Source organism: Streptomyces sp. NPDC006743 (assembly GCF_040703815.1).
In the GTDB taxonomy this organism is placed as follows: domain Bacteria; phylum Actinomycetota; class Actinomycetes; order Streptomycetales; family Streptomycetaceae; genus Streptomyces.
The window spans coordinates 1-57671 of record NZ_JBEYJA010000034.1; the positions used below are offsets into that span (position 1 = coordinate 1).

General features: G+C 73.8%; 45 protein-coding genes and 1 pseudogene (1 of these 46 running past the window's edge). 25 read left to right on the forward strand and 21 right to left on the reverse strand.

Translation table 11 applies throughout. The annotated features are described in order from the left end of the window. Positions 1–246: 246 nt before the first annotated feature. From ABZ719_RS24750 to ABZ719_RS24760, 3 genes are all read right to left on the reverse strand, one after another. Complete coding sequence (locus ABZ719_RS24750; protein WP_366727372.1) at positions 247–1692, reverse strand: aldehyde dehydrogenase family protein; 1446 nt, start codon at positions 1690–1692, stop codon at positions 247–249. A 403-nt stretch (positions 1693–2095) separates the two neighbouring features. Then, positions 2096–3763, reverse strand: a complete 1668-nt coding sequence (locus ABZ719_RS24755) for a PucR family transcriptional regulator (protein WP_366727373.1) — start codon at positions 3761–3763, stop codon at positions 2096–2098. Between the two features lie 262 nt (positions 3764–4025). Beyond that, the gene (locus ABZ719_RS24760) at positions 4026–6524 is read right to left on the reverse strand and encodes an ATP/GTP-binding protein (protein WP_366727374.1); all 2499 of its coding nucleotides are present in this window, start codon (positions 6522–6524) and stop codon (positions 4026–4028) included. A gap of 313 nt (positions 6525–6837) precedes the next feature. Between ABZ719_RS24760 and gabT the strand changes: the two genes are divergently transcribed. Both gabT and ABZ719_RS24770 read left to right on the forward strand, forming a co-directional pair. After that, positions 6838–8172 (forward strand): 4-aminobutyrate--2-oxoglutarate transaminase, encoded by a 1335-nt coding sequence (gene gabT / locus ABZ719_RS24765; protein WP_366727375.1) that lies wholly within the window; start codon positions 6838–6840, stop codon positions 8170–8172. Positions 8173–8619: 447 nt separating this feature from the next. Then, positions 8620–9264 carry a phosphatase PAP2 family protein gene (locus ABZ719_RS24770; RefSeq protein WP_366727376.1) on the forward strand — a complete coding sequence of 215 codons (645 nt, stop codon included), beginning with the start codon at positions 8620–8622 and terminating at the stop codon, positions 9262–9264. On the opposite strand, the gene ABZ719_RS24775 is transcribed toward ABZ719_RS24770, so the two are convergent. The 8 genes from ABZ719_RS24775 to ABZ719_RS24810 all read right to left on the reverse strand — a co-directional run bounded on the left by ABZ719_RS24775 (position 9203) and on the right by ABZ719_RS24810 (position 18933). Continuing rightward, positions 9203–11038 carry a glycoside hydrolase family 18 protein gene (locus ABZ719_RS24775; RefSeq protein ID WP_366727377.1) on the reverse strand — a complete coding sequence of 612 codons (1836 nt, stop codon included), beginning with the start codon at positions 11036–11038 and terminating at the stop codon, positions 9203–9205. The two genes, ABZ719_RS24770 and ABZ719_RS24775, sit on opposite strands and share 62 nt — an antisense overlap. A gap of 102 nt (positions 11039–11140) precedes the next feature. After that, the gene (locus ABZ719_RS24780; RefSeq protein WP_366727378.1) at positions 11141–11593 is read right to left on the reverse strand and encodes a hypothetical protein; all 453 of its coding nucleotides are present in this window, start codon (positions 11591–11593) and stop codon (positions 11141–11143) included. 158 nt (positions 11594–11751) lie between these two features. Next, positions 11752–13170, reverse strand: coding sequence for an FAD-dependent oxidoreductase (locus ABZ719_RS24785; RefSeq protein WP_366727379.1), 1419 nt, complete (start codon positions 13168–13170; stop codon positions 11752–11754). A gap of 29 nt (positions 13171–13199) precedes the next feature. After that, complete coding sequence (locus ABZ719_RS24790; RefSeq protein WP_366727380.1) at positions 13200–14000, reverse strand: ABC transporter permease; 801 nt, start codon at positions 13998–14000, stop codon at positions 13200–13202. Continuing rightward, entirely contained in the window at positions 14001–14930 is a 930-nt protein-coding gene (locus ABZ719_RS24795; protein WP_366727381.1) for an ABC transporter permease, read from the reverse strand. It abuts the gene before it with no gap. Continuing rightward, the gene (locus ABZ719_RS24800; protein WP_366727382.1) at positions 14930–16096 is read right to left on the reverse strand and encodes an ABC transporter ATP-binding protein; all 1167 of its coding nucleotides are present in this window, start codon (positions 16094–16096) and stop codon (positions 14930–14932) included. The genes ABZ719_RS24795 and ABZ719_RS24800 overlap by 1 nt, the downstream gene beginning before the upstream one ends. A 2-nt stretch (positions 16097–16098) precedes the next feature. Beyond that, positions 16099–17346 (reverse strand): spermidine/putrescine ABC transporter substrate-binding protein, encoded by a 1248-nt coding sequence (locus ABZ719_RS24805; protein ID WP_366727383.1) that lies wholly within the window; start codon positions 17344–17346, stop codon positions 16099–16101. Between the two features lie 51 nt (positions 17347–17397). Next, the gene (locus ABZ719_RS24810) at positions 17398–18933 is read right to left on the reverse strand and encodes a gamma-aminobutyraldehyde dehydrogenase (RefSeq protein ID WP_366727385.1); all 1536 of its coding nucleotides are present in this window, start codon (positions 18931–18933) and stop codon (positions 17398–17400) included. A gap of 207 nt (positions 18934–19140) precedes the next feature. Here ABZ719_RS24810 and ABZ719_RS24815 point away from each other — a divergent pair, with 207 nt between their 5' ends. Next, a complete protein-coding gene (locus tag ABZ719_RS24815) occupies positions 19141–19701 on the forward strand; it encodes an NADAR family protein (RefSeq protein ID WP_366727386.1) in 561 nt (186 codons plus the stop codon). 340 nt (positions 19702–20041) lie between these two features. Here the strand turns inward: ABZ719_RS24815 and ABZ719_RS24820 are convergent, their stop codons facing one another. Both ABZ719_RS24820 and ABZ719_RS24825 read right to left on the reverse strand, forming a co-directional pair. Further along, positions 20042–20500, reverse strand: a complete 459-nt coding sequence (locus ABZ719_RS24820) for a DUF4190 domain-containing protein (protein WP_366727387.1) — start codon at positions 20498–20500, stop codon at positions 20042–20044. 335 nt (positions 20501–20835) lie between these two features. After that, positions 20836–21576 carry a DUF4190 domain-containing protein gene (locus ABZ719_RS24825; RefSeq protein ID WP_366727388.1) on the reverse strand — a complete coding sequence of 247 codons (741 nt, stop codon included), beginning with the start codon at positions 21574–21576 and terminating at the stop codon, positions 20836–20838. Positions 21577–21868: 292 nt separating this feature from the next. Here ABZ719_RS24825 and ABZ719_RS24830 point away from each other — a divergent pair. Both ABZ719_RS24830 and ABZ719_RS24835 read left to right on the forward strand, forming a co-directional pair. Next, positions 21869–22998 (forward strand): annotated as a pseudogene (locus ABZ719_RS24830) (adenosine deaminase). A gap of 61 nt (positions 22999–23059) precedes the next feature. Further along, positions 23060–23743, forward strand: coding sequence for a glycerophosphodiester phosphodiesterase (locus tag ABZ719_RS24835; protein WP_366727389.1), 684 nt, complete (start codon positions 23060–23062; stop codon positions 23741–23743). An 18-nt stretch (positions 23744–23761) separates the two neighbouring features. On the opposite strand, the gene ABZ719_RS24840 is transcribed toward ABZ719_RS24835, so the two are convergent. The 4 genes from ABZ719_RS24840 to ABZ719_RS24855 form a co-directional block, all read right to left on the reverse strand. Continuing rightward, positions 23762–24811 carry a cytochrome P450 gene (locus tag ABZ719_RS24840; RefSeq protein WP_366727390.1) on the reverse strand — a complete coding sequence of 350 codons (1050 nt, stop codon included), beginning with the start codon at positions 24809–24811 and terminating at the stop codon, positions 23762–23764. Positions 24812–24961: 150 nt separating this feature from the next. Beyond that, complete coding sequence (locus ABZ719_RS24845; RefSeq protein ID WP_366727432.1) at positions 24962–25042, reverse strand: tryptorubin family RiPP precursor; 81 nt, start codon at positions 25040–25042, stop codon at positions 24962–24964. A 178-nt stretch (positions 25043–25220) separates the two neighbouring features. Continuing rightward, the gene (locus ABZ719_RS24850) at positions 25221–25751 is read right to left on the reverse strand and encodes a hypothetical protein (protein ID WP_366727391.1); all 531 of its coding nucleotides are present in this window, start codon (positions 25749–25751) and stop codon (positions 25221–25223) included. Positions 25752–26089: 338 nt separating this feature from the next. Further along, complete coding sequence (locus ABZ719_RS24855) at positions 26090–29278, reverse strand: AAA family ATPase (protein ID WP_366727392.1); 3189 nt, start codon at positions 29276–29278, stop codon at positions 26090–26092. Between the two features lie 269 nt (positions 29279–29547). On the opposite strand from ABZ719_RS24855, the gene ABZ719_RS24860 reads away from it, so the two are divergent. The 3 genes from ABZ719_RS24860 (at position 29548) to ABZ719_RS24870 (ending at position 33374) form a co-directional block, all read left to right on the forward strand. Further along, on the forward strand, positions 29548–30216 hold the full coding sequence (locus ABZ719_RS24860; RefSeq protein ID WP_037862833.1) for a response regulator transcription factor: 669 nt from the start codon (positions 29548–29550) through the stop codon (positions 30214–30216). Between the two features lie 297 nt (positions 30217–30513). Next, positions 30514–31203, forward strand: a complete 690-nt coding sequence (locus tag ABZ719_RS24865; protein WP_366727393.1) for a DUF4255 domain-containing protein — start codon at positions 30514–30516, stop codon at positions 31201–31203. After that, positions 31200–33374, forward strand: a complete 2175-nt coding sequence (locus ABZ719_RS24870) for an ATP-binding protein (RefSeq protein ID WP_366727394.1) — start codon at positions 31200–31202, stop codon at positions 33372–33374. The genes ABZ719_RS24865 and ABZ719_RS24870 overlap by 4 nt, the downstream gene beginning before the upstream one ends. Before the next feature lie 89 nt (positions 33375–33463). Here ABZ719_RS24870 and ABZ719_RS24875 read toward each other — a convergent pair whose 3' ends face one another. Further along, positions 33464–34906, reverse strand: a complete 1443-nt coding sequence (locus ABZ719_RS24875) for an RICIN domain-containing protein (protein WP_366727395.1) — start codon at positions 34904–34906, stop codon at positions 33464–33466. Positions 34907–35358: 452 nt separating this feature from the next. On the opposite strand from ABZ719_RS24875, the gene ABZ719_RS24880 reads away from it, so the two are divergent. The 4 genes from ABZ719_RS24880 to ABZ719_RS24895 all read left to right on the forward strand — a co-directional run bounded on the left by ABZ719_RS24880 (position 35359) and on the right by ABZ719_RS24895 (position 38151). After that, positions 35359–36969, forward strand: coding sequence for a phage tail sheath subtilisin-like domain-containing protein (locus ABZ719_RS24880; RefSeq protein ID WP_366727396.1), 1611 nt, complete (start codon positions 35359–35361; stop codon positions 36967–36969). Positions 36970–37031: 62 nt separating this feature from the next. Further along, positions 37032–37475, forward strand: a complete 444-nt coding sequence (locus tag ABZ719_RS24885; protein ID WP_037862822.1) for a phage tail protein — start codon at positions 37032–37034, stop codon at positions 37473–37475. After that, on the forward strand, positions 37475–37996 hold the full coding sequence (locus tag ABZ719_RS24890) for a hypothetical protein (protein WP_037862821.1): 522 nt from the start codon (positions 37475–37477) through the stop codon (positions 37994–37996). Before ABZ719_RS24885 ends, ABZ719_RS24890 begins: the two co-directional genes overlap by 1 nt. Further along, positions 37993–38151 (forward strand): DUF6760 family protein, encoded by a 159-nt coding sequence (locus ABZ719_RS24895; RefSeq protein WP_018568006.1) that lies wholly within the window; start codon positions 37993–37995, stop codon positions 38149–38151. The genes ABZ719_RS24890 and ABZ719_RS24895 overlap by 4 nt, the downstream gene beginning before the upstream one ends. Here the strand turns inward: ABZ719_RS24895 and ABZ719_RS24900 are convergent. Continuing rightward, on the reverse strand, positions 38100–40160 hold the full coding sequence (locus tag ABZ719_RS24900; RefSeq protein WP_366727397.1) for a hypothetical protein: 2061 nt from the start codon (positions 40158–40160) through the stop codon (positions 38100–38102). The two genes, ABZ719_RS24895 and ABZ719_RS24900, sit on opposite strands and share 52 nt — an antisense overlap. A 1189-nt stretch (positions 40161–41349) precedes the next feature. Here ABZ719_RS24900 and ABZ719_RS24905 point away from each other — a divergent pair. From ABZ719_RS24905 to ABZ719_RS24940, 8 genes are all read left to right on the forward strand, one after another. Further along, positions 41350–41952 (forward strand): extensin, encoded by a 603-nt coding sequence (locus ABZ719_RS24905; RefSeq protein ID WP_366727398.1) that lies wholly within the window; start codon positions 41350–41352, stop codon positions 41950–41952. Positions 41953–42047: 95 nt separating this feature from the next. Further along, positions 42048–42470 carry a phage tail protein gene (locus ABZ719_RS24910; protein WP_366727399.1) on the forward strand — a complete coding sequence of 141 codons (423 nt, stop codon included), beginning with the start codon at positions 42048–42050 and terminating at the stop codon, positions 42468–42470. Between the two features lie 32 nt (positions 42471–42502). After that, positions 42503–43228, forward strand: coding sequence for a tail protein X (locus ABZ719_RS24915; protein WP_037863960.1), 726 nt, complete (start codon positions 42503–42505; stop codon positions 43226–43228). Then, positions 43228–45135: a VgrG-related protein gene (locus ABZ719_RS24920; RefSeq protein ID WP_366727400.1), complete on the forward strand. Its 1908-nt coding sequence runs from the start codon at positions 43228–43230 to the stop codon at positions 45133–45135. The genes ABZ719_RS24915 and ABZ719_RS24920 overlap by 1 nt, the downstream gene beginning before the upstream one ends. A 73-nt stretch (positions 45136–45208) precedes the next feature. After that, on the forward strand, positions 45209–45643 hold the full coding sequence (locus ABZ719_RS24925; RefSeq protein WP_366727401.1) for a GPW/gp25 family protein: 435 nt from the start codon (positions 45209–45211) through the stop codon (positions 45641–45643). Then, a complete protein-coding gene (locus tag ABZ719_RS24930) occupies positions 45643–47604 on the forward strand; it encodes a putative baseplate assembly protein (protein WP_366727402.1) in 1962 nt (653 codons plus the stop codon). The genes ABZ719_RS24925 and ABZ719_RS24930 overlap by 1 nt, the downstream gene beginning before the upstream one ends. After that, complete coding sequence (locus tag ABZ719_RS24935; RefSeq protein ID WP_366727403.1) at positions 47604–48188, forward strand: phage tail protein; 585 nt, start codon at positions 47604–47606, stop codon at positions 48186–48188. The genes ABZ719_RS24930 and ABZ719_RS24935 overlap by 1 nt, the downstream gene beginning before the upstream one ends. After that, positions 48185–49837, forward strand: a complete 1653-nt coding sequence (locus tag ABZ719_RS24940) for a zinc ribbon domain-containing protein (protein WP_366727404.1) — start codon at positions 48185–48187, stop codon at positions 49835–49837. Before ABZ719_RS24935 ends, ABZ719_RS24940 begins: the two co-directional genes overlap by 4 nt. An 86-nt stretch (positions 49838–49923) precedes the next feature. Here the strand turns inward: ABZ719_RS24940 and ABZ719_RS24945 are convergent, their stop codons facing one another. Both ABZ719_RS24945 and ABZ719_RS24950 read right to left on the reverse strand, forming a co-directional pair. Further along, positions 49924–51138: an extracellular solute-binding protein gene (locus ABZ719_RS24945; protein WP_366727405.1), complete on the reverse strand. Its 1215-nt coding sequence runs from the start codon at positions 51136–51138 to the stop codon at positions 49924–49926. Positions 51139–51680: 542 nt separating this feature from the next. Further along, entirely contained in the window at positions 51681–53120 is a 1440-nt protein-coding gene (locus tag ABZ719_RS24950) for a gamma-aminobutyraldehyde dehydrogenase (RefSeq protein ID WP_366727406.1), read from the reverse strand. Positions 53121–53291: 171 nt separating this feature from the next. On the opposite strand from ABZ719_RS24950, the gene ABZ719_RS24955 reads away from it, so the two are divergent. From ABZ719_RS24955 to ABZ719_RS24975, 5 genes are all read left to right on the forward strand, one after another. Next, on the forward strand, positions 53292–53816 hold the full coding sequence (locus ABZ719_RS24955) for an Lrp/AsnC family transcriptional regulator (RefSeq protein WP_037863977.1): 525 nt from the start codon (positions 53292–53294) through the stop codon (positions 53814–53816). Then, positions 53801–55180: an aspartate aminotransferase family protein gene (locus ABZ719_RS24960; RefSeq protein WP_366727407.1), complete on the forward strand. Its 1380-nt coding sequence runs from the start codon at positions 53801–53803 to the stop codon at positions 55178–55180. The genes ABZ719_RS24955 and ABZ719_RS24960 overlap by 16 nt, the downstream gene beginning before the upstream one ends. A gap of 264 nt (positions 55181–55444) precedes the next feature. Further along, the gene (locus tag ABZ719_RS24965) at positions 55445–56188 is read left to right on the forward strand and encodes an ATP-binding cassette domain-containing protein (protein ID WP_037863980.1); all 744 of its coding nucleotides are present in this window, start codon (positions 55445–55447) and stop codon (positions 56186–56188) included. Then, complete coding sequence (locus ABZ719_RS24970; protein WP_366727408.1) at positions 56170–57414, forward strand: hypothetical protein; 1245 nt, start codon at positions 56170–56172, stop codon at positions 57412–57414. Before ABZ719_RS24965 ends, ABZ719_RS24970 begins: the two co-directional genes overlap by 19 nt. A gap of 108 nt (positions 57415–57522) precedes the next feature. Then, positions 57523–57671, forward strand: the start of a protein-coding gene (locus tag ABZ719_RS24975) for a VOC family protein (protein ID WP_366727410.1). The gene runs 268 nt beyond the window's last position; 149 of the gene's 417 nt are visible here — the first part of the coding sequence; the start codon lies at positions 57523–57525; the stop codon falls past the right edge of the window.

Consider the following 57671-nt stretch of genomic DNA (forward strand, 5'->3'; position numbering starts at 1 on the left):
ACCCCCCCGCCCCCCACCCCGCCCTCCCCCCCCACAACCTCGACGCCGACCCGGATTTTTTATTGAGACGGGTACCACCCAGCTCTACACCCGCTTCATTACACTCTTTCCCACCACGACGCTCTTCCTTTCTGGGTCGTTTGTGGGGCGCCCACCCCCCTTCGCTGGTGTAAAGCAGCGATAACGGCGTCGGCCGCACCCCCCGCACAGTGGGCTCCGGCCGTCGCCGGTGGGGGACCGTCCCGCCTAGAGGGCCAGGCCGGTCAGCACGAGGACGCGCTCGTAGGTGTAGTCGTCCATCGCGTAGCGCACGCCCTCGCGGCCGACGCCGGACTGCTTGGCGCCGCCGTAGGGCATCTGGTCGGCACGGTAGGACGGCACGTCGCCGACGACCACGCCGCCGACCTCGAGGGCGCGGTGGGCGCGGAAGGCGGTCTGCACGTCGTGGGTGAACACGCCTGCCTGAAGGCCGTACTTGGAGTCGTTGACCGCGGCGAACGCCTCGGCCTCGCCGTTCACCTTCTGCACGGTCAGCACCGGGCCGAAGACCTCCTCGCGGGCGATCGTCACGCCGGCCGGCACCTCGGCGAGGACGGTCGGCGCGTAGGAGGCGCCGTCGCGCTTGCCGCCGGTGAGCACGGCGGCGCCGGCGTCGGCGGCCTCCTGCACCCAGGACTCGACGCGGCGCGCGGCGTCCTCGCTGACCAGCGGGCCGACGTCCGTCTTCGGGTCCGACGGGTCACCGGTGACCTGGGCCTCGACGGCGGCGACGATGCGCGGCAGCAGCCGGTCGTACACGGCGGCGTCGGCGATCACGCGCTGCACGGAGATGCAGGACTGGCCGCCCTGGTAGTTGGAGAAGGTGGCGATGCGGCTCGCCGCCCAGTCCAGGTCCTCGTCGCTCGCCCAGTCGCCGAGGACGACGGCCGCGCCGTTGCCGCCCAGCTCCAGGGTGCAGTGCTTGCGCGGCACCGAGTCCATGATCGCGTAGCCGACCTTCTCGGACCCGGTGAAGGAGATGACCGGCAGCCGCTCGTCCTGGACCAGGGCGGGCATGCGGTCGTTGGAGACCGGCAGGATCGACCAGGAACCGGCGGGCAGCTCCGTCTCGGCGAGCAGCTCACCGAGGATCAGGCCGGACAGCGGGGTGGCCGGGGCCGGCTTGAGGATGATCGGGACACCGGCGGCGATGGCCGGGGCGACCTTGTGGGCGCACAGGTTCAGCGGGAAGTTGAACGGCGCGATACCGAGGACGACGCCCTTGGGGAAGCGGCGGGTCAGCGCGAGGCGGCCCTGGCCGCCGCCGTCGGTGTCCAGGCGCTGGGCCTCGCCGCCGTTGAACCGTCGGGCCTCCTCCGCGGCGAACCGGAACACCGACACCGCGCGCCCGACCTCACCGCGCGCCCACTTGACGGGCTTGCCGTTCTCGGCGGAGATCAGCTGGGCGATCTCCTCGGCGCGCTCGCCGAGCCGCTTGCCGACGTGGTCCAGAGCGGCGGCGCGTACGTGGGCCGGGGTGGCGGCGAACTCGTCCAGCACGGCGTGCGCGGCGGCCACGGCCTCCTCGACCTGGGCGTCGGTCGGCAGGCTGACCTGCCCGACGGTCCGGCCGTCCCACGGGGAGGTGACGTCGAAGGTGTCCTCGCCGGTGGCCTGGCGGCCGGCGAGCCAGAAGGCGGTGGTGGATGTCATTGGACGAGTCCCGGCCCTTCCGCGTTGGAGGTGAGGTGAGTACTTGCGTCGACAACGGTAGGCCGGGGACGACCGGGCGGCGTTTGTCCGGGGTGGAGCAGTGGGGGCGGGGGGTGCGCCGGTTTGGCACAGGTGGGGATCGGGCCCGGGCGGGCCGTCCCAGAACTCCGGACAGAAGGGGAGTCCGATCGGCTCGCGGCGTCCGGTGCGTGCGAGCGCAAGGCGCCGGAAGGTCCTTGTGGCGGAGCTGTCAGGGCCTTCCGGCAACGCCGCGTGCGTGCGTGCCGGACGCCGCGAGCCGGGCGCCCTTTCTGTCCGCAGCTCTCAGTGCGGTGAACGCGAGGGTTCACCGGCTCGCGACGCCCGGCGGCGTCCCGGCAGACCTTGCCGGCCGGAGCACCAGCTAGTCGGTCGCCGTCGCTTTGAGGGCCAGCCACAGTTCCATCCGTACGTCCGGGTCGTCCAGGGAGCGGCCGAGGATCTCCTCCACGCGCCGCATCCGGTAGCGCAGGGTGTGGCGGTGCACGCCGAGGTCGGCCGCCGCCGCGTCCCACTGGCCGTGCCGGGACAGCCAGGCCCGCAGGCTGGCCACCAGGTCCCCGCGGCCGGTCGCGTCGTGCTCGTACAGCGCCCGCAGCAGCCCGTCCGCGAACGCGCGCACCGCGTCGTCGGCCAGCAGCGGCAGCACGGACCCCGACGCCAGCTGCTCGTGCTCGACCAGCACCCGCCCGCGCCGTCGCGCCACGGACAGCGCCTGCTCGGCCTGCTTGAACGCGGCCGCGGCGGCGATCGGACCGGCCGGGGCCGACAGACCGACGACCAGTTCGGCCTCCTCGCCCGCCGTCTGCTCGGACACCGTGGCGGCCCGGGCGGCCTCCAGGGCGCCCGCGTACTCCGTGCAGGCGGAGACGGACGTGCCGCCGTCCCCGGCCAGCACGACCAGGCGTGCCCCGTCGGGCACCACGAGCACCGCCTCCCCGGAGCGTGCCGCGGCGGCCTCCATCACCTCGGCCAGGCCCGCCAGCGGGTCGCCCCCGGTGCCGGCGGCGGCCGGCACGGCGGCCGGGGCGGGCTTGGCGGCCTGCACCCGCGCGTGCGCGTCGGCGTGCGCCCGCGCGGCGGACGCGGAGGCCGACTCGGCGACGATCACCCGGAACGGCGCGTCCAGCAGGCTGCCGTACAGGTCCCCGGCGACGGCCCGCGCGTGGTCGGGCTGGCCGGCGAGCAGCATGCGCAGCACGGCCGCGCCGATCCGCTGCTCGGCGGCGTGCAGGGAGCGGGACCGCTCCGTGGTGAGGGTCAGCAGGGCGATGGCGGAGTGCACGGCGTACCGCTCGGCCGTGCCGAGGGCGGCGGCGGTGCCGACGGCGAGCGCGGCGCGCGGGCGGCGCCCGGTGCCGATGGAGTGCAGTTCGACGCGGTCCTCGGTCTCGGGTCCGCCGACGACGGCGGAGGCGGGCGCGGGGCGGTCGCGCAGCCGTTCGACGTCCGGGGTGAGCCGGGCGGCTCTGCGGACCGCCCATTCGGGTGCGGTGGCGACGACGGCGCCCGAGGCGTCGTAGAGCGCCGCCCAGCCGTCGACCTGGGCGGCCAGGGCGGTGAGCAGTCCCTCGGGGCCGGAGTTGAGTGCCTGCCGGGTCAGTTCGCGCTGGGCGGCGAAGCCCGCCGTCACCGCCCGGTACTGGTCGGCGGCGATGGCGGCCGAGACCGCCTTGCTGATCGCGAGGAAGGGGGTGCGCCGCGGTACCTCCAGCAGGGGCAGGCCCTCCTCGTCGGCCGCCGCGACGAGCGCCTCGGGGATCTCCTCGTAGTTCACCCCGACGGCGAAGCCGAGGCCCACCACTCCGGCCGCGACCAGCCGCTTCACATAGCGGCGCATGGCCTTGGGATCCTCCGCGTCCAGTTTGAGCGCGGTGATCAGCAGCAGCTCGCCGCCCTCCATGTACGGCACGGGGTCGGCCAGCTCGCTGACGTGCGCCCAGCGGACGGGCACGTCCAGGCGGTCCCCGCCCGCGCGCACGGTCAGTTTGAGCGCGGAGTGGTGGACGAGTGAGGCGAGCGTCGGGGGCATGGGACCTTCAGGTCTGCGGAGGTCTGGGTGAGCTTGGTCGGCCGGGTCGTCCGGATGGCGGTGGCCGTGACCGGTGACCGGGGATCCGGAGAGCGCCGATCTGGTGATCTGGTGAACTGGTGATGGTTACGGTGTTTTGGCCGTCGCGTATGAACGGCCTGTGTCGATTCTGCCTCACTGTACGGTCGGCGCGCTCCGGACGGCCGTCCGGGGCCGTCCGCTGCGCGGGGCGGTGGGAGCCGGCGCGGGAGCGGGGCGGGGTTCAGCCGCGCAGGTCCACCAGGAGCGGCGGGGCGTGCTCGCCCGCCACGCTGGTCAGCGACAGCACGGCGTGCCCGGGCGGCACCTCGTGGGCCAGCTGCGAGGCGGACCAGCGTTCGCGCTCGACCTGCTTGGTGGTGACGGCGTCGGTGGTCACCGCCTTGCCGGTGACCAGCTTGCGCAGGGCGTGCAGGGCGCGGGTCATCGGCTGGTCGGCGAAGACGGTGTGCTTGGCCACCTCCTTGGTCTCCACCCACTCGGTGCCCCAGGCGTGCGCGAACCGGCTGCCGTCCCAGGTGGTCACCCCGGACAGCGCCATGCGGCAGCCCACGGCCCCCAGCAGCGGACCGTGCAGGGCCTCCGGCACGTCCGCGACCGAGCGGAGCGCGAGGACGACCCCGGCGTCGTGCGCGCGCAGCCGCTGGATGCGGCGGACCGACTCGGCCGTGACGGTGCCGGTGGCGTCGTCCAGGACCAGGCAGGCGAAGTGCGGGCGGCGGGCCTCCCGCACGACGCCGTGGAACTGGGCCAGGAGGAGCCGGGTGATGATGCGGGAGGCCTCCTCGTGTCCGCGCTCGGGCAGCTCGACGCGGACGCGCAGCGGGTGGTGGGCGACGGCGCGCAGCGAGAAGGGCCGCTCGCCGGCGGCGGCGCTGCCGAAGAAACCGGCGAAGACGGGCCGGTCCAGCAGGGCGAGCCGGTCGGCGAGGGCCGGGCCGGTGTCCGCCGCGCCGCCGGCCTGCCGCATCCGGGCGTCCAGCTCGCGGCGCATCACGGCGTGCGCGTCGGGGCGCCCGCCGGTGCCCTCGGGAGCGCGCTCCCCCGCGGCCAGGCCCGCGCGCAGGGCGGCCAGTGCCCCGGGGTCGCCCTCCAGCAGTTCGCGCAGTACAGGCAGGGCGGGGAAGCGGCCGTGCACGGCGCGGTACGGGCCGAGCAGCTGGGAGAGCGCGGTGGCGGCGCTCTGGGTGCTCACGGTGTCGAGGTCGCCGACCAGCGCCTCGGCGAGGAAGGCGGCGGCCTCGTCGGGGTCCTCGGACTCGGCGTACGGGTCGAGGTCGTGCGCGGAGGAGGGGTCGCCGATCCGCACGACGACGTCGTAGGCGCTGTCGGGGCCGAGCGGCGTACCGGCGGCGCAGACGGTGACGACCGCGCACCGGCCGGTCAGGGCCTGGAGGGTGAGTGCCTCGGTGACCGGCCCGACGACGTGCCGGGTCTTGCCGGAGCCGGGCGGTCCGACCACGAGCAGGGAGGTGCCCAGCAGGTCCGGGCCGAGGGCCGCGCCGGCGTCGTGGTAGGCGCGCGGCGCCCGCTCCCCCGCCACCCAGCGTCCGAGCCGCACCTGGCCCGCCAGCAGGTCGTGCCGGGCGGCTCGGGCGGGCAGGTCGCGCTGTCCGGAGGGGTGGGTCCAGGCGGCGCCGCCGTGGCGCAGCACCGTGTCCGCGAAGACGGCGGGCCGCGCCTCGCGCCGGACGCCCTCCCAGGCGCGCTCGACGCGGGCGCAGTCGACGTCGTTCATCCGCCCCGCGGCCACCTCGGCGGTGAGCACGTCGGCGGCCTGGTGCTGGCCCGCGTGCCGCAGCCCGGGCCACTGGGAGCGGGGCAGGGCGGCGGGCGGCGGCGCGGCCGGACCGGCGGCGGCCCGCCGCCGCGCGACCAGCTCCCGCCCGTACCCCCACCATCCGCCGAGACGGGCGAAGGGCCAGAGGACCAGGAGGGTGATCAGCGTGTTCAATCCTTCGTTGACGAAGTCGTGGGTGAACAGTTCGTAGCCACCGGAGACCAGGGCGACGAGCGAGATCACCGGGTCGACGACGGGCACCCGGTCCCAGCTGACCAGGGGGAAGGCCGCCGGGAAGACCAGACTCAGCGCGCCGAGTGCGCCCACCGCGGCGTACAGGGCACGGGCCGGCTGCGGGCGGCGGCCCACGTAGTGCCGTACGACCTCGGTCCAGCTGCCGAGCCGGGCCACGGCGTAGACGAGGATGCCGAAGAAGAGACCGTCGTAGAGGATTCTGGCCTCACGTCCCTGCCAGCCCCGGGGGGAGACCGTGCCTCCCCACCACCAGTCGTCGGGCGTGAACAGCTTCAGCGGCGCCGACTCGTACGGCACCGCGCCCTGCCGCCACAGAGACCATACGAGCAGGGCCGCCACCAGGGGGACCAGCAGGCCGACGGCAGTGATCGCGGGCAGCCGGCCCGCGGCGGACTCACCGCCCTTGGGCGGCCGGTGCCCGAACCGCCAGATGCCGGGCGCGGCGGCGGGCCGAGGGGTGTCGAGCCAGGCGGCGACCGCGGAACGCGGACCGGCACCGAAGGCCGTCGCCGCAGCCGGCGCAGGCGCGACCGGCGGGACCGGCGGCATCACCGGAGCCTCTCGCGGCATGGCCGGGCGCAGCCCCGAGCCGGGGTACTGCTGCGGTACCGGGCCGCCCTGCCCGGGCACCGGGTCCGCATGCTTCGGATGCGTGCCCCGCGCGTCCTGCGTCCCGCCGTCGTCCATCGCCGTCGCTCCCCGGCCAGCCGTTCGTCCACCGTCACCATCAGCGAGTCAATCTAACCCTCGGCGAAGGGGAGTTCACCGATCGCGCGGCGAGGCGGCACGTGAGGGTGCCGGTGTCCGTGTCGCCCGGTGCGTGCCCCTCCCCCGTCCACCTCTATATCCACCGCGGACAACCCCGACCGCCGACAACGCCCACATGGAGCATGCCCACCCCCCTTCCGCCGTCCTAACCTGCGAGCAAAGAAGGAAAAGCGTCCGAAAAACGCCGTCCTCGAACAAGCCCCCCAACGCATGATCTCTTCAGGGAGCCCCCATGACCGCACTTGAGCAGGAGCGCCGCGTCGTCACCGCCATCCCCGGCCCGAAGTCGCAGGAGCTGCAGGCCCGCCGTACGGCCGTGGTCGCGCAGGGCGTGGGCTCCACGCTGCCGGTCTTCGTGACGCGCGCCGGCGGCGGCATCATCGAGGACGTCGACGGCAACCGCATCATCGACTTCGGTTCCGGCATCGCCGTGACGAGCGTGGGCGCCTCCGCCGAGGCCGTCGTACGCCGTGCCTCCGCGCAGCTCGCGGACTTCACCCACACCTGTTTCATGGTCACCCCCTACGAGGGCTACGTGGCCGTCGCCGAGGCGCTGGCCGAGCTGACCCCGGGTGACCACGCGAAGAAGTCGGCCCTGTTCAACAGCGGCGCCGAGGCCGTCGAGAACGCGGTGAAGATCGCGCGCGCGTACACCAAGCGGCAGGCCGTCGTCGTCTTCGACCACGGCTACCACGGCCGTACGAACCTCACCATGGCGCTGACGGCGAAGAACATGCCGTACAAGCACGGTTTCGGCCCGTTCGCCCCCGAGGTGTACCGCGTGCCGGTCGCCTACGGCTACCGCTGGCCCACCGGTGCCGAGAACGCGGGTCCGGAGGCCGCCGCGCAGGCCATCGACCAGATCACCAAGCAGGTCGGCGCCGACAACGTGGCCGCGATCATCATCGAGCCGGTGCTCGGTGAGGGCGGGTTCATCGAGCCGGCCAAGGGCTTCCTGCCGGCGATCCGCCAGTTCGCCGCCGACAACGGGATCGTCTTCGTCGCCGACGAGATCCAGTCCGGCTTCTGCCGCACCGGCCAGTGGTTCGCGTGCGAGGACGAGGGCATCGTGCCGGACCTGATCACCACGGCGAAGGGCATCGCGGGCGGCCTGCCGCTGGCCGCCGTGACCGGCCGCGCCGAGATCATGGACGCCGCGCACGCGGGCGGCCTGGGCGGCACCTACGGCGGCAACCCGGTCGCCTGCGCCGGTGCCCTCGGCGCCATCGAGACGATGAAGGAACTCGACCTCAACGCCAAGGCCAAGCGGATCGAGGAGGTCATGAAGGACCGCCTGTCCGCCATGGCCGAGAAGTTCGACGTCATCGGCGACGTCCGCGGGCGCGGCGCGATGATCGCGATCGAGCTGGTCAAGGACCGTACGACGAAGGAGCCCAACCCGGAGGCGACCGCGGCGCTCGCCAAGGCCTGCCACGCCGAGGGCCTGCTGGTCCTGACCTGTGGCACCTACGGCAACGTCCTGCGTTTCCTGCCCCCGCTGGTGATCGGCGAGGACCTCCTGAACGAGGGCCTCGACATCATCGAGCAGGCGTTCGCGCGCATCTGAGCGGCGTCCGCGCACAGGTGGCACGGGGGCGGCAGACCGTGTGAAGAAGGTGTGCGGGGTGGATGACAGGACGCCGATCGGACTGTCCTCGCCCCCCGCCCTGCCGTAGGTTCTTCCCCAGATGAGAGATACACCCCGCCCGCAGGAGACTGCGGACGGCATCAGGCCGTAGCCTCCCCAGCTTCGACCTGGTCCGTGCCTCGCGCACACCACCGGGGCCCCCGGGCCCCGGGTCTCCTCACCGATCGGACGGTCGCTCGCCCCAAACCCCCCGGGGCGCGCGACGTTCCGGTCAGGACGGCTGCAATCGCATGGACGGCCGTCCGTCGAAGGGCCGACGCAGACCCCCCCCTTGCGCCGGCCCTTCGGCATGTCCGGGGCCCGGGCCCGGACACCGCCCGGCCCTGCGGGGCGGGGCACGACGGCCCCTCTGCGAAGCTGTGTGCCGTGCCGAACCCTCGAACGACCTGGATCCCGGTCGTGCTCTTCGTGCTGATCACCTGGCAGGTCGTGGACCACGGTCCCCTGCTGCGGGCCGACCGGTGGGTCAGTGCCGGCCTGCTGCACCCGGACCGCTTCTCCGAGGTGCTGTCCGATCTCGGGAACGTGCAGGTCGCGGTGCCGGTGCTGCTGGTGGCGGCGGGCTGCGCGGCCTGGCGGGGGCGGCGGGACGGCGCGGTCCGGTGGTGGAGGGTGCCGCTCGCGGCGCCGGCGACGATGGCGGTGCTGCCCGTGCTGCTGGTGCCGCTGAAGGAGTGGACCGCGCGGCCGGGCACCTCCGTCATGCCGCCGGGGACCGGGTACTTCCCCTCCGGGCACACCTCCACGGCGGTGCTCGCCTACGGAGGCGCGGTCATCGTGCTCCTGCCGTGGCTGGGGACGGCGCCGGCCCGGCGACTGGCGGCCGCCGGGGGCGTCGTGCTGGTGCTCGCGGTGTCCTACGGGCTGGTGCGGCGCGGCTACCACTGGCCGCTGGACGTGGTGGCCGCCTGGTGCCTGGGGCTCGTCCTGCTCACGCCGCTCGCGGTGCTCAGCCGAAGTACGCGTCGAAGTTCTTCTGGAACTGCCAGTCCCCGAAGCGGTCCCAGTTGATCGACCAGGTCATCAGGCCGCGCAGCCCCGGCCAGGTGCCGTGGGTGGTGTACGAGCCGCAGCCGGTCTTCCTGGTCAGGCAGTCGAGCGTCCTGGTGACCTCGGCGGGGGCGACGTAGCCGTTGCCCGCCTGGGTGGAGGCCGGCATGCCGATGCCGACCTGGTCGGGGCGCAGCGGCGGGAAGACGCGGGTGGTGTCCCCGGCCACCGGGAAGCCGGTGAGGAGCATGTCGGTCATCGCGATGTGGAAGTCCGCGCCGCCCATGGAGTGGTACTGGTTGTCCAGGCCCATGATCGGGCCGGAGTTGTAGTCCTGGACGTGGAGCAGGGTCAGGTCGTCGCGCAGGGCGTGGATGACCGGGAGGTAGGCGCCGCAGCGCGGGTCCTGGCCGCCCCACTTGCCCGTCCCGTAGTACTGGTAGCCCATCTGCACGAAGAAGGTCTCCGGGGCCATGGTGAGGACGAACTTGTCGCCGTACCTGGCCTTGAGGGTCTTCAGTGCGGAGATCAGGTTGACGATCACGGGCGTGGTCGGGTTCCTGAAGTCGGTGTCGCCGGCGTTCAGGGACAGGGAGTGGCCCTCGAAGTCGATGTCGAGGCCGTCCAGGCCGTACTCGTCGATGATCTTCGAGACGGAGGAGACGAAGGTGTCCCGCGCGGCGGTCGTGGTGAGCTGGACCTGGCCGTTCTGGCCGCCGATGGAGATCAGGACCTTCTTGCCCGCGGCCTGCTTGGCCTTGATGGCGGCCTTGAAGTCGGCGTCGCTCTCCACGCCGGGACATTCGGTGACGGGGCAGCGGTTGAAGCGGATGTCGCCGGAGGTGACCGAGGTGGGTTCGCCGAAGGCCAGGTCGATGACGTCCCAGCCGGCCGGGACGTCGGCCATGCGGGTGTAGCCGGAGCCGTTGGCGAAGCTCGCGTGCAGGTAGCCGACGAGGGCGTGGGCGGGCAGGCCGGGGTTCTGGCCGTTGCCGGGGCCGCCCGGGTCCGCGGCCGTCGTCACGGCCGCCGCCGCCGACTTCGCGGACTCGCCGGCGGCGTTCACGGCCGCGACCTGGAAGCTGTACGCGGTGGCGGGGGTGAGGCCGGTGACGGTCGCGCCGGTGCCGGTGGCCGTCTGGACCTTCGTGCCGTCGCGGTAGACGGCGTAGCCGGTCGCGCCCGTCACGGGTGACCAGGACAGGTCCACGGTGGTGGCGGTGACGGTGCCGGTCTTCAGGCCGGTGGGGGCGGCGGGCGGCTGCTGCCCGGGGGTGCCGGGGGGACCGGTGAGCGAGATGTCGTCGGCGTAGTAGGCGCCGGTGCCGTACCAGCCGTGGGTGTAGACGGTGACCTCGGTGGTGGCGGCGCCGGTGCGGAAGGTCGTGGTGAGCTGCTGCCAGTCGGCGGCGGACTGGGTCCAGGCGGAGGTGTCGGTGGTGCCGGTGCCGCTCGCGCCGAGGTAGACGTAGGAGCCGCGGACGTAACCGGACAGCGTGTACTGGGAGTCGGGCTGGACGGACACCGTCCGGGCGCACTGGGCGTTGTCGCTGCCGGCCGGGGTCGCCTGCAGCGCGGCCGTGCCGCCGTGGACGGGGCTGGTGACCGTCTTGGCGGTCGGCGTGCAGGTCCAGCCGCCCAGGCCGGACTCGAAGCCGCCGTCGAGCGCGGGGCCGGCGTCGGCCGCACGGGCGGCCGACGAGAGCGCGGTGATGCCGGGCACGGCCAGCAGGGTGGCCGTGAGTCCGGCGAGCAGCCGGCGCGCCGCTGGTCCGGATCGTCTGTCGCGTTCCACAAGTGCCTCCGGGCAGGGGGAGTTTGGAGGGTGGAGCGCGCCCAATTTGGTCCAGACCAATTGGGTTGTCAAGACCTCTGGCGCCGTCCGGCGGTGCGCGGGTCAGTCCTCGCCCTCCGTGGCCAGGCCCGCGGCCGCCTCGTGCATCGCCAGTTCCAGCAGCGCCGGGTCGGTGAGGGTGCCCGAACCGTCGGGCGGGACCAGCCAGCGCAGGGTGCCGGCGGTCCTGCCCGGACAGGGGACGACGATCCAGGTGCCGGGCCCGGCGCCGCGGACACCCGTGCCGACCCAGCGGGCCGCGGTGCCCGGCGGTACGAGGAACCCCAGACGGCCGTCGCCGAAGTCGGCGAGGACCGGGCCGAGCTGGTCGAGCACCCGGCTCAGCACGTCGAGCGTGGGGTAGCCGAGTTCGCCCGGCAGGATCAGGACGTCCCAGGCCCTGCCCGCGGGCAGCAGGGCGACCCCGTGGGGGTTGCGCTCCCATTCCCTGCGGCAGGCACGCGGATCCGGTGCGACGGATGCCAGCCACTCGACCGCCGTCTTCGTCCCGGTCATGGAGAGACCTCCCTCTTCGTCGTGGACGCGCACTGTCGCGCCCACGAACCCAGAGGGAGGTCCGCACCGGGCATTACGCGGGTTCGGGGGCCCTTTTGGAGTGAACCGGGTCACGGTGCGCCCGGGACGCACGGCGGGCGGGCCCGCCCGCCGGCGCCTCAGCTGTCGAAGCCCAGCCCGAGCCGGTCCATGGTCCGCAGCCACAGGTTGCGCCGGCCGTCGTGCGCGTCCGCCCGCGCCAGTGACCACTTGGTCAGCGCGATGCCGGTCCAGGCCAGCGGCTCGGGCGGGAAGGGCAGCGGCTTCCTGCGGACCATCTCCAGTTCGGTGCGCTCGGTGCGCTCGCCGGACAGCAGGTCGAGCATCACCTCGGCACCGAAGCGGGTCGCGCCGACACCCAGGCCGGTGTACCCGGCCGCGTAGGCGACCCTGCCCTGGTGGGCGGTGCCGAAGAAGGCCGAGAAGCGCGAGCAGGTGTCGATCGCACCGCCCCAGGCGTGGCTGAAGCGGACGCCTTCGAGCTGCGGGAAACAGGTGAAGAAGTGCCCGGCGAGCTTCGCGTACGTCTCCGGCCGGTCGTCGTACTCGGCGCGCACCCGGCCGCCGTAGGGGTAGACGGCGTCGTAGCCGCCCCACAGGATCCGGTTGTCGGCGGAGAGCCGGAAGTAGTGGAACTGGTTGGCCGAGTCGCCGAGCCCCTGGCGGTTCTTCCAGCCGACGGACTCCAGCTGGGCGGCGGTCAGCGGCTCGGTCATCAGGGCGTAGTCGTAGACCGGGACGGTGTACGGCCGCACCCGCTTGACCAGGCTGGGGAAGACGTTGGTGCCCAGCGCCACCTGGCGGGCGCGGACGCCGCCGTAGGGGGTGCGTACGCTCATGCCCGCGCCGTACGGCCTGAGCGTGAGGGCGGGGGTGTGCTCGTAGACGCGGACGCCGAGCCGCAGGCAGGCCCGCTTGAGGCCCCAGGCGAGCTTGGCCGGGTGGAGCATGGCCACGCCCCGGCGGTCCCAGAGGCCGGCCTCGAAGACCGGTGAGGCGACCTGGGCGCGCACGGCGTCCCGGTCGAGCAGTTCGATGCCCTCGGCGAGCCCCTTCTCCTCCAGCTCCGCGTGCCAGTCGCGCAGCTCCCGGGCCTGGTAGGACTCGGTGGCCACGTCGATCTCGCCGGTGCGCTCGAACTCGCAGTCGATGCCGTGCCGGGCGACCGCCTCCTCGATGGCGTCGAGGTTGCGCGCGCCCAGCTCCTCCAGCTTGTGGATCTCCTCCGGCCAGCGGGTGAGTCCGTTGGACAGGCCGTGGGTGAGGGAGGCGGCGCAGAAACCGCCGTTGCGGCCGGATGCCGCCCAGCCCGCCTCGCGGCCCTCCACGAGCACCACGTCCAGGCCCGGGTCTCGCTCCTTGGCGATCAGTGCGGTCCACAGTCCGCTGTAGCCGCCGCCGACGACGAGCAGGTCGCAGGTCTCCGTGCCGGTCAGGGCGGCCTCGGGACGGGGGCGGCCGGGGTCGTCCAGCCAGTAGGGGGTGGGCTGTGCCTCGGAAAGCGAACCGGTCCAACGGGTCATGGCGCTCGGGGCCATGATTTCAACTCCCTACAGAGTTATGTGAGTCATGCCTTTTGCTTGGTACGGCGATTGCTGATGGCCATGGAGACCAGGACGAACAGTACGGCGATGACGAACATGGCCGTACCGATGACATTGATCTGAACGGGTGTGCCGCGCTGCGCCGAACCCCACACGAACATGGGGAAGGTGACGGTGGAGCCCGCGTTGAAATTGGTGATGATGAAATCGTCGAAGGAGAGCGCGAAGGCGAGCAGCGCGCCCGCGGCGATTCCGGGTGCCGCGATCGGCAGGGTGACCCGCACGAACGTCTGGAACGGGCCGGCGTAGAGGTCCTGCGCGGCCTGTTCCAGCCGCGGGTCCATCGACATCACGCGCGCCTTGACGGCGGTGACGACGAAGCTGAGGCAGAACATGATGTGGGCGATCAGGATGGTCCAGAAGCCCAGCTGGGCGCCCATGTTGAGGAAGAGGGTGAGCAGCGAGGCGGCCATGACGACCTCGGGCATCGCCATCGGCAGGAAGATCAGCGAGTTGACGGCACCGCGGGCGCGGAAGCGGTAGCGGACCAGCGCGAAGGCGATCATCGTGCCCAGCAGCGTGGCGCCGAGGGTCGCCCAGACGGCGATCTGCAGGCTGAGCGAGAGCGATCCGCACATTCCGGCGACACCGCACGGGTCTTTCCACGCGTCGGTGGAGAATTTCTGCCACTCGTAGTTGAAGCGGCCCTTCGGTTTGTTGAAGGAGAAGACCGTGACGACGATGTTCGGCAGGAGCAGGTATCCGAGGGTCAGCAGACCCGCGATCACGACGAGATGGCGCCTGAGCCAGGTGACGAGGGGCATTTAGACGAGATCCTCCGTCCCGGACCGGCGGATGTAGACGGTGACCATGACGAGAATCGCGGCCATCAGGATGAAGGAGAGGGCGGCGGCCGTCGGATAGTCCAGGATCCGCAGGAACTGCGACTGGATGACGTTGCCGACCATGCGGGTGTCGGTCGAGCCGAGCAGGTCGGCGTTGACGTAGTCACCGGCGGCCGGGATGAACGTCAGCAGGGTGCCGGAGACCACGCCGGGCATGGAGAGCGGGAAGGTGACCTTGCGGAAGGTGGTGACGGGCCTGGCGTACAGGTCGCCGGCCGCCTCGTGCAGCCGCCCGTCGATCCGCTCCAGTGAGGTGTACAGCGGAAGGATCATGAAGGGCAGGAAGTTGTACGTCAGTCCGCACACCACCGCGAGCGGGGTGGCCAGCACGCGGTCGCCGGAGGTCCAGCCGAGCCAGTCGGTGACGTCCAGGACGTGCAGCGCGCCGAGGGCGCCGACGACCGGGCCGCCGTCCGCGAGGATCGTCTTCCAGGCCAGGGTGCGGATCAGGAAGCTGGTGAAGAACGGCGCGATCACCAGGATCATGATCAGGTTGCGCCAGCGGCCCGCGCGGAAGGCGATCAGGTACGCGAGCGGATAGCCGAGCAGCAGGCACAGGATCGTCGCGGAGGCCGCGTAGAGCACCGAGCGCAGGAACTGCGGCCAGTACTCCGACAGGGCGTCCCAGTAGGTCACGAAGTGCCAGGTGACCTTGTAGCCCTGTTCCAGGGAGCCGGTCTGCACCGACGTGGAGGCCTGGTAGATCATCGGCAGCGCGAAGAAGACGACCAGCCACAGGATGCCGGGCAGCAGCAGCCAGTACGGGGTGAGGCGGCCGCGCCTGCGCGGCGGCCTCGCCCGGGGTGCGGTGGGCGCGAGCGGGGGCGGCGCCTCGGTGACGGCGGACATCAGGCGGCGTCCTCCTCGGCCGGGCCGGCACCGGCGGCGGCGTCCTGGGCGGCGTCCAGGCCGAAGGTGTGCGCCGGGTTCCAGTGCAGGACGACCTCGGCACCGGGCACCAGGCGCGGGTCGCGGTCGATGTTCTGGGCGTACACCTCGAAGCCGGTGCAGACGGGGCTGTCGATCACGTACTGCGTGGAGACGCCGATGAAGCTGGAGTCGGCGATGCGGCCGGTGATGCGGTTGCGGCCCTCGGGGACGTCGCCCGCGTCGTCGGCGTGGGTGAGGGATATCTTCTCCGGACGGACTCCGGCCAGCACCCTGCCACCGGCGCCGGCCGGTGCGGAACATCGCGCCCTGGGCAGGGCGAGCCTGCCGCCGCCGGCGCTGAGGACGATCTCGTCCCCGCTCACCGTGTCGACCTCGGCCTCGATGAAGTTGGAGCTGCCGAGGAAGTTGGCGACGAACGTGGTGCGCGGGTTCTCGTAGAGGTCGGTGGGCGAGCCGAGCTGTTCGACGCGCCCGGCGTTCATCACGGCGACCGTGTCGGCCATGGTCATGGCCTCCTCCTGGTCGTGGGTGACGTGCACGAAGGTGATGCCGACCTCCGTCTGGATCCGCTTGAGCTCCAGCTGCATCTGGCGGCGCAGCTTGAGGTCCAGGGCGCCGAGCGGCTCGTCGAGCAGCAGCACCTTGGGGTGGTTGATGAGGGCGCGGGCCACGGCGACGCGCTGCTGCTGGCCACCGGAGAGCTGGTGCGGTTTCTTGCGCGCCTGCTCGCCGAGCTGGACGAGGTCCAGCATCTCCTCGACCTGCTTCTTCACGCTCTTGATGCCGCGCCGGCGCAGGCCGAAGGCGACGTTCTCGAAGATGTCGAGGTGCGGGAAGAGGGCGTAGGACTGGAAGACCGTGTTCACCGGGCGCTTGTAGGGCGGCAGGTGGGTCACGTCCTGGTCGCCGAGGTGGACGGTGCCCGCGGTGGGCTCCTCCAGCCCGGCGATCATGCGCAGGGTGGTGGTCTTGCCGCAGCCGGAGGCGCCGAGCAGGGCGAAGAACGAGCCCTGCGGCACGGTGAGGTCGAGCGGGTGCACGGCGGTGAAGGCGCCGTAGCGCTTGCTGATCTGCGAGAGGCGGACGTCACCGCTGTGTTCCGTCGCGTCTGTTGTGGTCTTCATCGTCACGCCCCTGTGAGCTTCGCGTACTTCTCTTCAAAGGCCGCCTCTTCCTTCTCGCTCAGCAAGCGGAAGGCGTGCGACCTGGCGGCGGTGGCCTTGTCGGGCAGGATCAGCGGGTTCTCCGCCGCGGTCTTGTCGATCTTCGCCAGGTAGGGCCGCACACCGTCCACCGGAGACACGTAGTTGGTGTACGCGGCGAGCGCGGCGGCCTGTTCGGGCTCGTAGTAGAAGTCGATCAGCCGCTCGGCGTTCGCCTTGTGCCGGGCCTTGGCGGGGACCAGCATGCAGTCGGTTCCGGTGATGTAACCGGCCTGCGGGATGAGGTAGTCGACGTCCGGGTTGTCGGCCCGGAGCTGGACGACGTCGCCGCCCCAGGCCAGGCAGGCGGCCAGGTCGCCCTTGGTGAGGTCGGAGGTGTAGTCGTTGCCGGTGAAGCGGCGGATCTGCCCCTTGTCGACGGCCTTCTGGATCCGGGCGATCCCCGCGTCGAAGTCGTCGGCGGTGAACTTCCCGGGGTCCTTGCCCATGTCCAGGAGGGTCATGCCCATGCTGTCGCGCATCTCGGAGAGGAAGCCGACCCGTCCCTTGAGCTTCGGGTTGTCCAGCAGGTCCGAGACCGACTTCACCTCGATGCCGTCGAGCGCCTTCTTGTTGAAGGCGATGACGACGGAGACGCCCTGCCAGGGGTAGGAGTAGGCGTGCCCCGGGTCCCATTCGGGGGCGCGAAACTGCTCGGCGAGGTTGGCGAAGGCGTGCGGCAGGTTGGCCGGGTCCAGTTTCTGCGCCCAGCCGAGCCGGATGACCCGGGCGGCCAGCCAGTCGGTGAGGACGACGAGGTCCCGGCCGGTGTCCTGGCCGGCGGCGAGCTGCGGTTTGATCTTCCCGAAGAACTCGTTGTTGTCGTTGATGTCCTCGGTGTACGTGACCTTGATCCCGGTGCGCCGGGCGAACGTCTCCAGCGTCGGACGGTGCTTGCCGCTGTCGTCGACGTCGATGTACTCGGGCCAGTTGGAGAAGTTCACCGTCTTCTCCCGCTCCGAGTGGTCCTCGGACGCGGCGCCGTCCTGCGTCCGGCCGGCCGCCGGGATGCCGCAGGCGCTCAGCGCCCCCAGGGCTCCGAGGAAGAACGCGCCGCCCGCGCCGGCGCGCAGCAGCGAACGGCGGGTGAGGGCGGCCCTGCCGCCCGGCAGATGCCGCCCGGGGACGGCCGGGCGGGCCGGGGAGGGGCGGTCGGGCTCGTACTGCTCCATGCGCGTGGTGCCCTTTCGGGAGGGTCCGGCCGGGCGCGGGCCGGAGTTCGGCTATCGGTCTCCGAAGATCGTGCGGTGCCAGTCCTTGCGGACCACCGCGGTGTTGTCGAACATGACGTGCTTGACCTGGGTGTACTCATCGAACGAGTACGCGGACATGTCCTTGCCGAAGCCGGAGGACTTGTAGCCGCCGTGCGGCATCTCGCTGATGATGGGGATGTGGTCGTTGACCCACACGCAGCCCGCCTTGATCTCGCGGGTGGCCCGGTTCGCCCGGTAGACGTCCCGGCTCCAGGCGGAGGCGGCCAGGCCGTAGGGCGTGTCGTTGGCCAGCGCGATCCCCTCGTCGTCGCTGTCGAAGGGCAGGACCACCAGCACCGGGCCGAAGATCTCCGACTGGACGATCTCGCTGTCCTGCGGGGCGTCCGCGACCAGGGTGGGCCGGTAGTAGGCGCCGCTCTTCAGGTCGCCCTGCGGTGCCTGCCCGCCGGTGACCACGCGCGCGTAACCACGCGCCCGCTCGACGAAACCGGCGACGCGGTCGCGCTGGGCGTGCGAGACCAGCGGGCCGAGGTCGGTGCCGGCGGCGAACGGATCGCCGAGCCGGACGCTCTCCATCAGGGCCGCGGTCCGCGCCACGAACTCCTCGTACAGGGGGCGCTGCACGTACGCGCGGGTGGCGGCCGTGCAGTCCTGGCCGGTGTTGATGAGCGCGCCCGCGACCGCGCCGTTGACCGCCGCGTCCAGGTCGGCGTCGTCGAAGACGACGAACGGCGTCTTGCCGCCCAGTTCCAGGTGGAGGCGTTTGACGGTGGCGGTGGCGATCTCGGCGACCCGCTTGCCGACGCCCGTGGATCCGGTGAAGGACGTCATCGCCACGCCGGGGTGGGCGACCAGGTGCTCGCCGGCCTCCCGGCCGGTGCCGGTGACGATGTTGATCACGCCGTCCGGGATCCCCGCGTCGGTGGCGGCCTGGGCGAACATCAGCGAGGTGAGCGGGGTCAGCTCGGCGGGCTTGAGGACGACGGTGTTGCCCGCGGCGACCGCCGGGAGGATCTTCCAGGCGGCCATCTGGAGGGGGTAGTTCCAGGGCGCGATGGAGCCGATGACGCCGATGGGCTCACGGCGCACGTAGGAGGTGTGGTCGCCGGAGTACTCGGCGGCGGCCTGGCCCTGGAGGTGGCGGGCGGCGCCGGCGAAGAACGCGGTGTTGTCGATCGTGCCCGGCACGTCGAACTCGCGGGTCAGCTTGAGCGGCTTGCCGCACTGCAGGGACTCGGCGCGGGCGAAGTCCTCGGCGCGCCCGGCGAGCACGGCCGCGAAGCGGTGCAGCGCGTCCGACCGCTCGCCCGGGGTGGCGCCCGCCCAGCCGGGGAAGGCGGCGCGCGCGGCGGCGACCGCCGCGTCGACGTCGTCCGCACCGGCCAGTGCGTAATTGAGGACCTCCTCGCCGGTGGCAGGGTCGACCACGGCGTGCGTTTGTCCCGAGGTGCCCTGGACGAGACGTCCGGCGATGAACTGCGCGCCGCGGGCGAAACGGTCCTGCGCGGGGAATCGTTCCGGGATGGCGGTGCCCGGCTTGTGCATGTCGCTCTCCTCCGCCCCCTCCCCCGTTCAGGGGCCGGTGGCGTAGCTCCGGCTCGAATTGAGTGCCGATCCTGACAGAGCACTGGGGCACCAACAAGTGATTCCGTTGTTGCCTTTTGGTTACGCGACGGAATCTGTCGACCAGGTGTCGAGTCGGCACGGAAAAGGCGGGACGGAGTGTCAGTGGTGCGTGCCACACTCGCGTGCATGGGGAAGATCGATTCACAGGAATCCCTGATCAGAGAGGTCCGCGCGGGGGCGGGGATCAAGTACCTGTACTTCTGGGGGCACCGGCCGCGGCCGGACGGCCGGGTGGGCGCGGGCTGCCTGAGCCAGTGGTGGCCGTCGCCGTTCACCGTGGACGGCCTGACGTACGCGACCGCCGAGCACTGGATGATGGCGGGCAAGGCACGGCTGTTCGGCGACGCGGAGGCGGAGCGGCGGGCGCTGGCCGCGGCGCATCCGTCGCAGGCGAAGACGGCCGGGCGGCTGGTGCGCGGTTTCGACGACGCGACATGGGCGCGCGAGCGGTTCGGGATCGTGGTGGAGGGCAGCGTCCACAAGTTCGCCGCCCACGCGGCGCTGAGGGAGTTCCTGCTCGCCACCGGCGACCGGGTGCTGGTGGAGGCTTCCCCGGTGGACCGCGTCTGGGGCATCGGCCTGGCAGCCGATGACGAGGCGGCGTCGGACCCGGAGCGCTGGCGCGGCCCGAACCTGCTGGGCTTCGCGCTGATGGCGGCGCGGGAGCGGCTGCGGGAGGCCGAGTAGCGGTGCGAGAGGCGGCGCGGGAGCGGCTGGGGAAGCTGCTCAGAGGTACGGGGGGCGGCGCACGGGTCGCGAGAGGCGGCGTCGGAGAGCCGCGGGAAGCGCCGTGGGGAGGCGGGGCCGACGCGCCCGCGCGCACTGCTGGTGTTCCGCGGGAGAGCGGGCGTGCGCACGCGCACCGCTGGTGTTCCGCGCGGAGAGCGGGCGTGCTCACGCGCACTGCTGGTGTTCCGGGGAACGGGCATGCTCGCGCGCACGGTCTCGGTGGTGCGGCCGTGGCGAGGGCCGGCCGGTGGGGGCGGGCACTGCCCGCCCCCACCGGCCGGCCCCGCCGTGCGGCTCCTCAGAACGTGCTGGCGCTGCTCATGATGCTGGCGAACACCAGGATGCCCAGCAGCGGCAGGACCACCGTGGCGATGATGCCGCAGACCAGGCCGCCGGTCGCGGCGCCCTTGTTGGTGGCCTCGCCGCGGTTGGCCTTGCCCCGCCCGATGGCGCCGAAGATGATCCCGAGGATGCCCAGGATGATCCCGAAGAACCACAGGAAGAAGGTCAGGCTGCAGACGACGCCGATGATGCCCAGCACCAGTCCGGTGGTGCCCATGCCGTTGCTCGGCTGCATGGGCATGCCGTACCCGGGTGCCTGCGGGTAGCCCACGGGCGGCGCGGCCGGGTAGGAGGGACCCGCCTGCGGGTAGCCGTAGTTGGGGTTGGACTGCGGGTAGCCGTAGCCCGGCGCGGGCTGCTGCGGCGGCTGGGACGGCGGTCCGAAGCCGTCGGGTGCGGGCTGGGTGTTGGACATGGTGTGGTTTCCCCTCCGTTGACGGTCAAGGCATCGTAATGCCCTGCTCGGCACGCCGGTTGGGGTCGGTCGGCGCTGTCTGCCGGGCAGTGGGCGGGGACGGCCGGCCTGCGTCGCGGGCGCGGTGGCCGGACGCGGGCACCGGCGTCTCCGGCACGGTGGCCGGGGCGGGGCGACGCCGTCCGTCGGACGGCCGGGGCCGCGATGCGCGGGCGGGCGGGTGCGCGGGCGGCCGGGTCCGGCCACCGATCTCAGCGGTCGGCGGCCCGCGGACAGCCGTCAGGGGCTTGCGGCCGGCGGTCAGCCGTCAGTGGCCTACGGCCGGCCGTCAGCCGTCAGCGGTCGGCGAGGACCGTCGCGGACGGACGCGCGGCGCCGTCGTAGTAGTACGGGTCGCTGGTGCGGGACTCGTGGACGGCGGTCGCGATCAGCACGATCCACACGACGATCATCGCGATGCCCAGGACGATCCCGATGACGCCGGTGACGAAACCGGCCTGGGCCTGGCCGCGGTTGTCGGCCTCGCCCTGCTCGGCCCGCCGGCGCCCCTTGATGCCGAAGATCACGGCGAGGATGCCGAGCACCACCGAGACCACGCCGTACAGGCAGAACAGGCAGCAGGCCAGGATGCCCAGCACCATGGCCGCCGTGCCCATGCCGTTGCGCGGGGCGGGGATCATGCCGGGCCAGCCGTAGGCCGGGTAGCCGGGGTGACCGGGCTGGGCGGGGTAGCCGGCGCCCGGGTGGCCGGGACCGCCCGGGTAGCCGTGACCGCCGGGGCCGGCGGAGACCCCGGGGCCGGTGGGGGCGACGGGCGGCGGCGGCACGGCGAAGTCACCGGGGTGTCCGGCGGGCGGGGTGTCCGCGGGGGCGCCCTGGCCCGGCGGCGGGAAGCCGGGGGCCGGGGGCTGGGCGGGCATCGAGGCCATGGTGGCCTGGTCGTGCACGGACGGCGACGGCACCGGGGGCCGCTCGGGCGCGGGGGGACGCTTCTCCAGGGAGGGGCCGCTCTCCGGCGGCGCCCACGGATTGTCGCCGGAGGCGGCGTCGCCGCCCGCCCGTGTTCCGTCCGTCATGTTCTCCGGTCCCCCTCGGTCGATCGTCAGGACATGCTAAGGCCTGTCCCGCCGCCCACGGCCCCCGGGCGGATCTTGCTCCGCACCACCGGACACGCCGAGTCGGCCCGCTCCCGCGCCCCTCCCGCGCAGACGTCGAGGCCGACGCGTGGCCCGACCACGTGCCGACCCCGTGTCCCCGCCCCCGTGCCCACCCGTTCCCCCACCCGCACCCCGCCCCGGCCGTCGCCCCCACCCCCGCCGGGCCCTCACCTCCGCCTGCCCCCGCACCCCCGCCGGGCCTGCGCCTACGATGGCCGTGCTCACCGATCAGCCGATCACCCGCGCCGCGCGCCCCCGGGCCCCGCGGTGCCGTTCCCGGGGAGGGACACCTTGACCGACCTGCACGCACCCCGCGATCCGCACGCCTTCATCGCCGGACTGCCCAAGGCCGAACTTCACGTGCACCACGTCGGCTCCGCCTCCCCGCGGATCGTCTCCGAACTGGCCGCCCGCCACCCCGACTCGAAGGTGCCCACCGACCCCGAGGCGCTGGCCGACTACTTCACGTTCACCGATTTCGCCCACTTCATCCAGGTGTACCTGTCGGTCGTCGACCTGATCCGCACCCCCGAGGACGTCCGTCTGCTGACGTACGAGGTGGCCCGGGACATGGCCCGCCAGCAGGTGCGCTACGCCGAGCTGACCATCACGCCGTTCTCGTCCACCCGGCGCGGGATCGACGAGCGGGCGTTCATGGACGCCATCGAGGACGCCCGCAAGGCGGCCGAGGCCGACTTCCGGACCGTGCTGCGCTGGTGCTTCGACATCCCCGGCGAGGCCGGGCTGCAGTCCGCCGAGGAGACCGTCCGGCTCGCCACCGACGACCGGGTGCGCCCCGAGGGACTGGTGTCGTTCGGCCTCGGCGGCCCCGAAATAGGCGTACCGCGGCCCCAGTTCAAGCCGTACTTCGACCGGGCGATCGCCGCCGGGCTGCACTCCGTCCCGCACGCCGGGGAGACCACCGGACCCGAGACGGTGTGGGACGCGCTGACCGAGCTGCGCGCCGAACGGATCGGCCACGGCACCAGCTCGGCCCAGGACCCGAAACTGCTCGCCCACCTCGCCGAGCACCGCATCCCGCTGGAGGTGTGCCCGACGTCCAACATCGCCACCCGGGCCGTGCGCACCCTGGACGAGCACCCGATCAGGGAGTTCGTGCGGGCCGGCGTGCTCGTCACCGTCAACTCCGACGACCCGCCGATGTTCGGCACCGACCTCAACAGCGAGTACGCCGTCGCCGCCCGGCTCCTCGGCCTGGACGAGCGGGGCATCGCCGAGCTGGCCAAGAACGCGGTGCACGCCTCCTTCCTCGACGAGGCCGGCAAGGCGCGGATCGCCGGTGAGATCGACGCCTACACCGAGCAGTGGCTCGCACCCTGACCGGGGCGCGGCACGGGACGCGCCCGGGGCACGGGCAGCGGCCCGGGACACAATGGGGTCCATGCAGACCGTGACGGCCGTGGCGCACCGCGGCGACCCCTACCGCTTCCGCGAGAACACCCTCGCATCGCTCCGCTCCGCGCTCGACCGGGGCGCGGACGCGGTGGAGATCGACGTACGGCTGACCCGCGACGGGGTTCCCGTGCTGCTGCACGACGACTCGCTGAAGCGGCTGTGGGCGCACGAGCGGACGCTGCGGTCGCTGTCCGCCGAGGAGGTGCGCGACCTCACGGACGGCGGGGTGCCCACGCTCGCGGAGGCGCTCGCGGCGACGGAGGGCCACCGGGTGATGATCGACCTGCCGGGGGCGCCCGGCCCGCGGGCCGTGGGGCGCGTCGCCGGGGTGGTGCGGGAGTGCGGGGCCCAGGACCGTGTCTACTACTGCGCGGGCGCCGAGGCGATGCTCGCGGTGCGCGCGGCGGTGCCGTCCGCGGAGATCGCGCTGACGTGGACCTCGCTGGCGCCGCCGCGGGCCGGGCTGCTGGAGGCGGTGCGGCCCCGGTGGCTCAACTACCGTTTCGGCCTGGTGGACCGGGACCTGGCGACCCGGGTCCACCACGGCGGGCACCTGCTGTCGGTGTGGACCCCGGACACCCGGCGCTCGCTGCGGCGTCTCCTCGCCCTGGGCGTCGACTCCGTGACGACGAACCGCGTCGACGTGCTGTGCGCGCTGCGCGGCAGGTGAACGCGCGGCGTACCCGCGTCAGTCCCGTCGGACGAGGCGCACGTCCTGCACGCCCAGCAGCCCGAGCAGCGGCACGTTCGCGGTGCGCTGACCGGGGTCGACCACGAGACGGGCGCCGCGCACGAGGTCCAGCAGGAGTTCGGCGAGCGGCATGACCATGTGCCGTCCCCAGCAGCGTTCGGAGGAGTGGCCGAAGGGCAGGTAGCCGGGGGTGTTGTCGGGGTCGAGCGTGTCCCAGCGCTCCGGGCGGAAGGCCTCGGGGTCCTCCCACAGCGCCGGGTCGCGGTGGGAGAGCAGGGGCAGCAGCAGGACGTCGTCGCCCGCGCCGATCCTGTCGTCGAGGGCCGGGTACTCCGGGGAGGCGTTGCGCAGGATGTTCCAGGACGGCGGCAGCAGACGCAGCGACTCGTGGATGATGTTGCGGTTGGACATGCCCTCGTCGAAGGGGGAACCGAGCCAGAGCGCGTTGGCCACCAGGGTGGAGATGGTGAAGCACACCGGGGCGGCGGCCCTGCGGTACATGCCCATGGCGTACCGGCGTTCCTGGTAGCCGGTGGCGTTCGCCGCCCGCTCCCCCAGTCCGGTGAGCCCGCCGCGGCCGGGGCGGGGCCAGCCGGGGAGCGCGGCGCCGACGGCGATCACGGACCAGGTGAGTTTGGTGGTCAGTTCCAGGTTGCGGCTCATCAGCATGCGCATCCGGTACGGGTCCTGACCGAGGATCAGGTCGCGCAGGAACATGTGCCCGGTCAGCGGCCAGGGGCCGGAGAGGTCCACGTTCTCGGGCAGGGGCCTCTTCAGCGCCTCGCGCACGTCGCTGCCGATGGTCCGGGTGACCGAGGAGGCCTCGGTGCGTGAGATGGACCGGCCGTGCAGCGGTTTGAACGTGGGGCGTTCGGTCTCCGTGGCCCGCCGGGCGGCGAGGATCCGGTCCGCGACCTCGGGTCCGGCGACGCCGACGGTGTCGGGTTCGAGCCGGAAGACGTCCTGGCCGAGGTGGTCGTCGAGGAGGGCGGCCAGCCGGGGGGCGAGGACGGTGGTGCGGGTGCGCGGCACGGATGGCAGGGGCATGGGTTCTCCGGGAGGGGCGGGGGGAGCCGGGGCGGTGCCCCCGCCGTACGGCCGAGACCGGTGTCCGGGTGCGCGCTCGCCCGCGGGGCGCGGGTCACGCGGCGGACAACGATGTCCTCGGGGCCGTACGGCGGGGGCGGGTGCGCCGGATCAGTACCAGATGTACCAGGCGCTGTTCTTCAGGCTCTTGCGGGCGGAGACCTTGTTGCGGACGGCGAAGAGAAGCTTCATCGGTGCACTTCCTCTCTGAGGGGCTGAGGCACGCGGCTCTTCGGCCCGGTGTCCCGGGAGAACCCGTGAAGATCGCGTGCGGTGGCTCGGGAAGCCTTGCCCAGGAAGATGAACGGATAATCACCGCGCGGGCCGGGAGATGACCTTCCGGTGCGGGCCGCGCCCGCACCGGCGGACCTCAAGCGGCGTGGGCCGGGGCGGAGTTCGCGCTGCTCAGCGGCAGTCCCTCCAGCCGCTTGATGCGCCTGCGCAGGTCATGGAGCGGGATGATGCCGAACACCCCGAAGGCCATGTCGATCAGCGACCACCAGAACGGGATCCCCCGCAGCGGCCCGCAGACGAGGGCGAGCGGGACGACGCCCACGCACGCGATCATCCCGAACTCCACGACCCAGATGTTGCGCACCGGGTCGCGGTAGGGGCCCCAGAAGGCGACCGCGATGACCAGGTGGGCGAAGGCCAGCCAGTCCGTGCCGTACAGCAGGAACGGGTAGTCGGCGTCGGCGCTGTCGAGGCCGCGGCGCACCCGCTCGGTCCAGTCGGTCAGGGCGGGCAGGTGCTCGGACACGGACAGGGCGCGCGACGCGCTGTCGAGCCAGTGCAGTTCGTGGACGAGCGGGAAGGCGGTGACTCCGCTGAGCACCAGGCAGACGACGAACACCACAAGCCGGACGCGGATGCCCTTCAGCAGGGCGGCTCTGTCACTCATGGCAGGAGCGTACGCCCGTGTTGAACGTGTTCAAAACCAGGGTGGGCGTATCCCGCCCGAGGGCCCGCGACTCATCACCGGGGGTCATCACAGCGCCGTCGCACAGCCGTTGGGCCGGTGACCGACGCGTCATGGGCTTGTGGGCCGTGGGCGGCCGTCGGACAGCAGCCCGTCAGGCCGCGTCAGGCCGTCGTCCGTCGTAACCCTCCCGCCGCCGCGCCCTCCATGGCGCCTGCCCGCGGCACCCCGCCGCTCCCCGCCGCCGGACGTAGCGCGGGCCTGGCACGGCGCTGCCGGGCGGCGGGTCGGGGTGGTCCGTACGGGGGTGCGGCGCGCCCTCACTCCCCGGCCAGGGCCTGGTTCAGTTCGCCGCGCCGCCGGATGCCCAGCTTCTTGTAGGTGCTGGTCAGGTGGGTCTCGACGGTGCGCCGGGCCAGGTGGAGCAGGTCCGCTATCTCGGTGTTCGTACGCCCGTCGGCGGCCAGCCGGGCGATGCGGCGTTCGCTGCCGGTGAGCGAGCCCGACCCGCTGCGGGCGAGCGTGGGACGGCGGGCGCCGCCCTCGCGCAGGGCCTCCTCCGCGAGTCTGCGCAGCCGCGGCGCGCCCAGGCGCTCGGCGCGTTCGACGGCCTCGCGCAGACAGGCGCGCGCCCGCACCCGCTCCCCCGCGGCGGTCAGCTGCCGTCCCTGGGCCAGCAGCGCGGCCACCAGTTCCGGGGCCGCCCCGTCCGGAGCCTGCCGCAGCAGCTCCACGGCGTCCTCGGCCAGTTCCAGGCCGCGCCGTCCGCCGGTGGCCGCGCCCAGCACCCGCAGGGCCCGGCCGACCGTCCGCGGGGTGTCCCACACGCGGGCCAGCCGCAGTTCCTCCTCGGCCAGTTCGAGCGCGTCCTGCGGGCTGCCCAGCGCCAGCCGGCATTCGGCGGCGGCCGAGCGCCACGGGGTGACGACGGGGCTGACCACGTCGCGTGCCGTCTGACGCCGGCCGCACTCCAGGAAGTCGTGCAGCGCGCCCGCCGGGTCCCCGTCGGCGGCGCGCTGCACGCCCCGCGCGTACAGGAACCGGTTCAGCTCCCAGGAGTCGGGCACACGGGTCAGGTCGAAGCCGTCCGCCAGCCGCCGCGCCTCGGCCGTGCGGTCCTGCGCGACGAGGGCGAGCAGGGTGTGGGCGTGCACGTTGCCCGGCCCGGTGACGTGCACGGCGGGCGGTTCGGCCGGGAACCGGCCGAAAGTCCCGCGCGCCGCCGCGATGTCGGCCCGGGTGTTGAGCAGCGCCTCCTGCATGGGGTGCAGCAGACCGGGCCGCTGCCCGGACAGGCCACGGTCCACCAGCCGCTCCGCCTCGTCGAGTTCGTCGGCCCACTGGGCGACCGCCGCGGCCGTGCCCAGCAGGAACGGCTCGGTCAGCGGGTGGGCGGGCTCGGCGAGCAGCTCGCGCACCTGCCGCATGGCGTCACCGGCCGAGGTGAGTCCGGCGGAGGCCGCGTACCGCACGAGCAGCACCCGGGCGGCCGTCCCGGCGGGGTCGGGCGAGTGGCCGGCGCGCTCGCGCAGCAACTGGTAGACCTCGTCGCGGACCGCCTGGTCGCGGTCGGCCAGCAGCGCGGAGGCGCTGTGCAGGGTGGCCACCAGGTCGGGCCGGTCGGCGAGCTGGCCGACCGCCGCGCACAGCACCTCCACCGCGGCGCGCGGGCTGCCCCGCCCGGCGAGCGCGGTGCCCAGGGCGACGGCGGCGCGGGCCCGGTCCTGCGGGGCGCCCGGCAGCCGCAGCGCCTCGGTGAGCCGGGGTATGCCGGAGGCGGACTCGTCCCCGGCGCACTCCAGGGAGCCCAGCTCGGTCAGCAGCCGTTGCCTGCGGGTGCCGGGCAGGGGCTCGTCCAGGGCCCGCCGCAGGAAGGCCATGGCGTCGCCGGGGCGGCCCTCCCCCAGGGCGAGGGAGGCGGCGTCCTGGAGCACGCCCGCCGCCCAGGACGCACCGACCGGTCCGGACAGCAGCAGTTGCCCGGCCACCGTGCCGGTGGGCGCACCGCGGTGCAGCATCGCCTCCGCGACCGCCTGGTGCGCCGCGCGCCGCCGGGTCTCGGGCACGCCGGCGAGCACCGCGTCGCGCAGCAGCGGGTGCGCGTAGCCGCGCCGGCCGCCGGGAGCGGTGCGCAGCAGTCCGAGTCCGGTCATGGCGGTGAGCCAGCCCGTCACCCGGACCGGATCGGCGCCCGAGAGGTCGGCGAGCAGCGCGACCTGCTCCGCGGCGGCGGCCGTGCCGGTTCCGGTCCGGTGACGCCGGGGGCCGAGGGCGGTGCCGCCGCGGTCCCGGCCGTCGTCCAGGACGGCCAGGGCGCGCGCCACCTCGGCGGTGCCGGGCCCGGCGCTGTCCAGCCACCACGACACGGCGGCCGGGTAGGCGCCCGGGTACAGCGCCGCCGACGTGTCGGGCACGACCGGGTGCCGGTCGGGGCCGCCGAGGTCCTCGAGGAGGGCGCGCAGCAGCAGCGGGCTGCCCGCCCCGGCCCGTACGCAGTCCTCGGCCCAGGCGGCGGGCGCGCCCGGGAGAGCGGCACGCACCAGACGGGCCGCCGCGTCCGGGGTGAGCGGCGCGAGGGTGTGGGTGCGCACGAGCGCGGGCGAGAGGGTGTGGGTGAAGCCCGGCCGGGGCGGATCGACGTCGTACTGGCTGCGTTCGGTGACGGCCAGCAGGACCGGCAGCGCTAAACGGTCCAGGTGCCGCGCGGTCTCCACGAGCCAGCGGTGCGAGGGGCCGTCGGCGAGGTGGACGTCGTCCACCGCCACCAGCAGCGGGGACCGGGCGGCGTACGCGCTCAGGGCGCGCCGCAGCAGCTCCCCGCGTTCGCGCTCGTCACCGCCGTGCCCGTCGCCGCTGCCGGACGCGTCCGGGCCGCCGTCGCGCTCGAATCCGGGTACGGGGCCCAGGAGCTGGAGGGCGGTGGCGTACGGGACGGTGGCGTCGGCGGGGGCGCAGCGGGCGCGCAGCACCCGCATGCCGTGCGCGGCGGCGGACCGGGCGGCGGCCTCCAGGACCGTGGTGCGTCCGGTGCCGGTCGCCCCGCGCAGCAGGACGAGGCCGCCCGCGCCGGCCCTGGCCCGTTCGGCTCCGGCCGCCAGCAGCGCGGCGGCCTCACGGTGTTCGGGCGGCAGGTCGCACCAGTGGCCGTCGGCAGGCGCGGACCGCCTGCCGGGCCGCTGGTCGTCGGGACGGCCGGCCGGCGGGTCGGGCAGCCGGGCCGACCGGTGGTCGGAGGGCCGGTCGGACAGCCGGGCCGCGAAGGGACCGGAAGGCCTGGCCCCCGGAGGGCCGGCGGACCGCGTCGCGGAGGGGCCGGAAGGCCTGGCCGCGGAGGGAGCGGAGGGCCGGGTCTGCGAGGGCTCGGGGGACCGTGCCGGGGTGCGGTCGGGCAACCGGGCGGAGGCCTGTTCGGGCACGTGGCCCGCCGGGTGCCCGGACGGACGGTCGTACGGACGCGCACGCAACTGCTCGCACGGGTGCTCCCGTTGCGGTCCCGGCATCCCTGCCATCCCTGCCTCCTTGCTCGGACGTCACGCGCTCCGCCCACGAGGACGGTCCCCACCGGCCGCCGGTGACGTGACAAGTCCCACTGCACCCGGCGGCCGGGCACCGGGAACCGCCCGGGCGGTCACCCTCGTGGTGTACGTAAGGCTGTTCTCGTGGTCCTGTTCGTGGTGCTCCACGATTGCGCGGGCCCCCGCGACCACAGGAGTGTGGTGGACACACGCCTGCCACCGCCCCCACAGAGGTGACGGGCACGTGGACATAGGGGAAACCGTTGCTCAGCTCATCGCGGACCACGCACCCCGGCACCGCCGGTTCCGCCGACCGCATCCCGGTCGCGGTGCACGCCACGGACCCGATCCTGCGCGAGGGGGTGCTGAGCCAGCTGCGCCGCTTCCCCGAGGTCGAGTTGCGGGAAGAGGCCGGTTCGGGCCCCGGCACGGTCGCGCTGCTCGTGGACGACACCCTCGACGAGGCCGCGCTGACCCGGCTGCGCCGGGTGGTGCGCAGCGAGGGCGCGCGGGCCGTGCTCGTCGTCAGCTCGCTGCGGGAGGCCGAACTCCTCGACGTCATCGAGTGCGGGGTGGGCGCCATCGTGTGGCGCCACGAGGCCGGTGCGCACCGCCTGGTGCAGGCCGTGCTGGCCGCGGCGCGCGGCGAGGGCGACCTGCCCGCCGACCTGCTCGGCCGGCTCATCGACCAGGTGGGCACGCTGCACCGCAACGCGGCCGGCCGGCCCGGCGCGCCGGGCTCCGGCCTGACACCGCGTGAGGTCGACGTGCTGCGCCTGGTCGCCGAGGGGTTCGACACCGGGGAGATCGCCGGCAAGTTGTCCTACTCCGAACGGACCGTCAAGAACGTCATTCACGGGCTGACCACCCGGCTGCACCTGCGCAACCGTGCGCATGCCGTCGCCCATGCCCTGCGGGAAGGCTACATCTGATCGAACGGGCATCCGGAACCGCCCCCCGGGGCAACCCGGTCTGCCTCCTGCCCGTCCCCGGCGCTCCTGCGGGGACGGGCCGGGGCCGGGGCATGATCGCAGGACGGCGCGGCGGAGACCGGGTGACGGACTCGATCCCCTGGGCGCGGCGCGGGCGTGAGGACGGACGCGGCGATCCGGGACCCGCGCCGCACACGGAACGCGGACCTGCGGCGAACGCGGACACGCGAAGCGCGGACCCGGCGGACGTGGACCCACGGAACGCGGAACAGAGCACGGCAGGGCGGGAGCACGACGGTGATCCACGAAGTGGACGAGGTCCTCAAGAGCCTGCTCGGCGGTGGCGCGCTGGCCGGTTCCGGTATCGAGGTGGTCCTCGACGCCCCCACCCGTGACTGGGCCGCCCGGCGCAACGCGCCCACGATCAACGCCTACCTGTACGACATCCGGGAGGACGTCAACCGCCGCCAGCGCGGCCACATCCCCGTGACCGACGAGCGGGACGTGGTCGTCAAGCGTCGTCAGCCACCGCGCTGGTTCCGGCTGTCGTACCTGGTGACGGCGTGGACCCGGCAGCCGCAGGACGAACACCGGCTGCTGTCCGCGGTCCTGGCCACGCTGATCCCGCGCGAGGTGATCCCGGCCGCCGACCTCCCCGGTGCGCTGGGCGCGCTGGGCATGAGCGTCCCGGTGTCGGTGGCCGGCACCCAGACCGAGTCCCGTTCGCTGGCCGAGATCTGGTCCGCGCTCGGCGGTGAACTCAAGCCGTCCCTCGACGTGGTGGTCACCGCGCCGTTCCCCGCCTACCCCGAGTACGACGCCGGACCGCCCGTCACCGAGGGCGTCGCGGTCCGCGTCCGCGCCCTGGACGGGGCCGGCACCGAGACCGGGACGGAGGAGCGCGCGCACCGGCCGCAGCAGGTCGCCGCGGCCCGGACCGCGCGTGAGGCGGCCCGGCGCGAGCGGGAGGCGGGGAAGACGTCGTGACCGTCACCGACCAGGTGGACGCGGAGCCGGCGGCGGCACCCGCCGCCGCGCTCCTCGACCGCCTCGCCGCCCTGCGCGACCGGGTCGCCCTGCTGGTCGGCCGGCGTTCCGCCGACGATCCCACGGCCACCGACCCGCTGCGCGGCCTGTACCTGTCGGACGACGCGGTACGGCACCTGCTGCGGCCGGACCGGTCCGCGGCCGGCCTTCCCGCCGGACCCGTGACCGGGGACGGCCCCGGCCACGCCGGAGAGGCCGGTGACCGGCTGGCCGGGCTGGCGGCGCGGTGCGGGCTCGGCGACCTGGACACCGCCCTCCTCCTCGTCGCCCTCGCCCCCGACCTGGACCGTTCCTTCGAGCCGCTCTACGGCTACCTCAACGACGACGTCAGCCGCCGGCGGGCCACCGTGGCCCTCGCCCTCGACCTGTGCGGTGCGCCCGTCCACTCGGCATCCGCGCGCTCCCGGCTGCACCCCACCGCCCCGCTGACCGCGCTCGGACTGCTCGTCGTCGAGGAGCCCGAACGCCCCTTCCTCAGCCGTTCCCTGCGCGTACCGGACCGGCTCGTCGCCCATCTGCTCGGTGACGACACCCCCGACGCCGCGCTCGCCGGCCACCTCCGCTCACTGCCCGAGCCCCCGTGGCCGCACAGCACGGACGGCGGCGCGGGCGGCGGTACGGCCGGCGGCTCCTTCGGCGGTGGGGACGGTGGCGCGGCAGGAGACACGGCCGGCGCGGACACCGCGGACGGCACGGAGGTCACCCGCGGTCACGGCGATCCCGGCGGCACCGACGGTGAGTTCGTCCGCCTCGCCCGGCGGCTGGGCGCCCGGCTCGCCGCCGGGCCGCCGCTCACCGCCTACCTCCGGGAGTCCCGCGAGGGCGATGCCCTCACGTGCGCCGCCGCCGCCCTGCGCACCGCGGGCCTGGCCGCCCTGCACTTCACCGGCCCCGAGGACCATGTGCCCGACCTGCTGCGCGAGGCCCGGCTTAGCGGCGGCGTGGTCGTGGTCTCCGCCCTGCCGGAGCACCCGGCCGGGGCCGTGCGCATGCTGGCCGCCGCCACCGACGTCCCCGTGCTGATCACCGGCTCGCGGCCCTACGACCCGCTCTGGAGCGACGGGGACCTGGGCGACCCGCTCGTCCTGGAGGTGCCCGGCCGCCGTGCCGGATCCCTGCGCTCCTGGTCGGCCGCGCTCGGTGAGGAGCCCGGCTTCGACCTCGCCGCCACCGTGGCGCCGTACCACCTGGCCGACGACCGGATCGCCCGCGCCGCCCGCACGGCCCGTGCCCTCGCCGCCTTCGACGGCGTCCCGCTGTCCCCCGCCCACCTGCGCGTGGCCGCCCGCCGGCAGTCCGCGTCCGGGCTCGAACAGCACGCGCGCCGCATCCGGCCCGCCGTCGACTGGGGCGACCTGGTCCTGCCCGAGCGGCCCCTGACCCAGCTGCACGAGCTGGCCCTGCGGGCCCGCCACCGCGACCGGGTCCTCGGCGACTGGCGGCTCAGCGCGGGCGGCGGGCGGGGCCGGGGCGTCCTCGGGCTGTTCGCCGGGGAGTCCGGCACCGGCAAGACGCTGAGCGCGGAGGTCGTCGCCGCCGAACTGGGCCTCGACCTGTACGTCGTGCAGCTGTCGTCCATCGTCGACAAGTACGTCGGCGAGACGGAGAAGAACCTGGAGCGCATCTTCACCGAGGCCGACCGCACCGACGCGGTGCTGCTGTTCGACGAGGCCGACGCCGTGTTCGGCAAGAGGTCCGAGGTGAAGGACTCGCACGACCGGTACGCCAACATGGAGAGCGCCTACCTGCTCCAGCGGCTGGAGTCGTTCGACGGCATCGCGCTGCTCACCACGAATCTGCGCGCCAACATCGACGAGGCGTTCACCCGGCGCCTGGACCTGGTCGTCGACTTCCCCTTCCCCGACGCCCGGCAGCGCCTGGCCCTGTGGCAGCACAGCCTGTCCCACGTGCCCTGCGCCGAGGGCATCGAACTCGGCCCGGTGGTGGCGGGGTTCGAGCTGGCGGGCGGCTCGATCCGCAGTGCCGTGGTGACCGCCGCCTACCTCGCGGCCGGCCGGGACGGGCTGGTCACCTCGGCCGACGTGCTGGAGGGCGCCCGCCGCGAGTACCGCAAGGCGGGCCGGCTGCTGCCGGACGAAGGCTCCTGGTAGACGCGGGGGAACCGCGGAAGGGGTTCGGTGGGAGACCCGCGGGTCTCCCACCGAACCCCTTTCCTACGCCCTCGCGGTCCCCGCGTCCCTCACTCGCCGTCCTTCTTCTGCGGGATGATCTGCCACTCCTGGTCGTCGGTCGTGGAGCAGTAGAAGAGCGTGAGATTGGTGTCGTTGACGCCGTCGCTGTCGCCCGCCACGTCGAGGCACAGGTTGTTGCTGGCGAAGTTGCGGATCCAGTAGGCGCCGCTCTCCTGCTTGTCCACCCACCACAGCTGGTTGTCGGCCATGGTGCCGGTGCAGGTGTACTCCGTGATCGGGGAGCGCACGGGGGCCGAGTCGTAGCCCGTCACGTCCATGCAGAACTGGTCCTTGACGTTGCGGATCTGGAAGAGCGGGGCGCTGCCGGGGCCGCCCTTGGGGTACTTCACCTCCAGGTCCCACAACTGGTTGTCGTGCGAGGTCCCGTCGCAGGTGTACTCGCGCACCGGACCTGCCGACGCACCCTTGTCGTAGCCCGGGAGGTCCGCGCACTTCTTGGTGGTGGTGTTGCGCAGCACCACGTTCTGGGCGGGGACCACCGGCTTGGGCTTCTTCTTCTGGTTGCCCCCGCCCCCGCCACCGCCATTGCCGCCACCGCCGCCCTTGGCCTCTTCGGTGTTCTGCGGCGCCGCGGGCTGCTGCGGCTGCTCGGGGGAGGGGGGCGGCGGCGCGGCCGACAGCGCCGGGCTCGCACTCGGGGACGGCGCGAGGGTGGTGCCCGCCTCGGCGACCTTCTCGTTGGCCCCGGTGCCGAACCTGGGCTTGTAGGCGATCCAGAGCATCGCGAAGGTGATGGACAGGGCCAGCAGCACGCCGAAGAAGGTGGCGAGCCAGCGGGGCAGGAAGCCGCGCTGCACGTACGTGCCCTCGACCGGCTGCGGGTTCGTGCCGGAACGCTGGACGGCGAGGGTGTAGGGCCGCTGCTCCTTGGACCCGAACCAGATGATCTTCCGGGGTTTGAGGGTGGCCTTGACGAAGGCGGCCCGTCCCGGCTCGATCTGCACGTTGCTCGGGTGCAGGTCGTAGGAGAGCTGGTCGCCGTTGTCGCTGCCGCTGAGGGAGGCGGTGACCTTGGTGTTGCCGAGGTTGTCGACCGCGAGGCGGGGGCGCCCGCGGAAACGGCCCTTGACGACGGGCGGGACGAGTTCGGCCCGGATCTCGGTGAAGGGCGTGATGGTGAGATTGCCCTCGGGGACGGTGACGGCCTCGGGGTGCTCGGTGGGGATGATGCGGACCGCGTACGGGTTCGGTCCCGCGGTGGCGTCGGGTGTGCGGGGCGGCGAGAAGGTCAGCTCCACCGTCCCTGTCGTCCCCGGGTAGAGCCGCAGCGTCTGCGGTTCCACGACCGTCCAGGGCGCGATGTCCCCGACGGGTTCGAAACGGTACTCGTCGACGACGTCACCGGTGTTGCGCAGCCGCAGCCGCACGCGGGTGCTGCCCCCCGGGTCGACGGTCGCGGAGGAGGGTTCCAGAGAGGTCCAAAGGCTCATCTGTCAGGTCACTGCTCCGGGGTCTTCGTGGGCGTGGTACTCGGCGAGGCCGCCGGCTCGGACGGCACGGCTGCCGGTGGCGCGCCCCGGCGGGCGCCGTCCCGGCCGTCCGCTGCGTCGTCGCGTCCCTCTTCCCGTACGCGCACCGCGCTCCCCTCCGCTGCCGGCGGCACCAGATCCTGTCGCCGCCCCCGGACCGCCCGCCCGGAGGGCGCGGCGGGCGGGAGAATGACGACGGACCCCAGCGTCGTCCGCGCGCGCGGGAGGGCGGAAGGGACACGGGGGCAGTCACGCGGGCAGCGGGTCCGGCCGTGCGGGCAGCGGGGCCGGCCGGACTGCCCGTCGGGGCAAAAGGCGTGCCCGCGAAGAGGTACCGCAGGACGTTTCGAGCCACGCGCTTCGCGCGTGAGGGTGGACTCCGTTCCTGTCTCGTACCCCGAGGAGAGCAGAGCATGCCGTCCTACCTGTCGCCCGGCGTCTACGTCGAGGAGGTGGCCAGCGGTTCACGCCCGATCGAGGGCGTCGGCACCTCGGTGGCGGCCTTCGTGGGCCTGGCCCCGGCCGGGCCGCTCAACGAGCCGACCCTGGTGACCAACTGGAGCCAGTACGTGTCGGCCTTCGGTGAGTTCACCGACGGGTACTACCTGGCCCACTCGGTGTACGGGTTCTTCCAGAACGGCGGCACGGCCGCCTACGTCGTCCGGGTGGGCGGCGCCGCCGAGGGCACCGACGGCGCGGCCGGCCGCGCCGCTTCGTCGCCCGCCGCGGTGAGCGGTTCCGCCGCCCCGGCCGCGCTGCCGGCCGGTGAGCCGCGCCAGCTCGGCACGTTCACGGTGACCGCCATCGCGGGCGCCAAGGGCGGGCTGAGCGTCGAGGTCGCCGACCCGGAGGGCGAGGGCCCCGCCGAGCGGTTCAAGCTGGTCGTCAAGGACGGCGACAAGGCCGTCGAGACCTTCGACGTCACCGCCAAGAAGGGCGGCCGCAACTACGTCGTCACGCAGGTGAAGGAGCGCTCGAAGCTCATCACCGTGACCGAGGCCGTACCGGCCGCGCAGCTGGTCCGCCCGGAGAACCAGACGCTGGCCCTGCCGGCCCCGGCGCCCGTCGCGGTCCCCGCCACGCCGCCGGCCCAGGAAGCGGCGCCCGACCGGCACCCCGGCCCGGCCGAGTACCTCGGCGACTCCGCGGACCGCACCGGCTTCGGCGGCCTGGAGGCCGTCGACGAGGTCTCCATGGTCGCCGTCCCCGACCTGATGGCCGCCTACCAGCGCGGCGCGATCGACCTGGAGGCCGTCAAGGCGGTCCAGCTCGGTCTGATCGCGCACTGCGAACTGATGGGTGACCGGGTCGCCGTCATCGACCCGCCGCCGGGACTGAACGCCCAGCAGATCCGGGTCTGGCGCCAGGAGACGGCCGGCTACGACTCCAAGTACGCCGCCCTGTACTACCCCTGGATCAAGACGTTCGACCCCAGCAGCGGCCAGAGCCGGCTGATCCCGCCGAGCGGCCACGTCGCCGGCGTGTGGGCCCGCAACGACGCCGAGCGCGGCGTCCACAAGGCGCCCGCCAACGAGGTCGTGCGCGGCGCGATCGACCTGGAGAACCAGATCACCCGCGGCGAGCAGGACCTGCTCAACCCGATCGGCGTCAACTGCATCCGCGCCTTCCCGGGCCGCGGCATCCGCATCTGGGGCGCCCGCACCCTCTCCTCCGACCCGGCCTGGCGCTACCTGAACATCCGCCGGTACTTCAACTACCTCGAGGAGTCCATCCTCATCGGCACCCAGTGGACGGTGTTCGAGCCGAACGACCACGCCCTGTGGGCCCGTATCCGGCGCAACATCTCCGCGTTCCTGGTCAACGAGTGGCGCAGCGGCGCCCTGTTCGGCCAGCGGCCCGAAGAGGCGTACTACGTCAAGTGTGACGAGGAGACCAACCCGCCGGAGTCGGTCGACGTCGGCCGGGTCGTCTGCGAGATCGGCATCGCCCCGGTCAAGCCGGCCGAGTTCGTGATCTTCCGGCTGGCCCAGTTCTCCAGCGGCAGCGGCGAGCTGGAGGAGTAGGCCCCGCGCCTCCCTCGGCTCCTCTTCCCCCCAGCCAGGTCTTCGAGAAGGACAGCGAACACATGAGTCTCCAGCCGGGTGACGCCCTCACCTCACACAATTTCGGCCTGCAGATCGACGGCGTCATGGTCGAGTACCTGGCCGAGGTCAGCGGTCTGAGCATCGAGCAGGACGTCATCACGTACCAGCAGAACACCCCGGGCGGCCAGAACGTCGTCAAGAACCTGCCGGGCGTGAAGAAGAACGGCACCTGCACGGTCGTGCGCGGCATGACCCAGTCGGCGTCGTTCACCCAGTGGATCAACCAGTCCATCAGCGGGCAGATGACCACGGCCCGCAAGAACGCGTCCATCATCATGATGGACTTCCAGAACAACCCGGTGAAGCGCTACCACCTGCGCAACGCCTGGTGCAGCAAGATCGACGCGAGCACGGTCAAGGCGGGCGAGGCCGCCGCGCTGACCGAGACCGTGACGATCGCGTTCGAAGAACTGGTCATCGAGTAATGCGGCGTACGGCCGGCCGGGCCGGCGGCGCCGTCGCGTACGCCGGCCAGGACGCGGCGGAGCCTGCCCCGGAGACCGGAGAGCAGGCACCGCCGGCGCAGCAGTCCGCCGCACCGCAGCCGGCGGTGCAGCAGCCCCTCCAACAGGAGGTGCTGCGAACCGAGTTCCCCTTCCAGCTGCCCCGCGGCTACGTCGACGAGTCGGGTACCGTCCACCGGGACGGCACGATGCGGCTGTCGACGGCGCGGGACGAACTCGTCCCGCTGCGGGACGTGCGGGTGCAGGAGAACCCGGCGTACCTGTCGGTGGTCCTGCTGGGCCGGGTCATCACCCGGCTCGGCACGCTGCCGCTGGTCCACGACGGCATCGTGGAGAACATGTTCGCCTCGGACCTGGCGTTCCTGCAGGACTTCTACCGGCAGATCAACGCCGAGGGCCACACCCGCGCCGCCGTCCGGTGCCCGCACTGCTCGGAGCCCTTCGAAGTGGAACTCGGCGGGAGCCGCCTGGGGGAATCGTGACGTACGCGACCGACCGGCTGCAGGAGGAGATCGCGTACGTGGCCTACCACTTCCACTGGAGCCTGGAGGAGATCCTGGACCTGGAACACCACGACCGCCGCCGTTACACGGAGGCCATCGCGTCCTTGGTGACGCGGGCCGGGGCGGAGGGCTGAGCTGTGGGATTCCTGGACCGGCTGGACCCGCGGGACCGTGCCCGCAGGCGGGGTTCCGCCCCGCGCGGCGCGACGACGGGCGGTGCCGTGACCGACGCGCGCGCCGCCGGGACGGTGGAGACGGCGGGCGTCACGGGTAGTGCGGACGGGGGCCCGGACGGCTCCCCGTCGGCGGCCTCCGCCCTGCCCGCGGCGGTGGCGCCGGCCTGGACGGCGCTGCCGCCGATCCAGCGTGCCCTCGCGCCGGCCCCGGGCGGTGTCGCCGACTCCGCGTTCGGCGGCCGGCTGCCCACGTGGCAGAACCCGTCGTTCGCGGCTTCGGCCTCCCACGCGGTGCTGGACGGCCGGTCGAGCACGGTGCTCGGCGGCGCGGTCCACCAGGGCACCGCCCGTCCGGTCACGGGCCTGGAGCGTCCCGCCGCCGCCCTGCCCGCGGCCGCCGCCACGGGCCAGGAGCCGGTGGTCCAGCGGGCGCCCGCGGTGCCGCTGCGGTTCATCCCGCCGCGGCTGCCGGGCACGCCGGGTGGCACGCCGGGCCGTGCCGCGAGCGGCGGGCCGGGTGTCCGTCGTACCGCCGCGCCCGCCGGCACTTCCGCGCCGGCCGGACCGGTGCGGCCCGTGCCGCCGTCGGGATCCGCCGGCACCGGGATGCCGGCGCCCGCGCCCAGCGCACCCGCGTCCGGCACGCCCGCGTCCTCGTCCCCGTCCGCGCCGGCCTCACCGGTCGTGCCCGGGCGGGCCGCTTCGGCTGCCCCGGCACCGGTGGTGCAGCGTGCGGGCGCGGCGGGGTCTGGGGCAGGGACCGCGACGGGCGCAGCAGCGGCACCGGGCGGGGGTGCCGGCCGGCGTACGGGCAGCACCGCGCCGACCGGGCCGACCGCCGCCGGAGCCGCACGCTCCGGTCCGTCCGCCGCGCCGGGGAGCACTCCCCCGGTACAGCGGTCGGCGGCGGGCGCCGCCTCCGCGTCGTCATCGGCATCGACATCAGTGGCCTCACCGGCAGCAGCGGAGACCTCCGCGCAGGGAGCCGCCGGACCGTCCTCGTCGCCGGGCGTCCCGGTGGTGACGCCCCAGCCGCCGTCGGCCGGGGCCGCGATCGCCCCGCTGCCCGTGTCCGGCCCCCGGTTGACTCCCGTCACGCCGGGCACGCCGTCGCGCCCGGGGTCGCTCACGCACGCCCAGCGGCGGGCACCGGCCGTGCAGCGGCGCTCGCTTCCCGTGGCCCCGCGGGCCGCGACGGCCCCTGCCGGTGACGCACCCTCTGTGCAGAAGGCTTCCGCCGTGCAGGAAGCACCCGCCGGGACCACGTCCGGCGGCACCAGCGGTCCGGCGGACACACCCGCACCGGCGCCCGCGGCCCAGGGCGGCCAGGACGGCGGCGCAGGCGCCCGCACCACGGCCGTCGCGGCGGGGACCGCGGAACCGGCGGGGCCCGCAGTGCCTGCGGGTCCGGTCCGCGCCGCCACGACGGCGACGGCACCCGCCGCCGCTCCCCGTACCGAGCGCACGACGTCGGGTGCCCCGGCGGTACCGGCCGTCCAGCGGTCGGTGAGTGCGGACGGCGCTCCGCGGCCGGGCGGCACCGACACGTCTTCGGGTGCCCCCGCCGGCCCGGCGGCGACGCGGCCCGGCGGGAGCGTGCCCTCCGGCGGCTCACCGGCCGCCCCCGCACCGGGCACCCCCGTCACCCCGCCGCCGAGCCGGACCGCGGCGACCTCGGCGACGGCGGCAGGCACGGCCCCGGCCGCCCCGCCGAACCGGACCACGGCAACGCCCCCGGCCTCCGCCCCGAGCCCGGCGGCCTCCGGTACGGCTTCCGGGCCGGCCTCCTCGTCACGTCCGGTGCAGCGTGCGGCCGCGGCCCCCGCCCCGGGCAAGGCGCCCGCGCCCGGCCCGGCGGCCCGTCCGGCCACGGCGCCGGCAGCGGGCCCGGCCGCCCCGTCGGCACCGGTCCCGCCGGGGACCACGGTCTCCCGGTCGGCCACGGCACCGGGCAGGACCCCGGCCACCGGCCCCGCCACCACCCCGGCTTCGGCCCCGGCTGACGCTGCGGCGCCCGCAGCCACTTCAGCATCGGCTGCGGCAGCCGCCTCAGCTTCGGGCACGGCCTCTTTGCCCGCTTCGACTTCGGTTTCTTCGTCCGCCGTGCCCTCCGGCTCGGACTCGGGTGCGGGCCGAGCAGCACCGTCCGCACCGGCACCGGCACCGGCACCGGTCCAGCGTGCCGCCAAGGCGTCCCGCCCGGCCTCCGCTCCTGCCGGCTCCCCGGTTGCTGCCCCTTCTCCTTCTCCCACGGTCTCGGGGTCGCCCACCGCCTCTTCGTCCGCGCCCTCTTCCTCCTCGCCGGCCGCGGCCTCTGCCCCGCGCCCGGGTACGGGGTCCGGGTCGGCTTCCGGCGCATCGGCGGCCGGCGGACCCCAGGGCGCCGTACAGCGCCGAGCGGCGTCCGACAGCAGCCGTACGGCCTCCTCCACCCCGCCCACCGCTCCGGCCCTCGGCGCCCCCGTGCAGCGCGCCGCCGGGAGCTCGGCGAGCCCCGCCCCCTCGCCCTCGCTCGCCCACCCGCCCGCACCCGCACCCGTGCAGCGCACCGCGTCCGCCGCCCCGCGCCCGGCAGCCGCACCCGCCGGCCGAGCGCCCCGCCCCGGTCTCGGCGCCCCGGTCTCCTCGCGTCCCGCCGCACCCGCGGTCCCGGCGTCCGGCACCAACTCCCCGGCAGGCCCCTCGGCCGCCACTTCGCCCCCGGCCGGGTCCTCGGCCATCGCGGCCCCTCCCCCTTCACCGGCGGCAGCACCCGTACCGGAACCGGCCCCGGCCCAGGCACCCGTACCGGAACCGGCCCCGGCCCAGGCACCCGTACCGGAACCGGCCCCGGCCCAGGCACCGGTGCCGGCACCGGCACGGGTCCCCTCCGCCGGCGGCACGGCGACGCCCGCCGTCCAGCTCCGCCCCGCCTCCACCCATCCGGCCGCTGCGGTCACCCCGCCGCGCCGCTCCCCCCTCGGGGCACCCCTGAGTACGCCCCCCACCGACGCCGCGCCGGTGGCCACCCCGCCCGCGCATACCCCGCGGTCCACGACTCCCGCCTCCCCCGCCCCGGCAACCGCCCCGGTACCACTGGCATCAGCGCAGTCGCCCCTCCCGGCACCGCTCCCGATGCCGCTGCCGGCGGGACTCCCCGCTCCGCTCCCGCCCACCGTGCAGCGCAGTCTCCAGCGGAGTGCGCCCACCACGCCCACCACCCCTGCCGCGCCGCCCTCCACCACCTCGCCGGCACCTGTGCCCTCGGCCACCGCACCCACGGGCGCGGCCCCCCGCCCCCTCCCCGTGGCCCGCCTCACCCCGCGCCCCGCTCCCCTGCCGGGCGCTCCGGCCGCCGCGGCGGCGCCGGCCTCCGTGGCGTTGCCGGTCGTCCAGCGCTCCTGGTGGAAGAAGTCCACGCCGAAGCCGTCCCGCACCGATCGGACGGCGCCCGCCCCCGCCGCGCCGCCCTCGCGCCCCGCGCCGGCCGCACCCCCCGCGCCCCCCGTACACCACACGGCGCCGCAGGCCACCCACCGCACCGACGGCCCGCCGCCCCCGTACACGCCGCACAGCGCCGCCGGCGCGCCGCCCCCGCCCCCGTCCGAGCCGCCGGAGTACGAGGCGATCCCGCCGGGCGCGTTCGACCCGAGGGAGCTGACCGACTTCCAGCTCGACGAGCTGGTGCACCGGATCATCGGCCGGATCACCCGGCTCATCCGTACCGAACTCCGACTGGACCGTGAGCGGATCGGCAAGCTCCGCGACCCGCGCCACTGACCGCCGGCGCACCCCGGACGTCCGGAGCCCACCCAAGACCCACCGGACACCACCGACCAGAACGACGACGGAAACGAAAGAAGGGCCCACCCTCGATGTCCCGCCAGGACCCGGGTTCCACCATCTGGTTCACCCTCAGCATCGACGGCGAGAGCCTCGGCTACTTCAACGGCTGCGAGGGATTGTCGTCCCAGGTGGAGGTCGAGCACCGCCAGGAGGGCGGCAACAACGGCTTCGTCTGGCAGTTGCCGACCCGCGTCACGTTCTCCACGATCCGGCTGACCCGTCCGCTCACCCCGGACACCACCAAGGTCGCCAAGTGGATCTCGTCCGTGCAGACGGGCATCAAACGGCCCACCGCGCAGATCGCCGCACTGCGCGCGGACGGCTCCGAGGTGGCCCGCTGGGGGCTGATCGACGTGCTCCCGGTGAGCTGGACCGGTCCCACCCTCGACCCGGCGAGTCCCGCGGTGGCGACCGAGGTGCTGGAGATCGCCCACCACGGGTTCACGGACTGAGCTGACGGAACGGACTGAGGGGAACGGCAGACATGGCCAAGGGCAGCAGGGGCGGCGCGGGCAAGAGCCTGGTGCGGGCCACGCTCGCGATCCACCAGCCGCCGAAGGGCAAGAGCAGGACGCCCGGCGGGCTCATCAAGACGTTCGCTTTCGACTTCAACCCGGCGCAGCTGTCGCTGACCCGCCGCGCCAACTGGAAGGTCACCCCCTCCCAGATCGAACGCAAGGGCCCGCTCCCGGAGTTCCTGGGCACCCAGTCGCGGGAGATGAACGTCGAGATCTTCCTGGACACGTCCGACGAGCCGACCAGCAACACCGTGCTGAAGAAGGTCGAGTCGCTGCTCTCCTGCTGCGAGGTGACGGCACAGAGCGTCGCCGCCAAACAGCCCTCGCCGCCGTGGGTGGTCTTCCAGTGGGGGTCGTTCTCGACGGCCCGTTTCACGGCGTACGTCAGCTCGGTGGAGGCGAGTTACACGCTGTTCGGGACCACCGGTGTGCCGATCCGCGCCACCTGCCGGCTCCAGCTGCACGAGATCCCGAGCCGCACCAAGGGGCAGAACCCGACGTCGGGCGCGCTGACCGCGCAGCGCGTGCACCGGGTCGTGGCCGGTGACTCGCTGCAGTCGCTGGCCTGGCGGGAGTACGGCAACGCGTCCGCCTGGCGGTCCATCGCCGAGGCCAACGGCATCGACGACCCGTCCGTGCTGCCGACCGGCGTCGAGCTGGTGCTGCCGGCCGCCGAGGAGGTGCGTGGCTGATGGTGCACACCGCGTTCTCCAATGTCATCGACGTCAAGGTCGGGGGCGCCAAACTGCCCCCGGAGTTCGCCGCGGACCTCGTGGACAGCTACGTCGACCAGGGCGTCGGCGTCCCGGCGGCGTTCCGGCTCACCTTCCGCGACCCCTACCGGCTGCTGCTGGGCAAGCTGAACATCACGTTCGGCACCAAGGTGGTCCTCGCTCCGGTCGCCGACGGCGAGGGGGCCGGTGACCCGCTGCTGACCGGTGAGGTGACGGGCCTGGAGGCCGACTACGACGGCACCGGCAGCTTCACCGTCGTGCGCGGCTACGACCTCGGGCACCGTCTGCTGCGCCAGCGCCGGGTGGCGGCGTACCGCAACCAGAGCGCGTCCGACATCGCCCGCAAGCTGGCCGCCCAGGACGGGGTGCCGATCGGGCGGATCGAGTCGACGCGGACGGTGTACGAGTTCATCAGCCAGTCCAACGTCACCGACTGGGACTTCCTCGCGCGGCTCGCCGACGAGAACGAGATGGTCATGTCGGTGGACGCGGACGGCAGGTTCCAGTTCGTGAAGCCGAAGTCGGCCTCCGGGGCGCCCTCCCCGAGCACCGACGGGGAGAAGAGCCCGTTCGTGCTCCAGGCCGGGCACGACATCCTGCGGCTGCGGGCCGCGGTGACCGCCGCCGACCAGGTGGGCAAGGTCGAGTCGCGCGGCTGGGACGTGACGACCAAGAAGAAGCTCACCGCGACCGCGCCCGCCACCGACAACCCGGGCATCACCATCGGCACCACGCCGGGCGCCGCCGCCGCCAAGTTCACGACCGCCAAACTGGTCGAGACGGGCACGCCCTACGACAAGCAGAACGAGGTGAAGTTCGCGGCCGACGCCCTCGCCGACGACGTGACGGGCTCGTTCGGAGAGCTGGAGGTCGTCGCGCGCGGGAACCCCCTGCTGCGCCCGGGGGTCCCGGTGGCGCTGGCGGACGTGGGCGTGCCCTTCGAGGGCAAGTACACGGTCACCTCGGTGCGGCACGTGTTCGGTGACGGCAAGCACTACGAGGTGTGGGTGACGGTCAGCGGACGGCAGTGGCGTTCGCTGTACGGTCTGGCCTCGGGCGGCTCCGACACCGCGCCGCGGCTGCCGAGCGTGGCCAACGCTCTGGTGACGGACGTGAACGACCCGCTGAAGCAGGGCCGGGTGCGGCTGCAGTTCCCCTGGCTGGACGACCGTTACGTCAGCGACTGGACGCGGACCGTGCAGCTGGGCGGCCTGGACGGCGGCGGGATCTTCCCGATGGACGTCAACGACGAGGTGCTGGTCGCCTTCGACCGGGGTGCCCTGGACCACCCGTTCGTCATCGGCGGGCTCTACAACGGCCGGGACAAGCCGACGCCGGTCAGCGACGTGCCGTTGCACGACGCGGTGCGCAAGAAGGCGAGCCGGCACACCGTCTCCGACCGGGACGGCAACCGCATGGACCTGCTCAGCCAGAAGACGGGCGGCCGCAAACAGGGCGTCCGGCTGGTCTCCGGGGACAAGCGGCTCACCATCAGCCTGGACCGGACGAACACCGAGATCATCGTGGACAGCAAGGGGTCGGTGACGATCAAGGGCAGCCGGTCGGTGTCGGTGGAGGCGGGCACCGACCTGTCGCTGAGCGCCGGTCGCAGCCTGACCCTCAAGAGCGGCGGCCCGCTCAGCATCCAGAGCGCCAGCATGGTCAACGTGCGGGCGGCGACCGAGATCGGGGTCACGGCCGGGGGTGCGCTGAACCTGTCGGCGGGCGGTGTCGCCAACCTCACCGGCGGGGGCACCGTGCAGATCTCCTCGCTCGCCAACACGACGATCAAGGCGCCGACCACCCTGGTCGCGTCCCCCGTCTTCGGTGTCACCACCATCCCCGTGCCGATGGTGATCCCGTGAGCCGTCCCTGTCACCGTGGCCGCCCCGGCGGCCGCCGCCGTCGCCGATTTCGTGGAAAGCGGGTGCCGTCCTGATGGCCGAGCAGTTCGTGGGGTCCGGCTGGTCGTTCCCGTTGCGCATCGGGCCGACCGGCGGGATCGCGCTGGTCAGCGGCGAGCGCGAGATCGAGGAGGCGATCCGCCTGGTGCTGTCGACGGCGCCGGGCGAGCGGCCCATGCGGCCCGACTTCGGCTGCGCCATCCACGACCTGGTGTTCGCCCCGGTCAACGAGCAGACCGCGGGCCGCATCCAGCACGAGGTGTACGCCAGCCTGGACCGCTGGGAGCCGCGCATCGAGGTCGACGACGTCGAGGTGTCGGCGGGCGGCGACCAGAGCGTCCTCTACATCGACGTGCGCTACTCGATCCGCGGCACCAACAACCCGCGCAGCCTCGTCTTCCCGTTCTACGTCATTCCGTCCCACGACGAGCCGGACGGCACCGCCCCGGCTCCGGAAAGCGACCGCTGATGGCACTGCCCTCCCCCAACCTCGACGACCGCCGCTTCCAGCAGTTCGTCGACGACGCCAAGCGCTACATCCAGCAGCGTGCTCCGGAGTGGACCGACCACAACGTCTCCGACCCGGGCGTCACCCTGGTCGAGACGGTCGCCCACATGGCCGACCAGATCGTCTACCGGCTCAACCGGGTGCCGGAGAAGAACCACCTGGCCTTCCTCGACCTGGTCGGGATCACCCTGTTCCCGCCGTCGGCCGCCCGCACGGACGTCACGTTCTGGCTGTCGGCGCCGCAGGAGGAGCCGGTGGCGGTGCCCGTGGGCACCGAGGTGGCGACCGTGCGCACCGAGAGCGAGGAGGCGGTGGTCTTCGCCACCGAGCGCGAACTGACGGTCGTCCCCTGCGAGTTGCGGAACCTGCTGGTGCAGCACCGGGGCGAGGCGGCGGTGGACCGCACCCACGACCTCGCCGAGGAGGACAAGGACCTGCTGTGCTTCGCCGAGTCCCCCGACCCCGGTGACTGCATGCTGCTCGGCCTGTCCGCGGCGGTGCCGCACTGCGCGGTCTCCCTGGACCTGGACAGCCGGGTCGACGGTGTCGGCGTGGACCCGCGCCAGCCGCCGCTGGTGTGGGAGGCGTGGACGGCGGACGGCTGGCAGTCCTGCGAGGTCGACCGGGACGGCACCGGTGGTCTCAACCGTCCCGGCGAGGTGGTCCTGCACGTGCCCGGCGGGCACGTGCTGTCCCGCAACGCCGGCCAGGAGGCGGGCTGGCTGCGCTGCCGGGTCACCGAACCCCACCCCGGCCAGCCCTTCTACACCACCTCCCCCACCATCCGGGCCGCCGGGGCGTTCACGATCGGCGGCACCACCGCCACCGTGCACGCGGAGACGGTGTACGACGAGGCGCTCGGCGAGTCCACCGGGCTGCCCGGCCAGCGGCTGCGTCTGACGCACGCGCCGGTGGTCGGGGACGACCCGCCGGTGCTGCTGCAGACCGCCGAGCACGACGGCTGGGTGGACTGGCAGGTCGTCCCGAACTTCGCGGCCTCCGGCCCGGGCGACCGGCACATCACCCTGGACGCCACGACCGGCGAGATCGCCTTCGGCCCGGCGGTGCGCGAACCCGACGGCTCGCTGCGCCAGTACGGGACGGTGGCGCCCAAGGGCTCGCCGATCCGGGCCCGCCGCTACCGCACCGGCGGCGGCCGGGCGGGCAACGTCGCCCGCGGCGCCGTGCAGATCCTGCGCACCTCCATCCCGTACGTCTCCGAGGTCACCAACCGCGAGGCCGCGCGCGGCGGGGTGGACGGGGAGACCGTCGAGGAGGCGAAGGTCCGGGCGCCGATCACGCTGCGCGCCCAGGAGCGTGCGGTGACCCTGCGGGACTACGAGGAGCTGGCCCGGCGGGCCGCCCCCGAGACCGCGCGGATCACCTGTCTGGAGGGCGAGGAGGGCGAGCACGGGGCTTACGCGGTGCGGGTCCTCGTGGTGCCGCAGGCGGTGCCGGACCCGGGCGGCCGGCTCCGCTTCGAGCAACTGGTGCCGGGCGACGCCCTGCTGGACCGGATCACCCGTCATCTGGACGAACGGCGCCTGATCGGGACCCGGCTGGCGGTCGGCCCGCCGTACTACCAGGGCGTGACGGTGGTGGCGACGGTGCACGCGTTCCGGGGCGTCGACACCGACCGGGTGCGGCGGGACGCGCACGACGCGCTGTACCGGCACCTCGACCCGCTGACCGGCGGCGCCGCGGGCACGGGCTGGCCGTTCGGCCGTCCGGTGCAGTCCGGTGAGGTCTTCGCGGTGCTCCAGCGCGTGCCGGGCGTCGAACTGGTCGACCAGGTGGTCCTGCACCCGGCCGACCCGCTGACCGGCAAGCGCGGCGAGGCCACCGACCGCATCGACCTGTCCGCGCCGTCCCTCGTGTTCTCCTTCGACCACCGGGTGCGGGTCATCGGGGACGGTGCCTGATGCGCGGTTCCATCGACGGACTGGGCTCGTCCGCTCCGATCGGCATGATGCTGCCCGCGGTGTTCGCCGACGACGATCTCGCGCAGCGGTTCGTCGCCGGACTGGACGAGGTCCTCGCGCCGATCCTGAACGTCCTCGACTGCATGGACACGTACTTCCGGCCGTCGCTGGCCCCGCTGGACTTCGCCCAGTGGCTGGGGGGCTGGGTCGGTGCGGAGACCGACGGCAGTGAACCCGAGCCGCTGCTGAGGGCCGCGGTGGCCGCCGCCGCGTACCTGCACCGGGTCCGCGGCACCCGGCGCGGGCTCGCCGAGGCCGTACGGCTCGCCTTCGGAGTCGAGCCGGAGATCAGCGAGAGCGGTGCCGCCACCTGGAGCGCCCGCCCGCTGGGTCCGGTGCCCGGCGAGGCGCGCCCGCGCCTGCACGTGCACCTGCGGCTGCCCGACCCGACCCCCGCGGACCGCTACCGCCTGGACTCCCTGGTCGCCGCCGCCCGCCCCGCCCACATGCCGTACACGGTGCAGGTGACCGCGGCCCGGCCCGCCGTCCCCGCCGAACCCGCCGAAAGGACCCCCGAGAGATGACGACCCCCCAGAACTGCGCCGACTGCGGCACCCGCGCGGAACCGGGCCAGTCGTTCTGCGACGCCTGCGGGGCGGTACTGAGCTGGACGGACCCGGTGGCGTCCCGCGCCCCGTCCGCCGCGTCCCGGGTGCCGGAGCCGAGCGGGGCCGCCGCGTCCGGCGGCTCCGCGGGATCCGCCGCGTCCGCCGGCTCGTCCGCGGCCGCCGACGCCCCGGCGGGGCGCGGTGACGCGTCCGGCGCGGCCCCGGCCCCGCAGGGCGCCGGGCACGGACCGGGTGCCGGCGGTGACGGCGGCGGCGCGGGCGCCCGCGGGCAGGCGCCCGCGGGGTCCGCGTCCGCCGGAGGGGCGCCTTCGGGAGCCGTCGCCGGCGGGCCCGCGTCCGCCGGGCCGGCCACGCCCCCCGCCGCTCCCGCCGCCACGGCCGCTTCTCCGGAGCCCGCCCGGGGCACCGCGCCGGAGTGGCCCGCCTCCCCGCGGCCGGACGGCGCCGGTCACGATCCGGCGGGCCCGGCCTCCCGGCCCGGCGGGGAGCCGGCCGGCGACGCCTGGCACGCCCCGGGCCGGTCCCGCGAGGACGACACGCTCCCGAACGCGGCCCCTGGGGTCCACTACTTCTCGGACCCCGCCGGCGCACCCGCCGCCGCCGGTTCCGCCGCCCCGGCCCCCGAGCCCGCCTCCTGGCCCACGCCTCCCGCGGGCACGCCGGCGGCCGCGCCGGGCGCCCCGCTTCCCGGCACCCCGGAGGACGCGGCGGAGCGGGCGCGGCGCCTGCTGATCCCGGTCGCCGACCCGGACGCCCAGCCCGCGCCCGCCCCCTCCGTCGCGCCGGTGCTGCCCGGCCGCCCCGCCCCCCAGCGCCCCCAGTCCGTACGGGCCCCCGGCGAGGAACTCGGCGCGGACGGCGGTCTGCCCTGCCCCTGGTGCGGCACCCGGAACCGGCCGGAGCGGCACTACTGCGCGCGCTGCGCGATGCCCATGGCCGGTGACCGGCACGCGCCGGTCCGGCTGCCCTGGTGGCGGCGGCTGCTGCGCGGCGGCAACAGCGAGGCGCCGTGGGCCGGTGACCGCCCCCGGCTGCGCCGCGCCTTCGACCGCGTACTGACCTGGCTGGGCGCGGCGATCGTGCTGACCCTGCTGATCGTGCTGGCCGTGAAGATCCCCGACGGTGTGCAGGCGACCCGCGACCACTTCGCCAAGCGGGCTCCGGTCGCGCCCGACCGGGTCAGTGCCTCCCGCTCGTACCCGGGGCACAAGCCGGACCTGGCATTCGACAAGATCAACAACACCTGGTGGGGTCCGGGCGTGTCCGAGAGCGGCCAGGGCCAGTGGATCGAGGCGCGCTTCGACCAGCCCACGCGCCTGCTGAACCTGATCATCACGCCGGGTGTGTCCATCCGTGCCGACCAGCTCTCCAAGTCGGCGCTCCCGCACCGCATCGAGGCCCGGATCACGCTGGCCGACGGCAAGACCACGACCCGTGAACTCGTCCTCGACCAGGGGGCGGGGCCCCAGACCCGCGCCTTCCGCGTCGGCAAGGCCACGGCGGTCCGCTTCACCATCGAGTCGGCCTACCAGCCCTCGGCGCAGAAGCAGGTCTCCATCGCCGAGATCGAGTTCTTCGGCCCGTCCAACGCGAGCGGGAGCTGACCGGGCCGGGGTGCCGAGGGAGGAGCCGGACGCGGGCCGGCAGCCCCTGGGGCGGGAGGAGTTGAGCGTGGGGCTCGGGAGGGCCCCTACAGCCCCACGATCTTGTTCCAGCGCCTGGCGAACTCCACCCGTTCCGTGGAGGTGATGTCACGGGCGATGGCCAGGCGCCGCCGCATGGTGGCGTCGGGGAAGATCAGCGGGTTCTCGGCCAGGGCGGCCGTCTCCTCGTCGCCGGAGGCGGCCAGCACCTCCTTGGCCGCCGGGACCGGGCAGACGTAGTTCACCCAGGAGGCCAGTGCGGCGGCGGCCTCGGGCTCGCAGTAGTGGTCGATCAGGCGCTCGGCGCTCGCCTTGTGGGCGGCCCGGTCGGGGATCATCAGGGAGTCCGACCACAGCTCGGCGCCCTCCTCGGGGACGACGAAGCGGATGTCGGGGTTGTCCGCCTGGAGCTGGATCACGTCGCCCGAGTAGGCCTGGCAGGCCAGGACGTCGCCGCTGACCAGGTCCTTGGTGTAGTCGTTGCCGGTGAAGCGGCGGATCTGGCCGCGGGCGACCTGCTTCTCCACCTGGTCGCAGACGCGGTGGAAGTCGTCCGCCGTCCACTTCCTGATGTCGACGCCATTGCCCTGCATCAGCAGGGCGAAGGACTCGTCCAGGCCGGACAGCAGGGTCACCCGGCCCTTGAGGTCGCTCGCCCACAGGTCGGCGACGCGGTGGATGTCGCGGCCGAGCCGGCGGCGGTCGTAGGCGATGCCGGTGATGCCCGACTGGTAGGGCACGGTGAATCTGCGGCCGGGGTCGAAGGCGGGCGAACGCAGCAGCGGGTCCAGGTGCTCGGCGACGTTCGGCTGCCGGGCCCGGTCCATCTCCTGCACCCAGCCCAGGCGCACGAAGCGTGCGCACATCCAGTCGCTGATGACGATGAGGTCGCGGCCGGGCTCCTGGTGGTTCATCAGGGCCGGGCTGATCTTGCCGAAGAACTCGTCGTTGTCGTTGATCTCCTCGGAGTACGCCACCGAGATCCCGGTGCGCTTCTCGAAGGCCTCCAGCGTGGGCCGCCGGTTCGGGTTCTTGTCGTCGGTGTCGATGTAGAGCGGCCAGTTCGACCAGGCCAGCCGCTTGTCGGTGGCCGACAGGTCCGGGACGGAGCGGTCGCCCGCGGCGACGTACGCGGCCGGCACCCCGCATCCGGCGAGCGCGCCGAGCGCGGCGGTGGAGCCGAGGGCGCGCAGCAGGGACCGGCGGGAGGCGGCGGGCGGGACGCGCGGCGGGGTGCGGGGCGTCAGCGGAGTCCGGGGCATCCCCGCAGCATGCCGCCCGCGACCGCCCCGGACAATCGACGCTCCGTCGAGCGCGGCGGGGCTGCCCGGACACCTTGTCGATCCCGGGACACTTGCCGAGCCCGGCTCGCCGGCACGGTCTGCGGCCACGGCCCACCGCCCTTCGCCCGCAAGGCCGTTGGACGCCGGGGCCGCGCGCCGCGCGTTCGCGGGAAGAGCGCCGGACAGCCGGGGGCAGCAGGCCGTAGGGGCGGCGGCAGAGCCCCGGACGGGCGCGGGCAGAGCCCCGGACGGGCGCGGGCGACGCCGTCCGGCCGCAGGCAGAAGGCCGTACGGCCTGGGACAGAACGCCGGACGGCCAGGGCAGAAGCCGGACGGGCGCGGGCGGAACGCGGTACGGCCACGGGAAGCACCGCCCGGTCGCGGCAAGACGCGGCGCGCGTCGGCCCGGAAGGGCGCGCGAGGGGTGTCAGCGACGGTCGCCGGGTGTCCGCGGACGTGCCGCGGCCCCGGACGGTCCGTCCACCGTCCGGGGCCGCGGATCCTGCCGGGGCGTTGGCGGGTCAGCCGTCCAGCGAGGTCATGACGTGCTTGATGCGCGTGTAGTCCTCGAAGCCGTACGCCGACAGGTCCTTGCCGTAGCCGGACTTCTTGAAGCCGCCGTGCGGCATCTCGGCGACCAGCGGGATGTGGGTGTTGATCCACACGCAGCCGAAGTCGAGCTTCTTGGACATCCGCATGGCGCGGGAGTGGTCCTTGGTCCACACCGAGGAGGCCAGCGCGTACTCGACGCCGTTGGCCCACTCGACGGCCTGGTCCTCGTCGGTGAAGGACTGGACGGTGATGACCGGGCCGAAGACCTCCTTCTGGATGATCTCGTCGTCCTGCTTGAGGCCGGAGACGACGGTCGGGGCGTAGAAGTAGCCCTTGTCGCCGACCTGGTGACCGCCGGCCTCGACCTTGGCGTGGGCGGGCAGCCGCTCGATGAAGCCGGCGACCTGCTTGAGCTGGTTGGGGTTGTTCAGCGGGCCGTACAGGACGTCCTCGTCGTCGGGCTGCCCGGTCTTCGTGTCCTCGGCGGCCTTGGCGAGCGCGGAGACGAACGCGTCGTGGATCGACTCGTGGACCAGGACGCGGGTGGCGGCCGTGCAGTCCTGGCCGGCGTTGAAGTAGCCGGCCATGGCGATGTCCCCGACGGCCTTGTCGATGTCGGTGTCCTCGAAGACCACGACCGGGGCCTTGCCGCCCAGCTCCAGGTGGACCCGCTTGAGGTCCTTGGAGGCGGACTCGGCGACCGACATGCCGGCGCGGACGGAGCCGGTGATGGAGGCCATCGCGGGGGTCTCGTGCTCGACCATGAGGCGGCCGGTGTCGCGGTCGCCGCAGATGACGTTGAAGACGCCCTTGGGCAGGACCGAGCCGACGATGTCGGCGATCAGGACGGTGGAGGCCGGGGTGGTGTCCGACGGCTTGAGGACGACCGTGTTGCCGGCCGCGAGCGCGGGGGCGAACTTCCACACGGCCATCATCATCGGGTAGTTCCACGGCGCGACCTGGGCGCAGACGCCGATCGGCTCGCGGCGCACGATCGAGGTCAGACCCTCCATGTACTCGCCGGCCGAGCGGCCCTCGAGCATCCGGGCCGCACCCGCGAAGAAGCGGATCTGGTCGACCATGGGCGGGATCTCCTCGGAGCGGGTCAGCCCGATGGGCTTGCCCGTGTTCTCCACCTCCGCCGCGATCAGTTCCTCGGCGCGCTCCTCGAAGGCGTCCGCGATCTTCAGCAGGGCCTTCTGCCGCTCGGCCGGGGTGGTGTCGCGCCAGGCGGGGAAGGCCGCGGCGGCCGCGGCCATGGCGGCGTCCACGTCCGCCTGACCGGACAGCGGCGCGGTCGCGTACGCCTCGCCGGTCGCGGGGTTGACCACCTCGGTGGTCCGCCCGTCGGCGGCGTCCCGGAACTCACCGTCGATGTAGTTGCGCAGACGACGCAGCTCGGTGCTCACTGCCGGCCCTCCTGGTGGGGTTCAAGGTGTCCAATCACTGAGACACCCACCCTAGTCGCCCGGCCGACGTTTTCAACACCCCCACCGCCACCACTTCTGCGAAATCCGCAAGACTCGGCGCCGCAAACAACGAATTTCATCGATTCGGGGTTGCGGAACTGTCGAGACGTCGTGCACAGTGAGGACGTGGCCAGTCGAAGCGCAGACCAGAAGGACTCGCCCCGCGAGTCCCGCAACGGGAACGGCACCCCCCAGCTCGACGCCGTCTCCCTCGCCATCATCCAGCAGCTCCAGGAGGACGGCCGCCGGCCCTACGCGGCGATCGGCAAGGCCGTCGGCCTCTCCGAGGCGGCCGTGCGCCAGCGCGTGCAGAAGCTGCTGGACCAGGGCGTCATGCAGATCGTCGCCGTCACGGACCCGCTCACCGTGGGCTTCCGCCGGCAGGCGATGGTCGGCGTGAACGTCGAGGGCGATGTCGAGGCCATCGCGGACGCGCTGACTGACATGTCGGAAGTCGAGTACGTGGTGATGACCGCGGGCTCGTTCGACATCCTCGCGGAGATCGTCTGCGAGGACGACGACCACCTGCTGGACGTCATCAACAAACGCATCCGGGCCCTGCCCGGCGTGCGCTCCACCGAGAGCTTCGTCTACCTCAAGCTCAAGAAGCAGACCTACATGTGGGGAACCCGATAACCGTGAGCAAGGACCTCAGCCGAACCGCGTACGACCACCTGTGGATGCACTTCACCCGCATGTCCTCGTACGAGAACGCCCCCGTGCCGACCATCGTGCGCGGCGAGGGCACCTACATCTACGACGACCAGGGCAAGCGCTACCTCGACGGCCTCGCGGGCCTGTTCGTGGTCCAGGCCGGCCACGGCCGCACCGAGCTGGCCGAGACCGCCTTCAAGCAGGCGCAGGAACTGGCCTTCTTCCCGGTCTGGTCGTACGCCCACCCCAAGGCCGTCGAGCTGGCCGAGCGGCTGGCGGACTACGCCCCGGGCGACCTGAACAAGGTCTTCTTCACCACCGGCGGCGGCGAGGCCGTCGAGACGGCCTGGAAGCTCGCCAAGCAGTACTTCAAGCTCACCGGCAAGCCGATGAAGCACAAGGTCATCTCCCGCGCGGTCGCCTACCACGGCACCCCGCAGGGCGCCCTGTCCATCACCGGCCTGCCGGGCCTGAAGGCCCCCTTCGAGCCGCTGGTCCCGGGCGCGCACAAGGTCCCGAACACCAACATCTACCGCGCCCCGATCCACGGCGACGACCCCGAGGCCTTCGGCCGCTGGGCCGCCGACCAGATCGAGCAGCAGATCCTCTTCGAGGGCCCCGAGACGGTCGCCGCCGTCTTCCTGGAGCCGGTGCAGAACGCCGGCGGCTGCTTCCCGCCGCCGCCCGGGTACTTCCAGCGCGTGCGCGAGATCTGCGACCAGTACGACGTGCTGCTCGTCTCCGACGAGGTCATCTGCGCCTTCGGCCGCCTGGGCACCATGTTCGCCTGCGACAAGTTCGGCTACGTCCCGGACATGATCACCTGCGCCAAGGGCATGACCTCGGGCTACTCCCCGATCGGCGCCTGCATCATCTCCGACCGCCTGGCCGAGCCGTTCTACAAGGGCGACAACACCTTCCTGCACGGCTACACCTTCGGCGGACACCCGGTCTCCGCCGCGGTCGGCCTGGCCAACCTCGACCTGTTCGAGCGCGAGGGCCTCAACCAGCACGTCCTGGACAACGAGGGCGCCTTCCTGTCCACGCTGCAGAAGCTGCACGACCTGCCGATCGTCGGCGACGTCCGCGGCAACGGCTTCTTCTACGGCATCGAGCTGGTCAAGGACAAGAACACCAAGGAGTCCTTCAACGACGAGGAGACCGAGCGCGTCCTGTACGGCTTCCTCTCCAAGGCGCTCTACGACAACGGCCTGTACTGCCGTGCCGACGACCGCGGCGACCCGGTCGTCCAGCTCGCCCCGCCGCTGATCTCCAACCAGGACACGTTCGACGAGATCGAGCAGATCCTGCGCGCGGTGCTGACGGAGGCGTGGACCAAGCTGTGACCCCGCCGAGGTGAGCGAACCACGGCGCACACCTCCGATCAGATGATCATCACCGGCCCCGGAGCCGTCCGTTCGAGTGGGAAACGGCGGCCCGGGGCCGTGTGCTGTCCGGCCACCCGGCCCCGGCTGCCTAGCGTGACGTGACCGATCGGCTCCGCCTTCGTTCCCCCGTACGAGGGATTCGTACGGAGAACGGGCACGAGGGGTCCCCGGACCCGCACGGCACCCCGCGCGGCATTCCTGATCCGAACCGAGGTGTACGCCATGGTGGCCCCGCCGGACAACGACGTGCTCTGGGCACGCGCCCTGCACTACACCCACAAGGACGGCTCGCCCGCCCTGAGCGGAGTCTCGCTCGGTGTCGGACAGGGCGAGATCCTCGCCGTCGCCGGACCGAGCGGCAGCGGCAAGACCACCCTGCTGCGCTGCCTGTCCGGCATGGTGCGGGTCCGCGAGGGCGAGGTCTGGTTCAACAGCGCCCCCGTGCACACGCTCGGCGCGCTCGCCCGCGAGCGGCTGCGCCGCGACCGGTTCGGCTGGATCGACCCCGCTCCCGTCCTCGTACCGGAACTGAACGCCTGGGAGAACACCGCCCTGCCGCTCATGCTGCGCGGCACCGGCCGGCGCCGGGCCAAGGTGGCCGCCCTGGAGTGGCTGGAGCGCCTGGACGTCGGCGAACTGGCCCGCAAACGCCCGCACCAACTGCGCCAGGCCGAACGGCAGCGGGTCTGCATCGCCCGCGCGCTCGCCCCCGCGCCCACCGTGCTCTTCGCCGACGAGCCGACCGCGCCGCTGCACCGCGCCGACCGCGCCCACGTGCTGCGCACCCTCACCACGGCCGCCCGCTCGCACGGCATCACCGTCCTGCTGGCCACCCACGACGCTCAGACCGCGGCCCTCGCCGACCGCACGGTGGCCCTCCAGGACGGGCGGTGCGTGAAGACCGTGCAGCTGCCCCCGGCGGGTGACGCCACGGAAGGCCGGGCCGCGTGCTCGCTCTCCGTCTGACCCGCCTCGCCCACCCCGCCGTGCAGCTGCGCCGCCTGACGGTGGCCGCCGCCTCGGCGGGCACCGGCTTCCTGCTGCTGTGCAGCCTGGCCTACGGCCTCGGCCACCCGGACGACCCCGGCGCCGCGCTGCTGCGGCTGTCCTGGTGCGCGGTGCCACTGGCCGCCACCGTGTACCTCACGGTCGCCGTGGCCCGCACCGACCCGGCCACCCGGCCCCGCACGGCACTGTCCGCGCTCGGCCTGGGCCCCGGCCGCCTGATGGCCGTCTCGGCCGCCACGACCGCCCTGACCTGCACGGCCGGTTCGCTCCTCGCGCTGCTGCTCTTCCTGCACCTGCGCGGCGGCCTCACCGGACTGCCGTTCGACGGCGCCGCCTCCGGAGTCCTCGCCGCGCGCGAGCGGCTACCGGTGCCGGGAGCGCTGACGCTGCTCGCGATCGTCCCGGCCCTGGCCTCGATCGCCGTGGCCTGGTCCCTGCGTCCGCGCGAGCCCCGTCCGGCCCCCCGCGCCGCCGCGCCCGCCCCGCAGGACGCGGACGCCCCCGCCGACGCCGGCCCCGCCGGCCCCGGCACCGGCGCCGCCCCGGAGGACACCGACCCGCACCGCCCCCTCCCGCCCCGCCGGCCCCCCGCCGGCCTGCCCTGGGGGATCGCCGTGCTGGCCGTCGGCCTCACCGTCGAGGCCTACGCGGGCCGCTCCCCCGCCTCCCGCACGGCCCTGCCCGGCCACCTCGCCGCCGACTCCGCGCCGGTCCTGGCGGGCTGGCTGCTCACCGCCCTCGGCCTGGCCCTGGCCGGCCCCGGCCTCACCCACCTGTGCGGCCGCCTCCTGCAGGCGGTGCGCCCCGGCGCCGTACGCCTGCTGGCGGGCCGGGTGCTGATGGAGGAGGCGGCCCGGATCGGCCGCCCGCTGGGCGTGGTCTGCGCGGTGGCGTCCGGCGCGTACGCCGCGGTCGCGCTGTCCGGCGGCGCGGCACCGGATCCCGGACCCCTCACCGCCCTGGGCGCTCTCCTGGTGGCAGGCTGCGCGGTGGCCGCGCTGCTCACCGCCGCGGTGGAGGCCCGGCAGTCCCGGTCCGCGACCATCGCCGCCCTGCGCCGGCTCGGCGCCCCGGCCACCACGCTGCGGTCCGCCGCGGCCCTGCGCGCCGGCGCCCTGCTGGCCCTGTTCGTGCCGCTGACCCTGGTGATCGCCGCTCTCGCCGCGCTGCCGCTGGCGCGCTGAGACAGCCGTACGAAAAAAGATCCCCGGCGGCCGATGAGTTCCGCGCGGGGCCCCGGTCCACCCCATCGAACAGCACGAACGGCGGCACCGCAGAGGGAGAGACCCACCATGCCGAACAGCTACCAGCAGATGATCTTCGTGAACCTGGCGACCGAGGACGTGGCCGCGTCGAAGAAGTTCTTCACCGAGCTCGGCTACACCATCAACCCGCAGTTCTCCACCGACGACTGCGCCTGCGTCGTCATCAGCGACACGAT

What these genes read in the sequence shown, in the direction of transcription:
- ABZ719_RS24845 (WP_366727432.1), bottom strand. Translation starts at nt 25,042, where the DNA reads ATGAAGCTTCTCTTCGCCGTCCGCAACAAGGTCTCCGCCCGCAAGAGC.
- ABZ719_RS24925 (WP_366727401.1), top strand. Translation starts at nt 45,209, where the DNA reads ATGGCCGAGCAGTTCGTGGGGTCCGGCTGGTCGTTCCCGTTGCGCATC.
- ABZ719_RS24935 (WP_366727403.1), top strand. Translation starts at nt 47,604, where the DNA reads ATGCGCGGTTCCATCGACGGACTGGGCTCGTCCGCTCCGATCGGCATG.
- ABZ719_RS24760 (WP_366727374.1), bottom strand. Translation starts at nt 6,524, where the DNA reads ATGGACGACGGCGGGACGCAGGACGCGCGGGGCACGCATCCGAAGCAT.
- ABZ719_RS24800 (WP_366727382.1), bottom strand. Translation starts at nt 16,096, where the DNA reads ATGAAGACCACAACAGACGCGACGGAACACAGCGGTGACGTCCGCCTC.
- gabT (WP_366727375.1), top strand. Translation starts at nt 6,838, where the DNA reads ATGACCGCACTTGAGCAGGAGCGCCGCGTCGTCACCGCCATCCCCGGC.
- ABZ719_RS24755 (WP_366727373.1), bottom strand. Translation starts at nt 3,763, where the DNA reads ATGCCCCCGACGCTCGCCTCACTCGTCCACCACTCCGCGCTCAAACTG.
- ABZ719_RS24780 (WP_366727378.1), bottom strand. Translation starts at nt 11,593, where the DNA reads ATGACCGGGACGAAGACGGCGGTCGAGTGGCTGGCATCCGTCGCACCG.
- ABZ719_RS24940 (WP_366727404.1), top strand. Translation starts at nt 48,185, where the DNA reads ATGACGACCCCCCAGAACTGCGCCGACTGCGGCACCCGCGCGGAACCG.
- ABZ719_RS24815 (WP_366727386.1), top strand. Translation starts at nt 19,141, where the DNA reads ATGGGGAAGATCGATTCACAGGAATCCCTGATCAGAGAGGTCCGCGCG.
- ABZ719_RS24810 (WP_366727385.1), bottom strand. Translation starts at nt 18,933, where the DNA reads ATGCACAAGCCGGGCACCGCCATCCCGGAACGATTCCCCGCGCAGGAC.
- ABZ719_RS24965 (WP_037863980.1), top strand. Translation starts at nt 55,445, where the DNA reads ATGGTGGCCCCGCCGGACAACGACGTGCTCTGGGCACGCGCCCTGCAC.
- ABZ719_RS24855 (WP_366727392.1), bottom strand. Translation starts at nt 29,278, where the DNA reads ATGGCAGGGATGCCGGGACCGCAACGGGAGCACCCGTGCGAGCAGTTG.
- ABZ719_RS24915 (WP_037863960.1), top strand. Translation starts at nt 42,503, where the DNA reads ATGGCCAAGGGCAGCAGGGGCGGCGCGGGCAAGAGCCTGGTGCGGGCC.
- ABZ719_RS24805 (WP_366727383.1), bottom strand. Translation starts at nt 17,346, where the DNA reads ATGGAGCAGTACGAGCCCGACCGCCCCTCCCCGGCCCGCCCGGCCGTC.
- ABZ719_RS24885 (WP_037862822.1), top strand. Translation starts at nt 37,032, where the DNA reads ATGAGTCTCCAGCCGGGTGACGCCCTCACCTCACACAATTTCGGCCTG.
- ABZ719_RS24840 (WP_366727390.1), bottom strand. Translation starts at nt 24,811, where the DNA reads ATGCCCCTGCCATCCGTGCCGCGCACCCGCACCACCGTCCTCGCCCCC.
- ABZ719_RS24750 (WP_366727372.1), bottom strand. Translation starts at nt 1,692, where the DNA reads ATGACATCCACCACCGCCTTCTGGCTCGCCGGCCGCCAGGCCACCGGC.
- ABZ719_RS24835 (WP_366727389.1), top strand. Translation starts at nt 23,060, where the DNA reads ATGCAGACCGTGACGGCCGTGGCGCACCGCGGCGACCCCTACCGCTTC.
- ABZ719_RS24890 (WP_037862821.1), top strand. Translation starts at nt 37,475, where the DNA reads ATGCGGCGTACGGCCGGCCGGGCCGGCGGCGCCGTCGCGTACGCCGGC.
- ABZ719_RS24790 (WP_366727380.1), bottom strand. Translation starts at nt 14,000, where the DNA reads ATGCCCCTCGTCACCTGGCTCAGGCGCCATCTCGTCGTGATCGCGGGT.
- ABZ719_RS24795 (WP_366727381.1), bottom strand. Translation starts at nt 14,930, where the DNA reads ATGTCCGCCGTCACCGAGGCGCCGCCCCCGCTCGCGCCCACCGCACCC.
- ABZ719_RS24930 (WP_366727402.1), top strand. Translation starts at nt 45,643, where the DNA reads ATGGCACTGCCCTCCCCCAACCTCGACGACCGCCGCTTCCAGCAGTTC.
- ABZ719_RS24875 (WP_366727395.1), bottom strand. Translation starts at nt 34,906, where the DNA reads ATGAGCCTTTGGACCTCTCTGGAACCCTCCTCCGCGACCGTCGACCCG.
- ABZ719_RS24910 (WP_366727399.1), top strand. Translation starts at nt 42,048, where the DNA reads ATGTCCCGCCAGGACCCGGGTTCCACCATCTGGTTCACCCTCAGCATC.
- ABZ719_RS24850 (WP_366727391.1), bottom strand. Translation starts at nt 25,751, where the DNA reads ATGAGTGACAGAGCCGCCCTGCTGAAGGGCATCCGCGTCCGGCTTGTG.
- ABZ719_RS24880 (WP_366727396.1), top strand. Translation starts at nt 35,359, where the DNA reads ATGCCGTCCTACCTGTCGCCCGGCGTCTACGTCGAGGAGGTGGCCAGC.
- ABZ719_RS24920 (WP_366727400.1), top strand. Translation starts at nt 43,228, where the DNA reads ATGGTGCACACCGCGTTCTCCAATGTCATCGACGTCAAGGTCGGGGGC.
- ABZ719_RS24945 (WP_366727405.1), bottom strand. Translation starts at nt 51,138, where the DNA reads ATGCCCCGGACTCCGCTGACGCCCCGCACCCCGCCGCGCGTCCCGCCC.
- ABZ719_RS24785 (WP_366727379.1), bottom strand. Translation starts at nt 13,170, where the DNA reads ATGGCCCCGAGCGCCATGACCCGTTGGACCGGTTCGCTTTCCGAGGCA.
- ABZ719_RS24825 (WP_366727388.1), bottom strand. Translation starts at nt 21,576, where the DNA reads ATGACGGACGGAACACGGGCGGGCGGCGACGCCGCCTCCGGCGACAAT.
- ABZ719_RS24820 (WP_366727387.1), bottom strand. Translation starts at nt 20,500, where the DNA reads ATGTCCAACACCCAGCCCGCACCCGACGGCTTCGGACCGCCGTCCCAG.